Origin of the sequence: Flavobacterium chungangense LMG 26729 (assembly GCF_000735715.2) — a bacterium.
Classification (GTDB): domain Bacteria; phylum Bacteroidota; class Bacteroidia; order Flavobacteriales; family Flavobacteriaceae; genus Flavobacterium; species Flavobacterium chungangense.
Map to the genome: position 1 here is coordinate 346,029 of NZ_JASY01000001.1, position 57,671 is coordinate 403,699.

The 57,671-nt window shown below is 35.4% G+C and carries 34 protein-coding genes (2 of these 34 cut by a window edge); 23 read left to right on the top strand and 11 right to left on the bottom strand.

All coding sequences use genetic code 11. From position 1 onward, the window contains the following. Positions 1-412 carry the 5' portion of an endonuclease III domain-containing protein gene (locus JE46_RS01455; RefSeq protein ID WP_031453476.1) on the bottom strand. The gene continues 239 nt to the left of window position 1, outside the view, so only the first 412 of its 651 coding nucleotides appear in the window; the start codon lies at positions 410-412; its stop codon lies beyond the left edge, outside the window. A 16-nt stretch (positions 413-428) separates the two neighbouring features. After that, complete coding sequence (locus tag JE46_RS01460; protein WP_031453477.1) at positions 429-1,298, bottom strand: alpha/beta fold hydrolase; 870 nt, start codon at positions 1,296-1,298, stop codon at positions 429-431. Positions 1,299-1,430: 132 nt separating this feature from the next. Between JE46_RS01460 and JE46_RS01465 the strand changes: the two genes are divergently transcribed. The 4 genes from JE46_RS01465 to JE46_RS01480 all read left to right on the top strand — a co-directional run bounded on the left by JE46_RS01465 (position 1,431) and on the right by JE46_RS01480 (position 8,797). Then, positions 1,431-2,858 carry a glycogen synthase gene (locus JE46_RS01465; RefSeq protein WP_031453478.1) on the top strand — a complete coding sequence of 476 codons (1,428 nt, stop codon included), beginning with the start codon at positions 1,431-1,433 and terminating at the stop codon, positions 2,856-2,858. Next, the gene (locus JE46_RS01470; RefSeq protein WP_031453479.1) at positions 2,848-4,128 is read left to right on the top strand and encodes a glucose-1-phosphate adenylyltransferase; all 1,281 of its coding nucleotides are present in this window, start codon (positions 2,848-2,850) and stop codon (positions 4,126-4,128) included. Before JE46_RS01465 ends, JE46_RS01470 begins: the two co-directional genes overlap by 11 nt. A 167-nt stretch (positions 4,129-4,295) precedes the next feature. Next, positions 4,296-6,200 carry a 1,4-alpha-glucan branching protein GlgB gene (gene glgB / locus JE46_RS01475; protein WP_031453480.1) on the top strand — a complete coding sequence of 635 codons (1,905 nt, stop codon included), beginning with the start codon at positions 4,296-4,298 and terminating at the stop codon, positions 6,198-6,200. 197 nt (positions 6,201-6,397) lie between these two features. Continuing rightward, the gene (locus JE46_RS01480) at positions 6,398-8,797 is read left to right on the top strand and encodes a glycoside hydrolase family 31 protein (protein ID WP_031453481.1); all 2,400 of its coding nucleotides are present in this window, start codon (positions 6,398-6,400) and stop codon (positions 8,795-8,797) included. Positions 8,798-8,868: 71 nt separating this feature from the next. On the opposite strand, the gene JE46_RS01485 is transcribed toward JE46_RS01480, so the two are convergent. From JE46_RS01485 to JE46_RS01505, 5 genes are all read right to left on the bottom strand, one after another. Continuing rightward, a complete protein-coding gene (locus JE46_RS01485) occupies positions 8,869-9,438 on the bottom strand; it encodes a Crp/Fnr family transcriptional regulator (RefSeq protein ID WP_031453482.1) in 570 nt (189 codons plus the stop codon). Between the two features lie 42 nt (positions 9,439-9,480). Further along, complete coding sequence (locus JE46_RS01490; RefSeq protein WP_031453483.1) at positions 9,481-9,726, bottom strand: DUF2798 domain-containing protein; 246 nt, start codon at positions 9,724-9,726, stop codon at positions 9,481-9,483. Between the two features lie 189 nt (positions 9,727-9,915). After that, positions 9,916-11,700, bottom strand: a complete 1,785-nt coding sequence (locus tag JE46_RS01495; RefSeq protein ID WP_083480828.1) for an alpha/beta hydrolase fold domain-containing protein — start codon at positions 11,698-11,700, stop codon at positions 9,916-9,918. Beyond that, positions 11,700-12,824 carry a glycoside hydrolase family 88/105 protein gene (locus JE46_RS01500; protein ID WP_031453485.1) on the bottom strand — a complete coding sequence of 375 codons (1,125 nt, stop codon included), beginning with the start codon at positions 12,822-12,824 and terminating at the stop codon, positions 11,700-11,702. Before JE46_RS01500 ends, JE46_RS01495 begins: the two co-directional genes overlap by 1 nt. A 19-nt stretch (positions 12,825-12,843) precedes the next feature. Next, the gene (locus JE46_RS01505; protein ID WP_031453486.1) at positions 12,844-15,639 is read right to left on the bottom strand and encodes a glycosyl hydrolase; all 2,796 of its coding nucleotides are present in this window, start codon (positions 15,637-15,639) and stop codon (positions 12,844-12,846) included. Between the two features lie 418 nt (positions 15,640-16,057). Between JE46_RS01505 and JE46_RS01510 the strand changes: the two genes are divergently transcribed. From JE46_RS01510 to JE46_RS01580, 14 genes are all read left to right on the top strand, one after another. Next, a complete protein-coding gene (locus tag JE46_RS01510; protein ID WP_031453487.1) occupies positions 16,058-19,237 on the top strand; it encodes a SusC/RagA family TonB-linked outer membrane protein in 3,180 nt (1,059 codons plus the stop codon). A 1-nt stretch (position 19,238) separates the two neighbouring features. Continuing rightward, on the top strand, positions 19,239-20,783 hold the full coding sequence (locus JE46_RS01515) for a RagB/SusD family nutrient uptake outer membrane protein (protein WP_031453488.1): 1,545 nt from the start codon (positions 19,239-19,241) through the stop codon (positions 20,781-20,783). 482 nt (positions 20,784-21,265) lie between these two features. Next, positions 21,266-24,397, top strand: a complete 3,132-nt coding sequence (locus JE46_RS01520; protein WP_031453489.1) for a SusC/RagA family TonB-linked outer membrane protein — start codon at positions 21,266-21,268, stop codon at positions 24,395-24,397. A gap of 23 nt (positions 24,398-24,420) precedes the next feature. Next, entirely contained in the window at positions 24,421-26,364 is a 1,944-nt protein-coding gene (locus JE46_RS01525; RefSeq protein ID WP_031453490.1) for a RagB/SusD family nutrient uptake outer membrane protein, read from the top strand. Positions 26,365-26,669: 305 nt separating this feature from the next. Next, positions 26,670-28,181 carry a sialate O-acetylesterase gene (locus tag JE46_RS01530; RefSeq protein ID WP_031453491.1) on the top strand — a complete coding sequence of 504 codons (1,512 nt, stop codon included), beginning with the start codon at positions 26,670-26,672 and terminating at the stop codon, positions 28,179-28,181. A gap of 312 nt (positions 28,182-28,493) precedes the next feature. After that, positions 28,494-32,135: a rhamnogalacturonan lyase family protein gene (locus JE46_RS24215; protein ID WP_167343409.1), complete on the top strand. Its 3,642-nt coding sequence runs from the start codon at positions 28,494-28,496 to the stop codon at positions 32,133-32,135. A 138-nt stretch (positions 32,136-32,273) separates the two neighbouring features. After that, entirely contained in the window at positions 32,274-33,293 is a 1,020-nt protein-coding gene (locus tag JE46_RS01545; RefSeq protein WP_031453494.1) for a family 43 glycosylhydrolase, read from the top strand. Between the two features lie 46 nt (positions 33,294-33,339). Further along, positions 33,340-34,410, top strand: a complete 1,071-nt coding sequence (locus JE46_RS01550) for a glycoside hydrolase family protein (protein ID WP_031453495.1) — start codon at positions 33,340-33,342, stop codon at positions 34,408-34,410. A gap of 38 nt (positions 34,411-34,448) precedes the next feature. Continuing rightward, a complete protein-coding gene (rhaM, locus tag JE46_RS01555) occupies positions 34,449-34,763 on the top strand; it encodes an L-rhamnose mutarotase (RefSeq protein ID WP_031453496.1) in 315 nt (104 codons plus the stop codon). 66 nt (positions 34,764-34,829) lie between these two features. After that, the gene (locus JE46_RS01560; protein ID WP_035136395.1) at positions 34,830-35,912 is read left to right on the top strand and encodes a PKD domain-containing protein; all 1,083 of its coding nucleotides are present in this window, start codon (positions 34,830-34,832) and stop codon (positions 35,910-35,912) included. A gap of 22 nt (positions 35,913-35,934) precedes the next feature. After that, a complete protein-coding gene (locus tag JE46_RS01565) occupies positions 35,935-37,218 on the top strand; it encodes a DUF4861 domain-containing protein (protein WP_031453498.1) in 1,284 nt (427 codons plus the stop codon). Between the two features lie 31 nt (positions 37,219-37,249). Continuing rightward, the gene (locus JE46_RS01570; protein ID WP_031453499.1) at positions 37,250-38,602 is read left to right on the top strand and encodes a glycoside hydrolase family 88/105 protein; all 1,353 of its coding nucleotides are present in this window, start codon (positions 37,250-37,252) and stop codon (positions 38,600-38,602) included. Position 38,603: 1 nt separating this feature from the next. Beyond that, positions 38,604-39,938, top strand: a complete 1,335-nt coding sequence (locus JE46_RS01575) for a hypothetical protein (RefSeq protein WP_031453500.1) — start codon at positions 38,604-38,606, stop codon at positions 39,936-39,938. Between the two features lie 24 nt (positions 39,939-39,962). After that, positions 39,963-42,305 carry a glycoside hydrolase family 2 TIM barrel-domain containing protein gene (locus JE46_RS01580; protein ID WP_035136357.1) on the top strand — a complete coding sequence of 781 codons (2,343 nt, stop codon included), beginning with the start codon at positions 39,963-39,965 and terminating at the stop codon, positions 42,303-42,305. Between the two features lie 75 nt (positions 42,306-42,380). On the opposite strand, the gene JE46_RS01585 is transcribed toward JE46_RS01580, so the two are convergent. Further along, positions 42,381-45,281, bottom strand: coding sequence for an exo-beta-1,4-galactosidase (locus JE46_RS01585; RefSeq protein WP_031453502.1), 2,901 nt, complete (start codon positions 45,279-45,281; stop codon positions 42,381-42,383). 156 nt (positions 45,282-45,437) lie between these two features. Between JE46_RS01585 and JE46_RS01590 the strand changes: the two genes are divergently transcribed. The 5 genes from JE46_RS01590 (at position 45,438) to JE46_RS01610 (ending at position 52,532) form a co-directional block, all read left to right on the top strand. Then, positions 45,438-46,871, top strand: a complete 1,434-nt coding sequence (locus JE46_RS01590) for a family 43 glycosylhydrolase (RefSeq protein ID WP_031453503.1) — start codon at positions 45,438-45,440, stop codon at positions 46,869-46,871. Between the two features lie 17 nt (positions 46,872-46,888). Next, positions 46,889-48,217: a rhamnogalacturonidase gene (locus tag JE46_RS01595; RefSeq protein ID WP_031453504.1), complete on the top strand. Its 1,329-nt coding sequence runs from the start codon at positions 46,889-46,891 to the stop codon at positions 48,215-48,217. A gap of 94 nt (positions 48,218-48,311) precedes the next feature. Continuing rightward, positions 48,312-50,759, top strand: coding sequence for a glycosyl hydrolase 115 family protein (locus JE46_RS01600; protein ID WP_035136358.1), 2,448 nt, complete (start codon positions 48,312-48,314; stop codon positions 50,757-50,759). 30 nt (positions 50,760-50,789) lie between these two features. Beyond that, on the top strand, positions 50,790-52,157 hold the full coding sequence (locus JE46_RS01605) for a sulfatase-like hydrolase/transferase (RefSeq protein WP_236010647.1): 1,368 nt from the start codon (positions 50,790-50,792) through the stop codon (positions 52,155-52,157). Between the two features lie 198 nt (positions 52,158-52,355). Further along, a complete protein-coding gene (locus JE46_RS01610) occupies positions 52,356-52,532 on the top strand; it encodes a histone H1 (RefSeq protein WP_031453507.1) in 177 nt (58 codons plus the stop codon). 162 nt (positions 52,533-52,694) lie between these two features. On the opposite strand, the gene JE46_RS01615 is transcribed toward JE46_RS01610, so the two are convergent. The 3 genes from JE46_RS01615 to JE46_RS01625 form a co-directional block, all read right to left on the bottom strand. Continuing rightward, a complete protein-coding gene (locus JE46_RS01615; protein ID WP_031453508.1) occupies positions 52,695-54,200 on the bottom strand; it encodes a rhamnogalacturonan acetylesterase in 1,506 nt (501 codons plus the stop codon). A 107-nt stretch (positions 54,201-54,307) separates the two neighbouring features. Next, positions 54,308-57,163 (bottom strand): glycoside hydrolase family 2 protein, encoded by a 2,856-nt coding sequence (locus JE46_RS01620; protein WP_031453509.1) that lies wholly within the window; start codon positions 57,161-57,163, stop codon positions 54,308-54,310. Positions 57,164-57,185: 22 nt separating this feature from the next. Beyond that, positions 57,186-57,671, bottom strand: the end of a protein-coding gene (locus JE46_RS01625) for a rhamnogalacturonan acetylesterase (protein ID WP_236010713.1). Its footprint extends 858 nt past the window's final position; the window shows 486 of its 1,344 coding nt (coding positions 859-1,344); its start codon lies off the right edge, out of view — the gene reads right to left on this strand; the stop codon is at positions 57,186-57,188.

Sequence of the window (57,671 nt, forward strand, 5' to 3'; positions counted from 1 at the left end):
TGCCTTCTGCAGGCTGATCGGTTTCCCTTAAAATCACATTGGCAGATTTTCTTCCTAAACCTTTCAAAGCGGTAAGTCCATTCATGGTGAGTGGAATACTTTTGTCATCTTTTATGGTTCGGGCAATTTCTAAAAGCCAGTTTGTTTTGGTAGCATGATTACGAACTTTGCTGACGTATGGTGTAAAAGTTTCTGAATCTGCTTTTGATAAACTTTTTAATGTTGGGAATTTAGCAAACAGAGCTGGAGCTATATTATTTATATTCGCATCAGAATCCTGCGCTGATAAAACAACCATTACCAATAACTGATATGTGTTTTCATAATTCAAAGGATGTTTTTTGCCCTTATATTTCTTTAAAATGGGTTTTAAATCTTGTTCCCAATTTCTTTTTTCTCCAAATAAATCCATGTCAATTTCAATTTAATTATTGTTGTTCTCCAATGAATTCTGAAATTTTTTTGATTACATCATGACTTCCTAGAATTTTGCGGTGTCCTAAACCTTCAGTTAAGTATAAACTACCGTTTTTAAGATTATTATGAATGTGAATCCCTGCTTTTACAGGAACTTCCGGATCATTTTTGTCATGAATTACCAAGACTGGAATTTCTATTTCTTTTGCGGCTTTATACGCCGAAAAATCATCCATCTTTACATGGTATCTATTTTCAAAATAATCACGAAGACGAACACTAATTTCGGGTTTTAATTTTAGTTTAGAAATAAAATCATCCAAAATATCCTGTACAATATCACCACTTCCAATGATTACAGCTTTTTTAACTTTTAAACCGTTTTTGAGTGCATTCAAAACCGACATTCCGCCTAATGAATGACCAATAGCAATTTCAAAAGGACCATATTGTTTTTCAATTTCTAAAAGCGATGCTATAAATTCAGACATTATAGTAGTACTGCCTTTTGATTTTCCGTGGGCAGGAGCATCAAAACTCACAATTGAATATCCATTTTCTAATAATGAATCGGCGATTTTGAACAATTGTGTTCCCCTTCCTGACCAACCGTGTACCAGCAATATTTTTTTATTGTTTTTTCCATATTCATAAACTGTGATATCTTTATGTATAGCAGGAATATGAAGTGTGTTTTGGATACTTTCTGAATCCATTTTTAATTCTCTTTTCGGAATTTTATGTTTTATAGGTGTTGTAAAAAGTTTAGCCGCATATATCGTAACGAGTTTATGGGAAATAATCGCACATAATTTGACAGAAACAATAATAAAGAATGGGATTTTTAGAGATTTTGTAGGATTTGGTGTTTTTTTTGGCATAATGATAAATTTTACTCCAAGGCTAAATTTTATTTATTTTTTCCTAAATTTAAAAAACATAAAAGTACCACAAATTATCAGAGTTTTAATATTAATAGACTCTAGTATCAATTTTATAAATAGAAGTCTTACATGAAAATATTTCATATTAGTGCTGAGTGTTATCCAATGGCAAAAGTGGGCGGTTTGGCCGATGTTGTTGGCGCATTACCTAAATACCAAAAAAAAGCGGGTCATGAAGTCAGGGTAGTAGTTCCATGTTATGATACTAAATTTAAAAATGAAAATGTTTTTGAAACGGTATATTCCGGTAATGTTGTATTAGGGAATTTTGATTTTCCATTTAATGTCTTAAAAGAAGCAACAGATAAATTAGGATATGAATTGTATCTGATTGAAATAAAAGAATTATTTGACAGGCCAAATGTTTATGGTTATGAAGATGACATTGAACGTTTTGTATCCTTTCAAATTGCTACTTTAAACTGGATTTTAGAGGAGAATATAATTCCGGATGTCATCAACTGTCATGATCATCATACAGGATTAATTCCGTTTATGCTTCTGTATTGTTATAAATATGAAATTCTAAGTAATGTTAAAACCGTTATTACTATTCATAACGGATTGTATCAGGGATGGTTTAATCATGATAAAATGAATTATATCCCGGAGTTTGATGTACGTCATGCCGGTTTTCTGGAATGGGATAATTGTCTGAATTCGTTGGCAGTAGCGATTAAATGTGCTGGTGCAGTGACTACTGTTTCTCCAAGTTATCTGGATGAAATTAATGTTTCTGCAAACGGACTGGAATCATTATTTAATAAAGTTCGGATCAAATCAAGAGGAATTTTGAACGGAATAGATATCGAAGTATGGAATCCGCTAACTGATAAAATGCTGGAAGAACATTATTCTATTGAAAACTTTGACTTTGGAAAACAAAAGAATAAAGAAAAATTGTGTGAGCGGTTCGAATTAGATTCTTCTAAGCCTTTGTTTAGTTTTATTGGGAGATTGTTTGATGAAAAAGGAGGTGATCTTTTGCCTCAAGCTTCGGCGTTGTCTTTGTCTGAGAATTTCGAAAATTTGAATATCCTGATTTTAGGATCGGGAAATCCTGATATTGAAAGTCAATTAGTTCAGTTAAAAGAAGAATATCAAGGAAATTATAATGTTTTTATTGGTTATAATGAAGAATTAGCGCATTTGATTTATGCAGGTTCAGACTTTATTTTAATGCCTTCAAGAGTCGAGCCTTGCGGGTTAAACCAGATGTATGCTTTGAGATACGGAACCATTCCAATAGTAAGAAGAACTGGTGGTTTGCGGGATACAGTAATTGATTTTGGTGATAATGGAAACGGAATCTGTCATGATCAGGCTTCGGTTGAGGATGTTTGCTATTCGATTAATCGAGCTGTAAAATTATATACTGATAAGAATCATTTCAATCAAATAATAAAAAGAGGGATGGCTACAGATCATTCCTGGGAAAGAGTTTGCCAAGAATATATCGAAATATATAACCAAATAATTGAAAAAAATGAAAGTTAACAAAAAGGGAGTCGTTGCTATTATTTTAGGAGGTGGTCAGGGATCACGTTTATATCCATTAACAGAAACCAGATCGAAACCAGCTGTTCCGATTGGTGGAAAATACAGATTGGTCGATATTCCGATATCCAATTGTATCAATTCCGATATTTTTAAAATATTTGTTTTGACCCAGTTTAACTCGGCTTCATTAAATGCGCATATTAAAAACACTTTCAATTTTAGTATTTTCAGTCAGTCATTTGTTGATATTTTAGCTGCCGAGCAAACTCCTGATAACCCAACCTGGTTTCAGGGTACTGCAGATGCTGTTCGTCAGTGTATGTCACATTTTTTAAAACATGATTTTGAATATGCTTTAATACTTTCCGGAGATCAGTTGTATCAAATGGATTTTAATGAAATGCTGGAAGCTCATATTGCTGCAGATGCTGCGATTTCTATTGCGACGTTGCCAGTAAATGCAAAGGATGCTCCTGAATTTGGAATCCTAAAAACCAATAATGAAAGCTGCATTGAAGCTTTTATCGAAAAACCAAATGCTTCACTTTTGCCAGAATGGGAATCGGAAGTAAGTGAGCAAATGCAGGCTCAGGGAAAAAAATACCTGGCTTCTATGGGAATTTATATTTTTAACCGCCAATTATTGGAAGATTTGATGGCAGATCCTGATACTAAAGATTTTGGTAAAGAAATTATTCCGCAAGCTGTTGGTAAACATAAAATCCTGAGTTATCAGTATGAAGGATATTGGACAGATATTGGAAATATAGAATCCTTTTTCGAAGCAAACATTGGTTTAACTGCAGATATACCAGAATTTAATTTGTTTGATAACGATAACAAGATTTTCACACGCCCAAGATTATTACCGCCATCAAAATTCAGAAATTCAAATATTAATCAATCCCTAATTTCTGAAGGCTGTATCATCAATGCACAGGAAATAAAAAGTTCTGTAATTGGCATACGTTCCAGAATTGGTGACGGAACTATTATTCAGCATTCGTATGTAATGGGTAATGATTTTTATCAGGATCTCGATGAAATGAATCAGGACACTATAAATAATAAGATACATATTGGAATTGGAGAAAATTGCTTTATAAAAAATGTTTTAGTTGATAAAAATGTACGCATCGGAAATAATGTCTATATTAACGGAGGTAAGCATTTAGAAAATTTCACCAATGAATTATACAGTATTAAAGATGGTATTGTTGTCATTAAAAAAGGAGTGGTGCTTCCGGATAATTTCAGGATAGATTAGTTTTTAGTCCTTAGTACCTGGTAATTAGTGATTAGCTAGAGGTAATTAACTAGGAAAAATCATTAAAATAAATGCTATTAATTAAGAACTGTTACTAAGAAACCATTATTACTCATCAATAAACAACAACTAATTACTAAGTACTATTCACTAATTACTAATAATATATGTCCAACGTTATAACGCATTCCCTATTTACCGATTTTGATATCGATTTATTCAAGGCAGGAAAACACTTTAGATTATACGAAAAATTAGGTGCGCACTTAGTTGAAGTCAATGGGGTTAAAGGTGTTTATTTTGCTGTTTGGGCCCCAACAGCACAATCTGTTTCGGTTGTAGGCGACTTTAATTACTGGACTCAGGGTGAGCATTTACTTCAGGTACGTTGGGATTCTTCAGGTATTTGGGAAGGCTTTATTCCTAATTTAGATAAAGGCGCACTTTATAAATACAAGATTCAGTCTAACATTGAGGGAATCGTAACTGAAAAATCAGATCCTTTTTCTTTATACTGCGAAAAACCACCCCATACTGCTTCTGTCGTCTGGGATTTAGATTATAGCTGGAAAGATGAAAACTGGATGCAGTCACGTAAGGAAAAGAATGCTTTAGATAAACCTTATTCGGTTTACGAAGTACATTTGGGCTCCTGGAAACGTGGTAATGATAATAAGTTTTTAACCTATTTGGAATTGGCTGACGATTTGGTTGCTTATGTTAAAGAAACAGGTTTTACACATGTAGAATTTATGCCTGTTATGGAATATCCTTATGATCCATCATGGGGCTATCAGCTTGTAGGATATTTTGCACCAACATCCCGTTTTGGAAAACCACAGGATTTTATGGTACTGGTAGATAAATTACATCAGGCCGGAATTGGGGTAATTTTAGATTGGGTCCCATCCCATTTTCCTGATGATGCACATGGGCTTGGATTTTTTGATGGTTCACATTTGTATGAACATCCGGATCGCAGAAAAGGCTATCATCCCGACTGGAAAAGCCTTGTTTTTAATTATGGACGTAATGAAGTTCGCGCTTTTTTAATCAGTAATGCTGTTTTTTGGCTTCAAAATTATCATGTTGACGGTTTACGTGTTGATGCTGTAGCGTCGATGTTGTATTTGGATTATTCCAGAAACGATGGCGAATGGGAACCTAATATTTATGGAGGAAATGAAAATTTAGAAACTATCAGTTTTCTTAAGGAATTTAATGAAGTAATCTACGCTAATTTTGAAGGTGTTCAGACAATTGCAGAAGAAAGTACTTCTTTTCCAATGGTTTCCAGACCAACATTTACAGGAGGCTTAGGCTTTGGAATGAAGTGGATGATGGGGTGGATGCATGACACTTTAAAGTACTTTCAGAAAGAAACCGTTTACCGAAAATATCATCAGAATGATTTGACTTTTTCAATGACATATGCATTTACCGAAAATTTCATGCTGCCTTTTTCACATGATGAAGTGGTTTATGGGAAACAGTCTATTGTCTATAAAATGCCGGGCGATGAATGGCAGAAATTTGCCAATTTAAGGTTGCTTTACGGTTATATGTTTACCCATCCGGGAACCAAATTATTATTTATGGGTTCTGAATTTGGGCAGACTGCCGAGTGGAATTTTGAAAACAGCCTCGACTGGCATTTGTTGCAGTATGATTATCATTCAGGCATAAAAAAGATTGTGACCGATTTGAATTTATTGTACAAATCACAGCCTGCGTTATATGAAAAACAGTTTAGTGGTGAAGGTTTTGAGTGGATTAATTATTCGGATCATCAAAATGCGGTTATATCGTATATCCGAAAGGGAAATAATCCTAAAGAAAATTTGATTGTTGTTTGCAATCTTACTCAGGTAGTTCGGGAAAATTATAGAATTGGAATTCCTCACAAAGGAAAGCTAAAAGAAATTTTTAATACTGATTCTCCTCTTTACAGCGGAAGTGGAGTAGGTAATCCAGGAACTTTACAGATTGAATCTTCTTCCTATGATGGAAGGGATTTTTCTGTTGAATTAATTTTACCGCCATTAAGTGTTACAGTTTATTCTTTCGTGTAATTGAACAACTTTTTTTAGACTGTTATTTTGTTATTTTTAAAGTTATAAATTACTGAATTGATGTTTTTTTGATATATATTTTATCACTCATTCAGAAAAAACGTTTTCGTTAATAAACCTAATAATCATAGGGGCTTACTTAGTTTTTTTGTATGTTTGGAACGAACATATGTTGGTTTAATTAATTCATTAGCAATATGATTGTAAATACACAGTTAGAGTATAAGGGAGATTTGTATCCGTCAAAAATTGTGTCGTATGAACACGAGGGTGATTCTATTTTTTTTAATACTGATAATAAGGTAATCCTAAAAGTTACTATTTTAAGGGATAGTTTAATCCGTTTTAGATTTACTACGAAAGGCTATTTCAGTAACGATTTTTCGTATGCTATCGATAAAAGCCAGTTGCATGGATATAACTTTCTCGAACTGACAGAAGAAGAAACTTATTTTCAGATTAGAACCAGTAAAGTAAAGTGCAAAATTCAAAAAACAGATCTCCGTTTGTCAATTTATGATTTAAATGACTTTTTAATTCTGGAAGACGAACTTGGTTTTCATTGGGAAGAAAGTTATGAATATGGCGGGAATATTGTAAAAATGAGTAAATCATCAAAAGATGGTGAATGTTTTTACGGTCTTGGTGATAAAGCCACTCAAATGAATTTAAAAGGCAAAAGAGTTGAGAATTTTGCTACCGATCAATACGCTTATCAAAAAGATCAGGAACCCTTGTATAAGGTTGTTCCGTTTTATATTGGCCTGCATAACAAGCAATCCTACGGTATTTTCTTTGATAATACATTCCGAACTTTTTTTGATTTTTGCCAGGAAAGAAGAAACGTTACAAGCTTCTGGGCAGAAGGTGGCGAAATGAATTATTATTTTGTTTATGGCCCACAAATGCAGGATGTAGTGACAACATATACCGACTTAACAGGAAAACCTGAATTACCTCCGCTTTGGGTTTTGGGATACCATCAATGTAAATGGAGTTATTATCCTGAAAGCAAAGTAAAAGAAATCACCTCAAAGTTCAGAGAACTTAAGATTCCATGCGATGCCATTTATCTTGATATTGATTATATGGAAGGTTTTCGATGTTTTACGTGGAATAAAAATTATTTTCCGGATCCAAAGAAAATGGTCACTGAATTAGCCGAAGATGGTTTCAAAACAGTTGTAATCATTGATCCGGGAATCAAAATTGACAAGGATTACTGGGTGTATAAAGAAGGATTAGAGAAAGATTATTTCTGCAAAAGAGCCGATGGACCTTATATGAAAGGAAAAGTGTGGCCGGGGGAATGTAATTTTCCTGATTACACCAATCCTGTGGTTCGCGAATGGTGGGCAGGATTATTTAAAGAATTAATCTCGGATATTGGTGTAAAAGGAGTCTGGAATGATATGAATGAACCTGCAGTTATGGAAGTTCCTAATAAAACTTTTCCTATGGATGTTCGTCATGATTATGATGGAAATCCTTGCAGTCATAGAAAAGCACATAATATTTACGGAACACAAATGGCAAGAGCAACTTACCATGGTGTAAAAAGATTTGCTTATCCAAAACGTCCATTTGTTATTACAAGATCAGCTTATTCAGGTGCTCAGCGTTATACCTCGTCCTGGACTGGTGATAATGTAGCAACATGGGAACATTTATGGATTGCCAATATTCAGGTACAGCGCATGTGTATTTCCGGAATGGGCTTTACAGGTTCTGATATTGGCGGCTTTGCAGAACAGCCAACCGGCGAATTATATGCCCGTTGGATTCAGTTAGGTGTTTTTCATCCTTTCTGTAGAACACATTCTTCCGGTGATCATGGAAATCAGGAACCTTGGGCTTTTGATGAGGAAGTAATTAATATTACACGAAAATTTGTGAGTCTTCGCTATCAGTTATTACCTTATTTATATACGATGTTCTGGCAGTATATCGAAGAAGGGATTCCAATGCTGAAACCTTTGGTATACTACGATCAGGATGATACACAGACACATTATCGCAATGACGAATTTATCTTCGGTAATCACATACTGGTTTGCCCGATTCTGGAGCCTAATGCCATAGGAAGACGTATGTATATTCCAAGAGGCGAGTGGTACAACTATTGGACAAATGAATTTGCAACTGGAGGTCGTGAAGTTTGGGTTGATTCTAAATTTGATGAAATTCCGGTTTTCGTAAAAGCAGGGTCTGTTATTCCAAAATATCCGGTTCAGCAATATGTTGGGGAATTAGAGTTTGATGAACTTGTACTCGATTATTACTTCAAAATGGGAAAGGAAAAATCAGAAGTTTATGAAGATGCACAGGATGGTTATGATTACAAAAAAGGACGTTTTAGCTTTCTGTCTTTTAGAACCGTCGGAAAAGAAAAAGAAGTAATTATCCAGTTGTACAAAGAGGGAAAATATGAAACTCCATACACTAAGTACAAAATCAACTTTATAGGATTACCTTTTAAAGTGACCGAAATTGAAATTGACAATGAAAAGATTGAATTTAACGCAGCCGATTTTGAATCAAACCATTTCTTAATCGTTGAAAAAGAATTCAATGAACTTCATATTATTGGAGAATAATTTATTTGGGTTTTAATAAAAACAGCGAACTTAAATTGTAAGTTCGCTGTTTTTATTTTCAATTTTTCCCGTTATTTTTTCGATTTTAATCTGCTTAAGGTTTCCTGCGAAATATTCAGATATGAGGCAACCACTTTATTAGGAAGTCTTTTTACTATTATAGGTTTTTCTTTTAACAGATTTTCATATCGGGTCATTGCGTCCATAGTGATAAATGACATTAGACGATTCGTATTGGTAACGTATGCAAATTCTAAATAATTCCGGTAGAATTTTTCCCAGACAGGATATTTGTTCAAAAGGCTAAAAAAGTCACTTCGATCAATATAAAGCAAATCCGAATCTTCGAGAGCCTGAACATATTCTACTGCAGCGGTTTGGGTAATAAAAGATACTAATGCGGAAGCAAAATGATTTTCAAAAGCAAGAAAACGGGTAGAATCCTGTCCTTCTTCGTTTATGAAAAAAATACGAATACATCCCTTTTTTACAAAATAAAGTTGTTGACCAAACTCGCCGTGACTTACCAAAAGCTCATTTTTCTTAGCAGAAATTGTCCTGAAAAAAGGCAAGATAGAACCTAAATCCTCATCTGAAATGCTAATTTTATCTCTGATAAACTGAGTCAGCTGTTCATACATACTGTTATTTTTTACAAATTTATAAAGGATAGACCTATAAAATTAAGGCCGGACAGATTGTGTTTTATCTTTATTCGTTGCTTTTTCTGCAAGTTTTCTAGCTTTTGGAATAATTAAAAATGCAGACAGATAAGCAACAGGAAGCATGATACTCCATGCATTTAAAAATTTAAAAAACCAATCTTCTCCAAAACCATAATTGCGGATTAATCCAACAAAGGCCATTATTAATGTCATTGGTAAAACTACAAATAATGTATTGATATACTTAAAGTGTTTTTTATTCATCTTTTTGTTTTTTATGTTCATTGCAAAGATGAAATTTGTGAAGACCTGAAAAATTGATGTAAGTCAATAAATTATACTGATCTCGGATTAATTGGAATTGCTCAAAAAAAAAATAATCTTTTTTCAGGCTTTTGATTGTCTGAAAAAAGATTATTTATAGGTGTCAGAAGTACTTAGTGCTCTGTAAAATTATTCCTTTTTTAATTGATTAATAACTTCTGAGGGAACTTTAATTACCGTTCCGTGGCGTGTCCCCTTAGGAAAACTAACCTCGTCAGAAATATCTTCCCAGCCTTTAGAAGTTTGTTTTACGGCTCCATACTTCTTTTGTGTATATTTATCAAAGTAAACAATCCATTCATTACTTATTTGAATAGCAGTAGGACCTTCAGCCCAATAATTTCCTGTAATTGGGTCACTTGCTTTTGTGTATGGTCCTTCCAGTTTTTTGCTTGTGGCAATTTTTAAATTCTTCTGAACCGGGACTTTTGTTTCGTCTTTTAAATACATCGTAAATCCATCTTCAGTCTTTACAATTGAAGCGTCTATGACATTAAAGCCAGGTTCATAAAGCAATTTTGTTTTAGAAAACTTTTTAAAATCTTTGGTTGTGGTATAATAAATCCTGTGATTGTATCCTTTTTCTTCTTCCGATTTGGTTTCTAAAAACTTTCCGTCGATTGTAGAAGCCCAGTAAATCATATAGGTTTTGGATTTTTCATCATATGTAATTTCCGGAGCCCAGGTATTTCTTGTTTTTTCTTCATGTGCCATAACCGGAATAAATTCCTGTTTTGACCAGTGGATTAAATCTTTTGAACAAGCATAGCCAATACCTTTATCTGTCCAGCTTACTGTCCAGACCATGTGATATAAGCCGTCCCCACCTTTAATTACGCAAGGATCTCTCATAAGTTTGTCTTTTCCAACTTCAGGAGTTAAAAAAGATGTGTCATTTTTTAAAGTATTCCATTTATAACCGTCTTCGCTGTACGACAAATGTAGCCCGTCTTCGCCATTGCCTTTAAAATATGTAAATACATAACCATCAGATTTTAAAGTATAATCGTTAACAGCCAGCCATTTTTTGCAGGTTTCAGGCCAGAAGGTGTTGGTACCTTTTACACCAAGACCAAAACCATGACCTCCGTTTTCGTATAAATGCATTTCTGCCGGAACTTTTTCTTTTTTTAAGGCTAAATAGTAATTAATACTATTTTCTACAGGAACAGCTTTATCATCAGTAGCATGCACTAAAAATGTTTTTGGTGTTGAAGCTTTTATCTGTTTTTCATTCGAATATTTATCAACTATTTCGCCCTGAGCATTTTTGCCTAACAAATTATCTTTTGAACCTAGGTGTGTAATACCTTCCTGCATGGATATTACAGGATAAATCAGAATCGAAAAATTAGGTTTTGCACTTGTTGTGTCACTAGGTGTATAGACTTTATCGTCATAATGAGTCGCTAAAGTTGATGCAAGATGTCCTCCGGCAGAAAATCCCATAAAACCAATTTTGTTAGGATCTAATTTCCATTTTGCAGCATTTCTTCTAACCAGACGGACCGCTTCCTGAGCATCCTGCAAAGGTGCAACAGTTTTGTTTTTCATGATTAAATCGCTCGGCAATCTGTATTTTAAAACAAAAGCATTTATTCCTAAACTGTTAAACCATTCAGCAACTTTATAACCTTCTTTGTCAATGGCCAGCATTCCATAAGCACCTCCGGGACATATTATAACAGAAGTTCCGTTTGATTTTTCCTGATCTGCAAAATAAGCTTTGAGAGTAGGTACTGTAACTTTGCGGACATCCACAGCAATACCATCTTTATTGGTTACTATTTTCTCGATATATTCTTTAGAAATAATTTCATCAGGGACTTTATCCCATAATGGAATTTCCTTTTTTTGAGAAAAAGCAGTAAGGCTTATTCCTAAATAAACAAAAAAGAATAGTGCTTTTTTCATTATTTCATTTTATAAATTTCTGATCCGGCCAATAAAAAACAGCCTAATCCGTAATCTTCAAAATCCGGAATTTTATCATAAGATAAGGGTTGACCATCTTTAGGTTCTTTTCCTGTTGATTGTAAAAAACCTAAAAATCCATTTTCATGTAAGCTTTCTTTGATTATTCCATTCCAGGCTTTTTCAACGACTGGAAGATACGTTTCTTTTTTCAAAATTCCACTGTTTATACCGTATGCCATTCCGTAAACGAATAAAGCGGTTCCTGATGTTTCTTTTTCGCCAAAATTTGTTGGGTCATGTAAACTTACATTCCAGAACCCATCAGGTCTTTGAATAGGTACTAAAGCTGCTGCCATTGCTTTTAAATCTTTTACATACTGATCTCTGTGAGGCGCATTTTGAGGAATTATTGTCAGGACTTTTGCTAATGCACCAATTACCCATCCATTTCCGCGGCTCCAGTAGCAGTCTTCTCCATTTGGTTCTTTGTAAGGAGGATCAAAATCGGCATCACGCCACCATAAACCATCTTTTGGGTTAAAAAGACCGTTATCACCATGTTTATTTCTTGAATACATATACATTTGATACATCTTTTCGAAATAGCGATTGTCTTTTTCTAAAACTCCCAATTTTGCAAAAACCGGCATACCCATCTGAATAGCATCAATCCAAGACCAGTCGTCTAATTGAGGTGTATTTAGCAGCATATTGATATTTGCTTTGGTGTTTTTTAGCTTTTTAGCATCAGGTTCTAAATTATACAAATCAATATAGGTTTGGGCTGCACAATAATTGTCTGCATTTCGGGTTACATTTCCACTATTAAAACCCCATTTGTGAAATTCTGACCAGTCATAAGCGTAGTTGTAATAGGCTTCTTTTGGAAAGATTTCATGCAAAGCCATTAATCCTTCATAATATACTCCACGCGTCCATATATTACTTGGACGTTCTTTATTAGTTATTATTGTTTTACCTGTTTCCGGCCATTTTTGCATGAAATAATCATTAGCTAAAATCATTTGTTTCAGTACCAGTTTTTTATCAAATGGCTGTTGTGCGTTTGTGGTATTCGTATATAAAAAGCATATAGCGAAAACTAAAAGTAACTTTTTCATTTTTTTTATTATTGAGAAATTAATTTTGTTGTTTTAAAGGTGTAATCGTAACAGGACCTAATAATCCGGATGGCATTGGACTCCATTTCGTTGCATCAAATTTTTTATAGTCTTTGTCAACCATATTGATTTCATAGAAAATCTTCCATTCTTCACCTTTTAGTTCTTTATCACGAATTCGGTTTGCAGAAAGGTTTGTTACCTGAATTTTTAAAGTGTTTTTTCCGGGTTTTAATTTTCCAATGTTCAGTTTATAAGGAACCGACCATGCAGTACCAATAAATTGATCATTTAGCCACACTTTTGCACTTTCGCGTACATCACCCAAATTTAGATTCCAGTATTCTGTTTTAGCATTAGGATTGTCAAATTCAAGGGTATATGTTGCCGATCCGGAAAAAGCTTCAGCTTCAGGACCTAATTTTGTCCACGATTTCAGATTTGAAACTGTCGCAGTTGGAGGTAATTTCGGCCCGCCTTTGTCAAAATTGATTTTCCAGTTTCCTTTTAAGGCAATTACATCTGCAGTTGGTTCATAGTAATTCCATTTTTTTTGGGAAGCTGTATTTTCTGTTTTAAGGAAATAAGATTGGCCAGGTTCAATTTTGATTTTAACTAAAGTTGTGTTATCGGATTTTTTTACTACTGCATTACCGAATTCTCTGTTTAAAGGATCGAAAATGATAACTTCTTTATTGCCAATTTGCAATGGAATGAAATCATCAATTGTTTTTGGAGTATGATTTACCAAATAATATATTTTTTCACCATCTAAATCTCTCCTAATAAACTTCAAACCTGTATTGACAAGTGTTTCAGGATATATTTGAGCATTTTTCAACGTTTCAATAATATTTGAAACTGGTTTTACAGCTTCTTTATTTTCGGCTAAAACATCTTGAAGTTTTGCTTCCTGTTTTTTGTAATCATTAAACCCAGGAACAGATTCAGGTAATCCTTCAAAAATAATTTTACCGCCTGCTTTTTGTAATTCAATTAGTTTTAGCAAAGTGGCAAGAGGCATTTTTTTAGATGCAGGAACAATTAACGATTTAAAAGTACCGCCCGAAAGGCTGATTTTTCCATCTGTAACTTTTGCTTCGGCAATGAAATTATCAGAGATGAAATCGACACCATAACCTTTATTCATTAATTCTTTAGTGATATTGTAAAACGGAGTTCCATGTAGCCATTCAGATAAGGAATGTATTTTATATTCTACAAATAAACTTCCTTTTTTATACTTGTCCCAATTGTCAAAAATAGGCCAGTAAAGCAATATTTCATTATCAGCTTTTCCTTGCTGCAGCATTGACTGGCAGTTTGATATGTACGAGAAAAGGGCAGGAGCATCTTCCCAAATGCTGTTGGTTGCATTAAAATTTACAGAAGCATAAAATTTCCATCCTGGCCAGACCGCTCTGTCCGGTGAATAAGTGGATCCATGAAGAAAAATATGATTGACACCATTTAGCATTAAATCTTCTGCTTCTGGTTTGCATTGAGACAAAGCCGTTTTAAAATGTTCTCTTAGCCATGTAAACGTTTCTGATGAAACCAGGTTTTTTCCTGAAATATGTGCTGCTGATGATGAGAATTTAAGCATTACAGGATCAGCATCGCCTTCTCGAATATCTTCTTTATCCCTTCTAAAACCCGGAATATCAAAAGGCATAGAACCAAAAGTTTCACATTCAGGGATGTCAGCAGAGGCGTATAAATCAATTAGATTTCCAGGTGACCCATGTGCCTGAAGTTTAGTTTTGAAGTTTTTTGAATGTGCCCATTGCGTCCACGGCTTATCAAATTTATTCAATAATAAGTCGGATATGGTTTGTCTGTAATCACTTCTTATTCGGTTAGAAATTTCCTCATCTTTTTCATTCAGTAACACTGATAATTGCTTTTTAAGGTCGTAACCTCTTCGATTTTGGAATTCCTCGAAAAAGTTTGGAGTAAAGTCGGTTCCGTATACTTCATAGCTATCATTAAAAATAGCCCTGATTTTTCCTTCACGTCCTTTTAAAGCCTTGTTGAATGGAACTACATACGCATTCAACGCTTCTTCTGAATAATGATCTAAAGTATATCCATTTCCTCCCGGAGCTGCTCTTTTTACCTTTTGTCCGGTCTTACCGCTAAAAACAGCATAAATGGTATAATCTGTTTTTTTTGCTTTCCATTTTAGTTTATTTGGTTCTAATGTGTTGCCTAAGCTTACAGAAGATCCTTCGATACCTTTATCATTTAGTTTTGAATTTTTATTTTTTAATTGATCGGTTAGATTTACATAACTTCCATCACTGCCGTAGGCTAAAACATATAACAGTTCTGCGGGAGTCTTTTCCTTAGTGTCTTCCAGTTTTATAGAACGATCTATTGTTTCATTCTCTTTTAGCTGATATTTTTCTACAATCAATTTAGTGGCTGCATGTGGAAGGGTAACATGAGCGCCTCCGTAAGGCCATCCGGTACCTAAAACCATATCAACCTGCATTTTCAGACTGTCTGCTACATGAATAGTATAATCCAGCATTTCCATCCATTTTGGAGATAAATAATCAATAAAATTATTTTCCTCACCTCTTACACCATATATAGGAGTAATTTCTACACCGCCAATTCCGGCTTTATAAAAATCAACGAGACTCTTTTTTAAGTTAGGCTTATCAACGGCGCTTCCCATCCACCACCAACGAGCCCAGGGCTGATTTATATTACTGGAGTTTGGCCATATAGACTTGTCTTGTGAATAAGTATGGAAGCTAATGAATATCGTAAAAAATAAAAAAAGTTGTGTTTTGATAAGTTTCATTATTAGGGTTGTATTCAATTGTTGATAGTTATTTATTTAAAGCTGGCAATGAAAGTAAAAAAATCATGAAAAGTAAATGTATATGTGATTTGCGAAATTCCTATCCTGTTCCATCCTGTTGTTTATTATTGATAATAAATTAGTAAATAAGAGATAAACTATGTTTTTCTTGATTTGATATGTTTTTGTGTAAAAAAGTATGAATATTTAAAAAATAATTTAGTTAAATTTTAGATTTTTTATTACAAAATAGCTGCTGTGTTTGGTCTTGCTAATCAGTAAGTTGTCCTTTTCTTGTTAATTAAAAATTAAAGATAAAGTATAATATACTGAATTCTAACAGGATACTACAGGATGCTGTGGGTGTCCCTTCTAAATAAATTTGAATAAACTAATTATTAACGAAATTTAACTTTTTATGAAAAACAAAATTAATCATCTGTTGATTGTGACCATGTTTGCATTATTGCATGCATCTGGTTATTCGCAGAGCAAAGAGGTTACGGGGGCAGTTACTGATCCGGCCAAACTCTCTATACCGGGAGTGAACGTATTAGTAAAAGGGACGAATAGAGGAACGAGTACAGATTTTGATGGAAGATATAAAATAGCAGTCTCTCCGGGAGAAACTTTAGTCTTTTCTTTTGTGGGATTTGTTTCGAAAGAATTAAAAGTGGGTACTTCCAATAATTATGATATTTCTTTAGATAATGAAAGTTCTAACTTAAATGAAGTTGTAGTAATTGGTTATGGTACACAAAAGAAAAAATTAACTTCGGGTGCTATATCAGGAATAAAAACAGAAAATTTTACAGATAGACCTATTTCAAGAGTTGATCAGGGGATGATTGGTCAGATTGCAGGGGTTCGTGTAAAACAAACTACGGGTTTACCTGGACAGCCTTTTAGTATTGAAATTCGTGGAGCTGGATCTATCACTGCAGGAAACGAACCTTTGTATGTAGTAGATGGTTTTCCAATTTCTACTGAAGGAACAAATGTTAATGGAGGTTTTTCTAATGGGAGTCCTTTAGATAATATGAATCCAAATGATATTGCTTCTATTGAGGTTTTGAAAGATGCTGCGGCATCCTCTATTTATGGTTCAAGGGCAGCTAATGGTGTCGTTTTGATTACTACCAAAAAAGGAAAAAAAGGAAAAGCAAAATTCACTTTTAATACCTATGGTGGTATAAATAAAGAAGCTAACAGAGTTGATATGTTATCTGCTGAAGGCTGGATTAAGAGAGCTAAAACAATGATTGATACCCAATGGGTAGGTTCTGGTATTGCGGGAGCTTCAGCTAGTCAGACCAATGCAGAGCGAATCGCTGCTTACAATTCTGTAAATCCAACAGCTCCTCTTAATACAACTAATAATAGATATTATACTTATTTGTATGATGAGAGATGGGATATGCCGGGACATCCTGGATTAGATTATATAGACTGGCAGGATAAAGTCTTCCGTACAGGTGAATTTAGTAATTACCAGTTTTCTGCTTCTGGAGCAACTGATGTAGTTAATTATTATGTATCGGCTAATTACCAAAAAAACACTGGATATATCGTAGGTACAGATTATACTTTATTTTCTGCAAGAGCAAATATTGATGTTAAGTTATCAGACAGTTTTAAAATAGGAATTAATTTAGCTCCTTCTTATTCTGAAAAAAATGATCCTGGAGTTGAAGGAAAAGATAATACATTATTTAAAGCTCTTACGGCTACTCCTGTTTTTGAAAGTGCAGTTAATGCAGCTGGTGAAAAATATACAACCAGATATGCATGGGGGAGCAGTACTACTAACATGTTAAATGCTTTAGCTAAAAAGGGTAAAAACTCGATGTACAGAAATATAGTTTCTACATATGCCGACTATAAATTTGCAAATGCCTTTACATTAAAAAGTACAATTAATTTTGATAATTCAGATAACGTATTCGAAAGTTACACACCGAATGATGTTCAGGCGAGTATAAGGGGAGCATATAATACCTATAGAAGATTAAATATTGTAAATGAGAATACTTTAAATTATAATAAATCTGTTGGAAATCATAGTTTTAATGTTCTTTTAGGGGAGTCCTTCAGTTCTTATAAAATTACCAGATCAAGTCTTGCTTCAGGTGGTCTTTATAGTAGTTCAACAATTGAAACACTTCCAACAGGGTCATTGGGCTCTACCAATGCAGAAAAAAATACTTTACTGTCTTATTTCAGTAGATTTCAATATGATTATAAAGAAAAATATATGCTTTCTGCCAGTGTTAGAAGCGATGGTTCTTCTAAGTTTGGAAGTGACAAAAGATGGGGGACGTTTTATTCTTTATCATTGGGATGGAGGGTTAAACAGGAATCATTTTTGCAAAATGTGGACTGGCTGACTGAATTAAAATTAAGAGCAAGTACAGGAACTAATGGTAGTAACAATATAGGTAGCTATTCTTCATTCTCAACATTAGGGCAATTTAATTATTCTGTGGGAGGAGCTGTTGGAATTGGGCAAGGTGTAAATTCTATAGGAAACCCTTCTTTGCACTGGGAGGAATCTAAAAGTGTCGATTTTGGATTGGATTTATCAATTCTAAAAAACAGAATTTCTGCAACATTTGATGTTTACAGAAAAACAAATAGTGATTTATTACTAAGACTTCCGGTTCCTGCGGCATCAGGATTTACAAGTTATCTTACTAATGTGGGAGCAGTACAAAATCAAGGTTGGGAGTTTGAATTAAATACAGTAAACTTTAAGACGGATAATTTTGAGTGGAGAACATCGGCCAATATAAGTCATAACGAAAATAAAGTGATCGCATTGGGTCCGGATCAGACTAAAATTGAAATTAGTAATTCTTTTGACGGAGGAACTCCTTTTATTAAATTAGAAGTTGGTAAACCAATGTATACTATTTTTGGTTTGCAGCAAAATGGTGTCATAACTCAGGCAGATCTTGATGCAGCAGCAGCTGAAACGGCAGCTGATCCTTCTATTCCTCTTCCTACTACTATAGGTGGTAATAAATGGGTTTTAGGTGATCCAAGGTATATAGATCAAAATGGGGATAAAAAAATCAACTCAGAAGATCGTGTTGATTTAGGAAATCCAACTCCAAAATACACTTGGGGGGTAACAAATAGTTTTAAATATAAGGATTTAGATTTGAGCGTATTGGTGCAAGGACAAAATGGAGGTACAGTTTATGGATTAACGGGAAGAGCAATTGATCGTACCGGAATGGGATCTGTTGAAAATGCATTAAATGTAGATCCGGCAGTGAGAGGAAATTGGAAAACTTCTTTCGGATATCAGGCAAATTCTGACTGGCTGTATAAGTCAGATTATGTTAGTATCAGAAGTATTTCTATTGGATATAATTTAAGAGAAGCTGTTAAAAATATAAAAAGAATTGATAATATGAGGCTTTATGTGACTGGTGAAAACTGGTTCTACTGGAACAAATACAAAGTAGGATTTAATCCTGAAGCTGTAAATACATCTGGAAGTTCAAATAATGATTTTGCTGTTCCTGTAGATTATGGAGGGGCACCTTTAGCAAAATCAATCGTTTTAGGTCTTAACATTAATTTTAATTAAAATGAAAAAATATATTTGTTTATTAGCAGCTAATTTACTTTTGTTAGGAACAGTTTCCTGTACGGAAGAACTTACGCAAGTTCCTTTATCACAGGGGACAGAGGAGAATTTTTATGCTACGCCTGGGGATTTCATTCAGGCAAGAAATGCAGTTTATTCGGTTGCATTTCATGGAACAGGTACTTATGGTTATGCAAATAGAGTATTGAATTTGAGTGAAACTAGGTCAGATAATTTGCTGGCATTGACGACGGCTTCAAGAGATTGGGAAGGAATTAATAGTTTTTACACTTCAATCAGTTCTAATGCCTATGTAAAAGAAGCATATGTAAGTAATTACAATGCAATTTACAAAGCAAACCAATTATTAGAAAAAATTACCGAAAAAGGAGATGCAATTTTCACAAACCCTGCAGATAAAGCCTCAATGGCTGCTGAAGCACGTTTTTTAAGAGCATTTTGTTATTTTGATTTAATCAGATGGTTTGGAAGAGTTCCGTTAATCGATAGAACGATGACAGCTCAGGAAGCTTCTAAAATTGGAAGAACCCCGGTTGTGGATATTTACAATTTGATTATTTCAGATTTACAATTAGCAATTCCGGATCTTACGGCTTCAACTACTGATGCTGCCTATGTTGGTCGTGTTACTAAATATGGTGCAAAAGCATTATTAGGTTTAGTATATATGACTCGTTCTAGTCCAAATTACGGTATCGATGGAGCTATGCTTGGTCTAAATGAATGGGATAAGGCATATCAACAACTAAATGATATTAAAACGAGTGGTTCGTTTGTGTTTGGTACAGATTATGCAGCTATATTTAAAACTGAAGGAACTGCTAATAAAGAAAATGTATTGACTATTTCATATACACAAAGTTTAGCAAGTTCTATAGGAGGAAATTTCATGGTTGAAGTTGGTTATGAGCCTTATTTTGCTTCAGTAGGAATTGGGACAGCGCAAGGTTCTCTGGAAGGCAGGCCAATTTCAACAGGGTTCTTAAATATGTTTGCTGCAAACGACAATAGAAAAACTGTTGGTATTGCCACAAGTTACACTGTTACTTCTGGAACTTATAAAGGAAGCTATACATTTCCTGTATACAAAAAATATATTGATCCCGCTAGATACGGAACAGGCGGACGTGAAGACTGGGGTGTAGATTTTATGGTAATTCGTTATACAGATGTATTGATGCTGATGGCCGAATGTACACTTCATGGAGGAGGTGGAACTCAGGCTGATGTTGATGCAATTGTAAATCAGGTGAGAACAAGAGCAGGTGTACCAGCTAATGCATTAAATATTACTTTGGATCAATTATTTGATGAAAGACGAAAAGAGTTCTTTTCTGAAGGTACAAGATGGTTTGATTTAATTAGGTCAGGTAATGCATTAACTATCATGAATGCTTGGAAAACAGCCGAAGATACGGGTAATAAAATCAGAACAATTGATAAGAATGGATTGTTATATCCAATACCATTATCTGAAATGTTAGCGGTTCCAGGATTGTATGATCAAAACCCTGGCTACGATTAATAAAAATAAATTTGCCCCAATTTTTTAGTTTATTTTGAAGAAGACCGCCTCGCTTTGAGGTGGTTTTTTTTGTTTTTATTTGTAAGATATATGAAAAATAGTCTAAATTCATTGTGTTATCGATTACATTTTTCATGATAATTTTTTTGCTTTTTGCAATTTATACAAGGAATACTGTAATAAGCATGTATGTTTATGAGTGTTTTTGTTTTAATTTCATATAATATTAACGTATTTTTTTTAGTATCAAAAAAAATAATACATTTGTGTAATCGATTGCATAATTGCATCTTTTTTCTTAGTAATTTTATTTAATAATTTATTTATGATTAATAATTATTTGTAGGAATACTGTTTGTGTTCATTCTGAGGAATATAAAATCACCATAAAAATAAATTGTAATAAACATGGATAAGACTAAAAATTGCAATGATGTAAAAAGATAAATAACTAACTAGATAATTAACCAAAATTGACTTTTATGAAAAACAAATTTAGCCTTCTGTTGGCTATAGTGGTATTTACATTGCTACATGTAACCGTCTATGCACAGAATACAACGGTAAAAGGTGTTATTAAAGATGCTTCCGGACTTCCGGTACCGGGTGTTAATGTACTTATTAAGGGAACTCAAAAAGGAACGAGTTCTGATTTGGATGGTAGCTATACAATTAATGTTTCTTCAGGGACAACTCTTGTTTTTAGCTTTATAGGTTTTAAGACAGAAGAGAAAATTATTACTCAAACCGGAGTATATAATATTGTACTGAAGGAATTAGATAATTCCCTTGAGGAGGTGGTTGTTGTTGGGTATGGTGTAAAGAAGAAAAAAGATCTTACAGGATCAATTGTGAGTGTAGGCGCTGAAGAAATTGCTTCAAGACCAGTTGTAAATGCAGTTCAGGCTATGCAGGGTAAAGCAGCAGGGGTAGATGTTGCTTCGAATGAACGCCCGGGAACAGTTGGCGCCATCACTATTCGTGGTGCCCGTTCTATTTCGGCTTCCAATGCACCACTTTATGTGGTAGATGGTATTCCTTTAAATACTAGACTTGTTACCGATTCGAATGGTAAAATTAGTGTTGATGCAAATTCTGGAGGTATAGACTTTTTAAATCCAACTGATATTGAAACAATCGATGTGCTTAAAGATGCTTCTGCAACTGCTATTTATGGTTCTCGTGGAGCGAATGGTGTCATAATTATTACCACAAAAAAAGGTAAAAACGGACGATTTACCTTAAATTATGATACTTCGATTATGACTGAAACTATACATGAAAATGCTCCTATGATGTCTGCAGGAGAATATATCGAATTTCGACGTTGGGGAAGATATTACTCTAACCCATCTGCTTTTCCAAAAGGTGATGATCCTTCTATTGATAATGATAAATTAATATTTCTGGCTTCTGCAGATCCATCAGCTTGGGCAAATATTGCAAAAGGATGGAGCAAAGATAGTGCAGGTGATGACGTATGGGATGGTTCAAAGGTAGCCACAACTGATTGGACAAAATTTGTAACCCGTACCGGAATTACACAGCAGCACACTTTAAGTGTTAGTGGAGGTACCGAAAAGATGAAAGCGTATGGTTCTTTTGGATACTTAGACAATACAGGTACTTTATTTGGGCAAAGTTATGTACGTTATAGCGGTACCGCCAATGTTGATATTACACCTACAAAATGGTTCTCAATGGGAGTAAGTCTTAATACTAGTTATGGTAAAAATGAATATGGGCAATCAAACACAGGAAGAACTGCTGTTACAAGTTCTACCGGAATATATGCAACTGCACGTACAAATCTTCCATATGCAGTTCCATATGACAGTAATGGAAACAGAATTGATAACCCGGGAGGAGATTCTACTATCAGAACTCCTGTCGATGAGTATAAATTATCTCAGGATCAGCGTATAACAATGCGTGCTTTTGGTAGTTTATATGCACAGTTTGATTTGGGAGGTATTTCTTCAAAGCTTGATGGTTTTAAATACCGTATTAATTTTGGTCCTGATATTACTTCTTATCGTAATGGTGTGTTTTTAGATGGTAAATCGGCCATTCGTTCAGGAACAAGTTTTGCCTCTCTGGCTAATGAACAGACAGTTTCATATACGCTTGATAACTTGATTTTTTACAATAAAAATGTAGGTAACCATAGTTTCGGAGCAACATTATTGATGAGCCAGACAGAATATCATAATGAAAATAGTTCTATGTCCGCTAATGATATTAAAAATCCAAAAAACAAATGGAATGCACTTACTCCTGCTAATGTGACATTGGCAGGTTATTCTTCAGGGCTAACAGAAACAGGAATATTATCTTATATGGGGAGAGCAAACTATAGTTATGCAGATAAATATTTATTTACAGCTTCCGGACGTTTTGACGGAGCTTCACAATTAGCAACAGAAAAAAGATGGGCATTTTTCCCAAGTGCTTCTGCTGCTTGGATCTTGAGTAAAGAAAAATTTCTTCAGGATGTATCATGGATTGATCAGCTCAAAATGAGAGTAGGATATGGAGTTACTGGTAATGCTGCTGTTCCTGCTTATGCAACTCAGCCTCCATTAACAGGTATTGTTTATCCAACAGGATCAGGTGTAGTAGATAATACATCTTTAGGAAATTTAGATTTGGGGTGGGAACAAACTACGCAATTTAATTATGGTATTGATTTCTCTATGTTTCACAGTAGAATATCAGGTGCTTTAGAATATTATACAAGTAAAACCAATGATTTATTATTAAAAAGAAGTGTTCCTACTACTATTGGGGTAATAGATACGTATCAAAATGTGGGAGAAACAGAAGGTCAGGGTGTTGAGCTTACTTTGAATACAGTTAATGTGACTGCAAAAGATTTTGAGTGGTCAACCAGTTTTAGTGCTTCATATCAACAAAATAAAATAGTGTCGCTTCAAAATGGAAAATTCGACGATATTAATAACAATTTATTTATCGGTGAGTCTCAAAATGTTATTTATGGTTTTGAATCAAACGGTATATGGAAACCAGAGGATGCAGCAGAAATGGCAAAATTTAATGCTGCTGCAGGGTCTACTGTATTTTCATTCGGTAATGCCAGACCTGTAGATCAAAATGGGGATTATAAAATTGATGCCAATAATGACCGTGTCATTATAGGTTCTAAAGATCCAAAATATATTGTAGGGATGACTAATACTTTTGCCTATAAAAATTTAGAATTTTCATTTTTTGTATATGGACGAATGGGGTATTTATATGATACTGGAGGAGAAAATGAAGGTGCAAAAGGTAGTCAGAGACAAATCAATTATTACACTGATAATAACACTAATGCTGAATATCAAAAACCAATTTATTCAGCAGGAACCGGAGATTCTTACTATCCAATTTTAGGGTATCGTAATGGGTCATTCCTGAAAATAAGAAATATTTCCTTAGGGTATAATTTTGATAAAGATCTAGTACAAAAACTGGGACTTTCTAAATTGAGAATGTATTGCCAGGCAAGTAATCCGGGTATGATTTTTTCTAAAGTTAAATGGACAGATTTGGATACTCAGACAACAGCCTCAAACAGAGGTATAACTTTAGGACTAAATGTTCAATTCTAAAATTAAATTTTAATAAAAATATTATGAAAAATTATAAAAAACGATATATCAACTTGATGCTTGTTGCTGCTTTAGCATTAGGAACTTCATGCAATAAAGATTTTTTAGACGAAGAGTTGACTACGGCTTACAGTAAAGATTATTATAAAACCGAAGCAGGAATTCAGGCATTGGCTATTGGTACCACTTATCAGGTATTAGCTGCTGAATTTCAAAGGGAAGTTCCTCTTACATCTACCGAGTCAGGTACTGATGAGTTTCATGCTGGAGGTGACCCCTCAAACTGGACCTGGAATTCCTATGCTTCAGGATTTAATGCGTTTGTGACCGTATCAAATGCAAATACAGTTGCAGCAAATACGAATTGGGATAATTTATATATTGGAATCGGAAATGCAAACCAATTAATTGAATCAGCTACAAATATCGTTTCAACCAACGACGCAATTAAAAAAACAGCATTGGGTGAAGGATACTTTTTAAGAGCTTTCAATTATTTAAAACTGGTTAGTCAATATGGTGGTGTTCCTTTAAAATTAAAGACTAGTTCTACAGTTGAATTAGAATTTACAAGAGCAACTCCACAACAGGTTCTGGAACAGGTAATTGCTGATTTTAAACAAGCATATGATTTACTGGGCAATGCAGGTGCACCGGCTAAAATTACTAAAGATGCTGCGGCTCATTATTTAGCAAAATCCTATTTAGTTCGTGCCAGTGAAATTAATGACGAGTGGAATTCTACTACAAAAACAGCAGATTTACAACAAGTAGTTACTTTATCTGATGAAGTGATTTCTCACCATCCTTTAGCTTCAAATTTTGATAATTTATGGAATTATACTGCGGCAGATGGAGCAAATGAAAAATTGGGAGAATTAATTTTATCAGCACAATTTAATGCCAGTGCATTAACTACAGGAGGTAATCAGCAACATTTGTATTTTCTTTCTACTTATGATCAGTTGCCTCAAATGAAACGTAATCTTGCAGGAGGAAGGCCATTCAGCCGTTTGGCACCAACTTATTTTGTTTATGATGTGTTTGATCATGTGAATGATTCCCGTTTTTGGAAAAGTTTTCAGACCAAAAGTATTGTCAATAATAAATCAGGAAGTTATTATGTTAATGGTGATTTAGGCATTATGTATGTAGTTAACAGTTCTACAGATACTCGTTTTGCTAAAACTAAAAATACTGACGCTATCATTTATTCAAAAACAGGAAAAACTATTCCAAGTGTTTATGTAGCTTATGCAGCAGATCATGTTGGTTTAATGGCCGATGTAAGATTTCCATCCTTAAGTAAATATATGGATGGAAACAGAATTGATTTAAGTAATATTAAAGGTTCCCGCGATATCACCTTAGCGCGTTCTGCAGATACTTATTTAATGGCTGCTGAAGCAAAAATACGTTTAGCGAAATTGGGATCAGCAACATTTGCCGATGCATTACCTTATATCAATACAGTACGTAGCCGTGCTGCTTATAAATCAGGAGAAAACCGTGCTGCTTATGTAGATGGATCTGCTGCATATACAACGACAGGTCAGGCTGGCATTCCAATTTCATACATTCCTGAAAACTCATATTATGAATCTAATAATATTGCAGTTTCTACAGCCTCTACAAGTCTAACAATTTTAAGTATCAGTGCTTTGCCTGCAGAAGATATGGCTGTAATTACAAAACTGGGATATTCAAGTGATTATGATAGAATGCTATGTTTAGTTTTGAATGAACGAACAAGAGAACTCTGTGGAGAGTTTCATCGTTGGCAGGATTTAAGCAGAACTAAAACTTTAGTTGCAAGAGCAAAAGCTTATAACATAGAAGCGGCTCCAAATATTCAGGATTATCATAATCTACGCCCTATTCCTCAAACATTTCTTGATGGTGTATATGCAAATGGAAGACCGCTAACAGCGGCAGAAAAAGATGCAATGCAGAATCCTGGGTATTAGTACCTCTGTTTATAATTTTTATTTTTCTAAACCGTCTCAATTTTCGAGACGGTTTTTTTATTCCTTAAGCAGGTTACAACAGGATTGTTTTTAGTAATTTGATGAATAAATTTGAATATTATATTTTCAAAATAGTTTATAGTTTAAATTGTAATAAATAAAAATTAAGTGGTTTTAATTTTATAGGGCAGTAACGTAGTTATTGCCTTTTTTTGTTTAATCTGCAAGTTAAAACAGGGAAGCACAGGATAGCTATATTATTTAAGTCATTTATTTTTAAGTGCTAAATATTAAATTTTCATTCTATGACTTGTATAAAAAAACTGTCATTGTTTTTAATCTTTTTAAGTGCTTCATTTTCTATAAAAGCTCAGGTTAAACTGCCAGCTTTGGTTAGCGATAATATGGTTTTGCAGCAAAATACAAAAGTTAATTTATGGGGATGGGCATCTCCAAACGAAAAAATAAACATTCAGTTAGGATGGCAAAATTCATCAATCGAAGTTGTTGCTAACTCAACAGGAGACTGGAAAGTAGGCGTAAATACTCCACAAGGAAGCGAAAAAGCATATTCAATAACGATTAACGCTACTAATAAAATTGTACTCAATAATATTCTTATCGGAGAAGTATGGATTTGTTCCGGTCAGTCGAATATGTATTTTCCTGTCGGAAAGGAAGAAGGTACATGGAAAACCGGGGTTAAAAATTATGAAGAAGAAATTGTAAATGCCAATTTTTCAAATATCAGATTGTTTACAGTTGTAACGAATGCTTCTCCAAAACCGCTTGACGATGTTACCGGAAGATGGGCTGCATGTTCGCCTGAAACAATAAAAACGTTTTCGGCAGTAGCTTATTTTTACGGAAGAGATTTATATCAGAAATTAAATGTTCCAATTGGTTTAATTTCCACTTCATGGGGTGGGACAAAAGCCGAGGCCTGGACTTCTCAAAATGTTCTGGAAGAAAATCCGGATTTTTTAACCATTTTAGAAGAAGATGCTAAAAACGAAAAAACATATCAGGAGAAGCTGGAAAGCTATTATCTAAATTTAAAAAATGAAAGATTGGCTAATAACAACGCTTTAAAAACAGAACTTAAAAAGCCTAAAAAAGAAGCCAATAAAACTTCGTATGTACTTTATAATGCAATGCTGCATCCTTTGATTAATTACACTATGAAAGGCGTAATCTGGTATCAGGGAGAAAGTAATTCCGGTAAAGCACAATTATATCAAACCTTATTTCCGGCTATGGTAAAAAATTGGCGTGATGACTGGAAACAAGGTGATTTCCCTTTTTATTATGTACAAATTACACCTCACAAAGGGCAGACACCAGAAATCAGGGAAGCCCAATTATTATCACTAAAAACAATACCAAATACTGGAATGGCTGTTACAACAGATGTAGGGGACACAAACAACATCCATCCAATTAACAAACAAACCGTTGGTCACAGGCTGGCATTAATAGCTTTGGCAAAAACATATAAAGAAGATAAATTGGTATATTCAGGACCTATATATAATCATATGAAAATCAAAAAAGACAAAATTCAGTTATTTTTTGATTATGCTGATTCAGGTTTCAAAAAAACAAATGAAAATTTAAAAGAATTTGAAATTGCAGGAGATGATAAAACCTATTATCCGGCTGTTGCTAAAATTGATGGAAAGACAATTGTCGTTTCTTCTGATAAGGTAAAAAATCCAAAATCAGTCCGTTTTGCATGGAAAGCTGTGCCGGAGCCTAATTTATTTAATACTGAAAATTTACCGGCATCTCCTTTTCGCACTGACCTGAATAATTAAAATTCGAGGTCATATTATATTTGAAATCATTTGATTCCCGGTTTATCTCTAGTTGAGAATAAACCGGGAATTTATTTTTATAAAAACTGTTTCAATTGGTAATAAATTAAGAATTAAATAAGTGATAATTTGTTTTTATAACAAAATAAATGCTTAAAATTTATTTAATTGATTTTCAGTTAATTAATTCTTTTTTATTGGAGTTGATAAGGCGTAAAAATCTAATTTACAGAAAATTAGCAGGTTACAGCAGGATGGTGTTAAAGAATTATCCAGATAATTTTAGTAGTACTAACCTTTTAACCACCAATTATGAAAAAACAAATACTTTTTGAATCTGCTCGGATTCATGTTCGGAATAATTTTTACAAAATTATTCTTTTTACAATTTTTAATCTTTTAATAACTCAAAATTCTTTTTCTCAAAATTGGAATATTTTAGGCAACGAATCTCAGGTATCCGCTGTTGCCTCAAGCTATACTTCTATTGCTGTTTTAAATGATGTTCCTTATGTAGTCCTTAGAGAAGGAACCGGACCTGTAGTTAAAGTAAAAAAAAGAAATACTGCAACAGGAAACTGGGAGCAAGTGGGGAATGATATTGGAGGAAATCTCAATTTTTCCAGAATTATACTGGACAAAACAAACCGATTTTTCGTGACTTATGTTGATGCAGCGAATGGAAATAAATTAGCTGTAAAAATATATAATGATGCAACTGATTCCTGGGAACCATTGAATAATTTGGAGAACAATCTTTACGTTTCAACTGGTTCGGTTACCAATTCTGTTTCACAGTATGGCTCAACACCGAGATGTTCACTCGCTTTCGATTCTGATAACAATCCTTATATTGCTTTTGGAGAAGGCGCTTCTTTAACTCCAACGGTTAAAAAATTTGATGGCACTTCATGGGTTACTGTAGGTACAATTCCGTTGAACACTACAACAAATGCTGCGCAGATAGCCGTCGGAGTTAGCCTTGTAATAGATGAAGCAGATGTACCCTGGCTTGTATTTTGTAGTTTGACAACAGCTACAACTTCCACAGGGACTATGGCTTTTTATAAATTCAGTGGAGGAACATGGAATTATATTACTCCAACAGTTACTGCCAGTATCAGACATACCAGTATGGCAATTAATTCAGCTGGTAATCCGGTTATTGCTTATTTTAATACAGCAGATTCAAATAGGGCAACAGCTATTGAGTACAATAAAACTACCGCAGCATGGAGTTCTGCAACAAGAATAGCTTCGAGAGATTCACCAAGTTTAAGTTTAATTAAGGATATTTCAGGTAATCTTTACTGTTCTTTTATAGACAATGTAAGCAGTACGCCTACATATTCTGCACGTGTATTCAAACAAGCCGCTGGTGCAACAGCATGGACAGAAATGAAAGATCCAACAGTAACAAGAGGAATTGATGAACCGGTTGGAAATTTGACTATTGCTACGGGAAGTTTATATCCTTTTGTAGTTTATACCAAAACAAATTCCAGCAGTATTACAACACCTATTGTAAGGAATTATGCTCCGGCACCTCCGCCGGCAGTTTTGACTACAATTGCAGTAGCCAATATCACGACCACATCAGCAGAATCTGGAGGTGATATTACTTCTGATGGCGGAACAACTATTACAGAAAGAGGAATCGTTTACAGTACAAGCAGCAATCCAACTGTAGCAAATACCAAAATTGCAGCCGGTACAGCGGGAACAGGCAGTTTTTCAGTAAACATTTCAGGTCTTACTCCGGCAACGCTTTATTATGTTAGAGCGTATGCTATTAATGGTGGAGGAACAAGCACTACTTATGGCGAAAATATCAGATTGAACACACTGGCATTGCCTGATGCGGTTGTAAATACACCTAAACAGGTAGAATTTTTAAATAGAGGAGTTGTTGCTTTACGTAAATCTGTCAGTGAGGTTTTCATTAGCTGGAGATTGTTAGGAAATGACCCCTCAGGTATTGCTTTTAATGTTTACCGTGATAACGTAAAAATCAATGCAGCTCCTATCACAGCTTCAACAAATTATATTGATAACATTTCTACTAATGGTAGTTATACGATAAAACCAATTGTCAACGGTACGGAAGGAAGTGCATCGGCTCTTGTTTCGGTATGGGGAAATAACCAGTTGTTGATTCCATTGCAAATTCCGCCGGGAGGTACAATTCCGGATGGAACAGCATATACCTATACTGCAAATGATGCAAGCGTTGGTGATGTTGATGGAGACGGTGAATATGAAATTTTCTTAAAATGGGATCCTACATTATTGAATCATAACGGAGGAGGTTTTTCGGGAGAACAAATTTTCGATTGTTATAAAATGAACGGTACTTTGCTTTGGCGTATCAATTTAGGTAAAAACGTAAATGCAGGTCCGCACTTCAATCAATTTATGGTGTATGATTTTGATGGAGACGGAAAAGCTGAAATAATTTTAAAAACGGCTGACGGTACAATTGATGGTGCAGGAGTAGTGATTGGTAATTCTACCGTAGATCATCGAAATTCAGGAGGATGGGTACAGGCTGGTCCTGAATTCCTGACTGTTTTCAATGGTCTGACAGGAGCTGCCATGTCAACAGTTGCTTATCAGCCGGCAAGGGCAAATACAGCAGATTGGGGAGATACGTACGGAAATCGTCAGGATCGTTTTGTTTCTGCTGTGGCGTATTTAGATGGTGCCCGCCCGAGTTTGATTATCGGTCGTGGATATTATGATAAATTAATGCGTGCTGCTTATGACTGGCGCGATGGACAATTGACGCTTCGTTGGATTTTTGACAGTAAAGACGCAAGTGATCCTGCCAATAATGCATTTTCAAGTCAGGGAAATCATCAGATGACTATTGGTGACGTGGATGGTGACGGAAAAGATGAAATCATCAACGGTTCCAGTGCTATTAATGATGATGGAAAACGTCTTTGGACTTACGGTCAGGGTCATGGAGATGCGCTTCACATGTCGGATATGGATCCCGATCGACCAGGTCAGGAAATCTGGCAATGCCTGGAATCAGAAGGCCAATATAGTCCTTATGGAATAAGGCTTAATGATGCTAAAACCGGTAAAATGATTTTTGGAGCGATAACTACAGGAGACGTTGGCCGTGCTTTGGCAGCAGATATTGACCCAAACCACAGAGGTTATGAAATGTGGAGTTCTTCGGGTAATTTATATAATGTTCAGGATGGACAAATTGGAACCAGCAAACCAACCAACGGAAGCCAGGCTGTAAATGGTGCTGTATGGTGGGATGGTGATTTAGGACGTGAATTACTCGACGGTACCATCATGGACAAATGGAACCCGGCAACACAATCGCTAAACCGCTTGTTTACCATTTATCAGGCGGCTCCGGTTTCTTCAAATAATGATTCTAAAAAGAATCCGGCTCTTACCGGTGATATTTTAGGCGACTGGAGAGAGGAAATTATTCTTCGTCGAACAGATAATACTGCTTTGATTCTTTTTACAACTAATATTACTACAGATTATCGAATTCCTACTTTGATGCACGATCCTCAATACCGTACAGCAATTGCATGGCAAAACTCGGCTTACAATCAGCCTCCTCATCCTAGTTTCTTCTTAGGGTATGATATGGCACCGGTTCCTGCATCGAATATTGTTATAAAAGATATTTCTAATTTAGGGGTTAAAAAATCAAAAGCTTCAACAGCAGAAGTTTTGGTTTATCCAAATCCTTCTTCTGGACAATTTAATGTTCGATTTAATGGTTTTAAATCTTCTAAAGCTACGGTTGTAATTTCTAATATCACGGGACAGATTGTATTAAAAAAAGAAATAGAACTTACAGGTAATGATCAAAATGTTGCCATTAGTATTCCGAATCAAAATCAGGGTGTATATCTTCTAAAAGTAATTAGCGATGAAGACACTAAAACACTTAAAATTATAATTGAGAAGTAATATCGTAATGATCTCTTAAAAAGAAGATTTACAAAAACTGTAAATCTTCTTTTTTTATGATTTAAACTTAACAGTATAGCACAGGATAGTATTCGGCGAATAAGTAAATATATTTGAAGATACCCTTATTTTCTTTTCATGAAATTTAACCTCATCAAGTTCACAAAAATAAACCTCTTGTTACTTCTGTTTTGTCTTCCGGTTTTGGGCCAGAACGTATCACAAAAAGGGAATGATGAAATAGCAGATAAACCATTATATCGCGACCCCATTTTTGACGGGGCAGCAGATCCTACTATAATCTGGAGCAGTAAAGATAAAAAATGGTTGATGTTTTATACCAATCGAAGAGCAAACATTGGTGGAAATGGGGTAAGCTGGGTACATGGAACTCCCATTGGCATTGCCGAATCAGAAGATGGAGCACATTGGAAATATAAAACCAATTGCAATATTGGTTATTCGATTAAAGATGTTACGTATTGGGCTCCGGAAGTTATTAAACATAAAAACAAATACCACATGTACTTAACAATTGTTCCGGGTATTTTTGAAGATTGGAAACATCCGCGATATATCGTGCATTTGACCAGTAAAAATTTAATCGACTGGAAATTTGAATCTCAATTAAAACTGGCTTCAGAACGTTGTATTGATGCTTCTGTTTTTCAATTGCCTGATGGAAACTGGCGTATGTACTACAATAATGAAAATGACGGAAAATCAATTTATTATGCAGATAGTAAAGATTTATACCATTGGACAGACAGCGGAAAAAAAGTCGTAAAAGACAGGGGAGAAGGCCCGAAAATTTTTAGCTGGAAAGGGAAAAACTGGATGATTACAGATCCGTGGAAAGGTTTGGCTGTTTTCTCTTCGGATGATTTTATAAACTGGAAAAGACAGGAGAACAACATTCTTCAAATTCCGGGAATGGGGGAAGATGACAAAGTAATCGGAGGACATGCAGACGTAATTGTAAATGATGATAAGGCTTATGTTTTCTATTTTACACATCCTGGAAGGACTCCTGAAAATAAAGGAATCGATAATTTTGAAACCAGAAGAAGTTCCATACAGGTAGCTGAATTAGAATATAATAATGGAGAGATAGTCTGCGATAGGGATAAGCGGGTTCATATTAATCTAAAACATTAATTGATTATTTTCAAAATGCTTAAAATTTGATTTTTATCTAAAAAAAATGAATAGAAGAAAATTCATAATTGGGAATTCGCTTGCTCTTATAGGGCTATGTCTTCCTTTCTCACTAAGAAGCAATAGCTTTAAAAGTGATCCAAAAATTTCCGATTTTGAAAAAAAACTGAAACCGGTTGGACGTGCCCTTGAATTTGAAGATTATTATGTATGGTGCAATAGTCCAATTGAAGGGCCTGATGGTAAAATTCATGTTTTTTTTTCGCGTTGGAAAAAATCTAAATCAATGAGCGGCTGGATTAACGGCTCTGAAATTGCTCATGCCACAGCAGATTCTCCAGAAGGTCCTTACACGTATGTAAGTACTGTATTGCCTCTCCGTGGTGAAGGCTTTTGGGATGCAACCACCTGTCATAATCCAAGCATTCATTTTGTGGATGGAAAATATGCGCTTTTTTTCATGGGAAATTATAATGGCAAAATGAATACCAAGCGCATTGGATTAGCCACTTCAGATTCTCTTTACGGACCATGGAAAAGACCGGATGAACCTTTGTTGCTTCCCGGAGATGAAGGATCCTGGGATGATCTTTTGACTACAAATCCGTCTTTTTTAAAACATCCAAACGGGGAATACTGGCTGTATTATAAATCATTGGATACAGAAAATTATGTGCATCCAAAATTTCCAGTTAAAGGAAACAGAAAATATGGTTTGGCAGTTGCTAAATCTCTTTATGGACCTTATAAAAAATATAAAGGAAATCCTGTTGTTGATTTCTCTAAATTAGGAGATAACAAACAATGCGAGGATGCTTTTGTCTGGTATGAAGATAAAAAGTTCAAAATGCTGGCAAGGGATCTAGGCGTTTTTGGACAGGACAACGGATTGTATATGGATTCAGATGACGGAATTCACTGGTCTGACCCTTCAATATCCTATCAACCGCTGAATAAATACATAAATCAGCCGGAAGCGCCAAAACATCTTAATCGGTATGGGCGTTCAGAACGCCCTCAGTTATTATTTCAAAACGGAAAAGCGACTTATTTGTTTACTGCTTCACAAGGCGGAAAATTTAAAACTGCTTCCTCGTTTATTTTTAAAATAATGTAAATATCTTTATAAAAAATACTCTTAAAAAATAAAAACTTATGGTAAGAAATGCTTTTAAAATGAAATTAAAACCTGGCTTTGAAGCGGAGTATAAAAAGAGACATGACGAGATCTGGCCTGAATTAGCAAGCCTCCTTTCAGAAACCGGTATACAGGATTACAGTATTTTTCTGGATGAAGAAACATTGATACTTTTTGCCGTTCAAAAAATAAGTGATGATTTTGATTTTGATTTGCTGCCAAACCATCCGATTGTAAAAAAATGGTGGGCTTATATGGGCGATATTATGGAAACTAATCCTGACAATTCTCCTGTTGCTATTGGCCTGAAGGAAGTTTTTCATTTAGATTAATTATTTTTGTGATTCCCTATATTTTCAATATTGCAATAAGGGTTGAAAAATTTTAAAAATAAACTTATGAGACTTCATATAAAAAAAACATTGTTTTGGGCAATACTGTTTTCCACATTATTTCAATGCTGGTCACAGGACACCAGAACTTTTAAAGTTTTTCAGTTTCCGGCGAATAAAATTCCAACCATTGATGGAAAAGCTGACGACTGGAAAATGGTTCCGGAAAGTTATATTGTTGGAATGGATCATTTATGGGAAGACAGCGGAAAGCACTCAAAAGCAAATCCAAAAAACTTAGACGTAAGCGTAAAGGTGGCCTGGGTGAAAGGTCTGAATCGGCTGTATTTTTTATATGAAGCTTATGATGATTATTGGGATTTTTCTTTACCGGGTCTGCATAACGATACTTTTGAAGTTATTGTAGATGCCGATCAATCAGGCGGGCCATTTATAGACAGGTTTCATCCCAATCCGGCGTTGACAAATACAATGGATGCTTATTTTTCTTATCACGGGGTTCATGCTCAGAATTATCATATTTTCACACCAGCAGAAGGGAAGGATTGGACACTGGTTTGGGGCAGTCAGCCCTGGATTAAGGAACTTCCGTATGCCAATGCTGCTTCTAATTATAATTTTAAAGCAGGAGAATCAGGAAAACTGACATTGGAATTCTGGATTACTCCTTTTGACTATGCAGGAAATGATCCTTCCAGAGCTGTAGAATCTATTTTGGAAGAAAACAAAAACATCGGGCTTTGCTGGGCGATTATTGATTATGATGATGTCAATAAGGAAGCAAACAATGGCTTTTGGAATCTTTCTAAAGAGCATAAAATGTACGGAAATGCTTCTTACAGCCTGCCTTTTAAATTGATGCCTTTAGAAGAAAAATTCAAAAAAAAAATCAGTGCAAAATGGACTTTTAATGTAATTGATAAAAATAAGAGAACGGTTGCTTTTGTCGATCAGTCTGAAGGTGAAATTGAGTCGTACAAATGGGATTTCGGTGATGGGAATACTTCATCAGAAAAAAATCCAATTCATGAATATAAAGAGGCCGGAAAATATATCGTAGTTTTAGATATTTCAGGTTCAAAAGGAAAATCAAGATTATCAAAAATCTGGGATGTTGCCGTAAAATAAGTAGTAAAATAAAACCACAATAATGAAAACTAAACTCTGTCTTTCAATCGCTTTATCGACTATGATTTTTATAAGTTGTAAAGCTCAAAAATCACAATCGGCTAAAATTGTTTTAACCAATAATTCGGATTTAGAATTGCCTCAAAAAGCCATTTCAATAAAAAGAAATACTCTCAATACAAAAGGTATCGAAAAATCTTTTCCAATAGTTTTGCAAAATTCAGATACGATTCCGGCACAGCTAAATGATCTGGATGGTGACGGAAAATGGGATGAATTATTCTTTGTGGCTGATTTTTCTGCTAAAGAAAAGAAAACAGTTGAACTTAAATGGTCAAATGCTGATCCTAAGTTTACAGTAAAAACCAGTGCACGTTTCGGAAAAAGAGAAGCAGAAAATTTACCTGTACAGCCTGCAACTGAAGAAGTTTTGTTAGCGAATCAGGTTTACAAGAAACTTGGGTTTCAAAAATACCAAACTGATGGCCCAACCTGGGAAAATGATAAAGTAGGTTTCAGACATTATCTGGACGGAAGAAATTGTAAAGATGTTTTTGGTAAAAGAATTCCCGGTATCACACCTGAAAATGTAGGTATCAGCAGCAAAGGCGCCGTAGAAGACAATTATCATCAGATGCACGAATGGGGAAGGGATATTTTTCCTGTGGGAACTTCTGCCGGATTAGGCGGATATGGCTTAATCGTTGGAGATAAAATCAACAGACTCGGAATTCTGATTAATGATACGATCAATAATGTTGAAAAAACGACTTTTAAAATTGTAAGTGAAGGCCCGGTAAATTCGGTTTTAAGTTATAAATATCAAAACTGGCAGGCTTCAGGAAACAAATATCAGGTACAGGAAACGGCTTCAATCTGGCCTGGAATGTACGGATATAAAAATACAGTTTCCTTAAATGGACTGAAAGGTAATGAAACATTGGTTATTGCGTTTTCAAATATCAATAATCAAAATCCGTTGCAGGTAATTGATGCCGGAGATTATGTTTGTTTTATCCTTCATGATAAATTAACCTATGAACGTCAATGGATTTTGGGAACTGCTGTAATTATTCCAAAAGATGCTTACAAAGGCTATATCGAAGCTCCAAAAACAGGTAAACTGACCAATTCCTATTTGATAAAAGTAAGTACAAAAAATAATCAGCCGCTTAGTTATTATCCTGTTGCAGGCTGGGAACTAAGTGCTGATCCAAACTTCAAAGATGCTGCTTATTTCAGTAATTATGTAACGGCTCTTGCTAAACAGCTTTCGGCTAAAATAAAGATTGAAGTAAGCAAATAATAAAATTTCACTAACTAAAAAATATCTAACCATGAACTATAAATCAACCAAAATTATCGCCTTATTTGTTTTGGGTGTCAGCAATTTTGCAAACGCCCAAACCAATGATGCCACAACACCTTTGCATCTAATGCAGCCTGATTATCCAACACCGTATGTTATTCCGCAAAAAGAAAGTATAAAAGCAGTATTGGATAGAGTCTATAATTTTTTAGATAAAAATTCGGCTTCAAAAATTATAAATGCAGCAACAAAGGCTGAAATTACCGACTATAAAAAAAACAAAGAAGATGTTATTTTCGAACCGGGAGCTTTTAGATTAACGAGTTACGAATGGGGCGTTACCTATGCCGGAATGTTGTTAGCATCTAAAGCTACAGGACAAAAATACTTTGCCGATTATTCGAATAAAAGAATACAATTAATCGCTGATGTTGCAGAAAATATTCAGGAAAAAAATATCAAGGATAAAGACATGCTCAAAACGCTTCATCCCGAAGCTTTGGATTTTGCAGGAGCGCTTTGTGCTGCTTTTATTAAGGCAAAAAAAGAAGGTTTAAAAGCCAATATTGATCCTTTGGTAAACAATTACATTCACTTTATTAGCAAAGAACAATTCAGATTAAAAGACGGAACTTTGGCCCGAAACAGACCACAGGATAACACGCTGTGGCTGGATGATATGTTTATGAGCGTACCGGCTTTAGCACAAATGGGGGCTTACACAGGTGACACAAAATATTTTGATGATGCTGTAAAACAAGTGAATCAGTTTTCTAAAAGAATGTTCAACGAGCAAAAAGGAATCTACATGCACGGATGGGTTGAGTCGATGGAAGTGCATCCGCAGTTTCATTGGGCAAGAGCTAATGGTTGGGCGATAATGACAATGGTTGAATTACTGGAAGTTTTACCTAAAAATCATCCCGGATATCCACAGGTTTTGGCACAATTACAAAAGCACATTGCCGGTTTGGTGCAATATCAGCACGGAACAGGTTTTTGGCATCAGTTATTAGATAAAAATGATTCCTATCTGGAAACTTCTGCGACAGCTATTTACACGTATTCTATTGCCCGAGCAATTAATCGTGGATATGTAGATAAAATGACGTATGGTCCTGCAGTTTTATTGGGTTGGAATGCAGTTGCTTCAAAAGTAAATGAAAAAGGTCAGGTAGAAGGAACCTGCGTAGGAACAGGGATGGGCTTTGATCCTGCGTTTTATTACTACCGTCCGATAAACGTTTTTGCCGCTCATGGTTATGGCCCTGTTTTATTGGCTGGAGCCGAAGTAATTTTGTTATTAAAAGACAATCAGTTTCAGATAAATGACAGTGCAATACAATTAAAAGTTGAAGGTAAAAACAATTTACACAAATAAGATGAAGAGCCATTTAAGTGTCATTTTTTTATTGGCAACTATGACTTCTTTCAGTCAGATTGGTACCCGTTTTCCATCAGAAAAAAAGATAATAAAAGATCCGGTCACAGGTCAGGAATTGATTTTTTTGACAACCAAACAGACAGGAGATTCTAAAACCTATCCAACGCATCCGCAATGGACATCAGATGGAGAATGGCTGATTTTCAGAACCAAAAGAGCCAATGGAGAAGCAGTAGCTGTCAACGAAAAATCAGGCATAATGGTTCAGGTTACCGAAGGAGGGTATACCGGAACTTTATGCATGGCTCAAAAAAGCATGAAACTGTTTTTTATGCGAAAAGGAGAAGGAGATAAAATGCAGATTGTAGAGGTAAATCTGGAAGCTGTTTTTAAAGACAGTCAGGCAGGAAAAATGAAATCGGTTTCAGCTTACGAACACGTTCGCGGTGTGACAACTCCTGAAATGGGTGCTTCAGGCGATATGGCTTTAGATGCAGATGAAGAAAGGGTTTATTTTAGAATCGGAAAAGAAGAAGCGGCGAGACACTTAGATCCGAATGTAAAAATAGAGAAAAGTATCGGTCCGAGGAATATGGGAGCAGGTCCGGGCGGAATCGGAAGCCTGAATTTAAAAACAGGTGAATTTAAACATGTCGTTTCAGTACCATTTCAGGTTGGACATATTCAGTCGAACATATGGAATCCTGGAGAATTGGTTTTTTGCTGGGAAACAGGAGGGAAGTCACCTCAAAGAACGTGGACCGTTATGGCAGATGGAACGGGTTTAAGACCTTTGTATCCCGAATCTGATTTTGAATGGGTAACGCACGAGGCAGTGATTTCTAAAGATGAAGTAGCAATAGCCATCATGGGACATCGAAAAATAGATATTCAGAAAGAAACTCCTGTAGAAATTGCTGAAAATGGCGAAATCAGAAATCCGGTTAATCCCGGACAGGAAAGTAATTGGGGAAATACCGGAACCCGTGAAAAACCTACTGGCTTAGGAATTGTAAATCTTAGAACCAGAGAAATGATTATTGCCGGACAAACCAAAAACGGCAGCGGATTGTGGCATGTACATGGTTCTGCAGACGGACGATGGGCGGTAGGGGATGATTTTTCGAGAAGTTTGTATTTAATAGACAGAAACACAAACGAAATGATGATGCTTACTACGGGACATAAACAAACTGCAGCCGATCACATTCATCCAACATTTAACAGAGACGGAACCAAAATCCAAATTCAGTCAGCGATGCTTTCTGAAGACAATCGTACGATGAATATTTGTATTGTCAATGTGCCGAAAGAATGGCTGAAACGAAAATAATAATCTGATTTTAAAAATAAAAAAATGAAATATTTTAAAAGAATAAAGATTAAACAGTTATCATTTGCTTTACTGTTTTTAGTTTTAGTAACAAGTGGTTTTTCGCAGGCACGTAAAGTTATTAATTTTGATAAGGACTGGCAGTTCACAAAAGGCGAAGTAGCTAATGCAGAAAATCCGTCATTTGATGATACAAAATGGAGAACTCTTAATGTGCCTCATGACTGGAGTATTGAAGGACCTTATGACAAAACAAATCCAACGGCTCGTGGTGGAGGTTATTTACCAGCCGGAATTGGATGGTACCGCAAAACATTCAAAATCGATAAAGAAGATGTCAAAAAACTAATCACTATCGAATTTGATGGTGTAATGGCCAACAGCGATGTCTGGATAAACGGCCAACATTTAGGAAAACGACCTTATGGATATATCAGTTTTGCGTATGATTTGACTCCTTATCTAAATTTTGACAAACCGAATGTCATTGCAGTAAGAGCTGATAATACAATTCAGCCGGCTTCCCGTTATTATACCGGTGCGGGTATTTATCGCCATGTTCGTTTGGTTTCGGTTAATGCGACGCATTTGAAACATTGGGGAACCTTTATTACTACCCCAATCGCTACAGCTTCTAAAGGTGTTGTGAATTTAAAGGTGGAAATTGACAACAAAGCAGCTGCAGGTGATTACAAATTGCAAATCGAAATTGCCGATGCTACTGGAAAAGTGGTTAAAACAGCTGAAAGCGTAAAGAATATTGCAGCTAATGGTACAGTTTTATTTTCGCATGATATTGAAATCTCAAATCCAAAATTATGGAATTTGGAGACGCCTAATTTATACACGGCAACCACCAGATTATATTCGGGAAAAACACTTATCGACAATCAAACCATTCCATTTGGAATTAAAAAATCAGAATTCATTGCCGAATCCGGTTTTTGGTTAAACGGTAAAAATTTGAAGCTAAAAGGCGTTTGTCTGCATCATGATGGAGGTGCAGTGGGAGCAGCAGTTCCTTTAGGGGTATGGAAAGAACGTTTTAAGAAATTAAAAGAAGTAGGTGTTAATGCCATTCGCACTTCGCATAATCCTGTCGCTCCGGAATTTCTTGATTTGTGTGACCAAATGGGATTTTTGGTTATGGATGAAACTTTTGATACCTGGACGGCTGCGAAGCACAATGGAGAAAAAGGATACAATTTGTATTTTAAAGAATGGTGGGAGCAAGATACAAGAGATCTTATTTTGAGAGACAGAAACCATCCGTCAATTGTAATTTATAGTATAGGAAATGAAATTCATGACGATTTAAGTTATCCTGAAGGTTACAAAAAATATAAAATGCAGGAAGATGTGGTAAAAAAATATGATGATACCAGACCTGTAACAATGGCACTTTTCAGACCTGCAAATTCAAAAGTATACCTAAGTGGTTTTGCCGAGCAGATGGATGTTGTAGGACAGAATTACCGTGAAAATGAATTAATAGCTGCTCACGAAGCACATCCAACCTGGAAAGTCTTGGGAACTGAAAATACACACGTTTTGGTTCAATGGCTGGCTTTACGCGACAAACCGTATATGGCAGGCCAGTTTTTATGGACAGGTTATGATTATCTTGGAGAAGCAGATTGGCCGGAAACCACAAACAATCAGGGTTTATTTGACAGAGCCGGAAACTGGAAACAGCAATCCCTGCAAAGAGACAGCTGGTGGTCAGAAGAACCAGTGGTTCATATCATGAGAAAATCTGAAAACGCCGGAGAAGGAAAATGGGTTGCCGACTGGACGCCGAATGATTTTGATACCTACGATAATGCGAAAGTTCTGGTATACAGTAATTGTGAGGAAGTAGAGCTTTTTCTTAACGATAAATCATTAGGATCTGTAAAAAAGCCTGCAGATGATTCACCAAGAGAATGGAATGTCACTTTTGAAGAAGGAACAATAAAAGCTATTGGAAAGGATAAAGGCAAAGTAGTAGCTGAAGAATCCTTTACATCTGCCGGAAAACCATCAAAAATTATTCTTACCAAAAGTAATCCAACACTTGTCAACAATTGGGATGATGTATCTTTTATCACAGCGACAATTGTTGATGATAAAGGCATTCGATGTGCAAATGCAGATAACCTAATTAAATTTACAGTTACAGATTCAGGTAAAATTATTGGAGTTGACAATGGTAATATCATTAGTCATGAATCTTATCAGATTCCTGAAAGAAGTGCTTATAACGGAAAAGCAATTGTAATCATTAAAGCCACTAAAAATAGTGGGAAAATCGAAATAAAAGCTTCAGCAGAAGGTCTGGAAGCAGCAGCAATCAGCATTGATATTGTTCCGGAAAAAGGAAAGTAATATTGGTGAAAGTAGTAATTACAAAAAATCCCCGAAGACTCTTTTCGGGGATTTTTTGTGATTTTTTATATTAAACTATTTGATTTTATTCTGATTAGAATTAGGTTTCAATTCATCCGGACTGTCTTTGGTAAACGTTTTAAATTGTTCTTTTGAAGGGCTTACGAAAATATCGATTAAGACATCAAAGCTCAAATCCTCTTTTGGATTAAAAGTATCAGAATTCATGTATTGCTGCAAGGAAATGAACAATTGCTTTGCAGCAGGTTTATTTTCTAAATCCGGACCTAAATCGGCGCTGCTCACGATAATTTTTCCTTTACCGACTTTAGCTTCTATTATTAATGCCAGTCTGCGGTTCATAAACCAGGTATCGATAGGCTGAACCAAAGGACGGAAATTTGCCGGAAAATCTTCAAGATTCATCACCTGTGAGCGATTTTGAATTTCCCACCATTGCAAATCACTATGAAAACTGGTTGGGAAATTAGCAAAAGCAGGGCTTTTATCCTGAATAAGCATTCCCGTGACGTGTGGAGGGCGCATTTTGAACCACGAAGTATTCCAGAAAACCGGAAGAAAATGCATTTCTACTTCTTTCCCTTTTACAACCTTTCCTGATGCATTCAAAAAGACTTTTCCACCCTTCTGCAAAACGGCTTTGGCTTTGTCATCCAGAACAGTTGTGTAATATACAGAGGAAGTAATTTCCGGATTTTTCTCAGGATAAACCCAAAAATCCCAATCGTTTACAAAAGACGTATTATTGGCTTTTACTTCAAGATTTAGTTTGGATGCTTCTTTGATTTCTGCTAATGGAAAAGTCAGATTTCCAACTAAAATACCGTTTCCATTTTCATAAGTTTTAGGGTCAAAATTTCCTTCAGAAAGAGCAATTCCTTTTTCATTTTTGATAGTCCAGCTAATTACCGCATTTTGTAAAGGACTTTTTCCTGAGTGAAAAAGCGCTATTTCAGCCTTAAAGATTTCGGTGTTGGTATAAACAAATTTTGGAACTTTCAGCAACGGAACCGTTTCGTTACAAAATCGTTTATATTCCTGAGAAGTTACATATCCTTTTTCCTGAAAAAAAGCATCCAAAACACCTACTAAAGCGGTTCCCTGACCAGGAAAATCCTGCAACCCTAACGCTTGGAATCCTGCATATCCGGGAGTTCTCAGCATTTTTTCAATCTCATTTTTATAACATAACACCTGCAGTTTTCCGGAGGCATTCAAAAAGTCTTTTGCCTGATCTGCCATGTTGTGATCGGCAAGATCCTGACGGAACATTTCGAAATTTTTAGCCCTGTAAACCCCTTTGTATTTAGATATTTCTTCAAAATTCGGAAAAACACAATACTGACCGATTTCATGCGCAACAAATGGCACTTTAAAAGGAGCAATTCCGGCACTGAAATCTGTTTCTGTTTCGGGCAATTTATTCCAGTTCAAACCTCGTACACCACCACGGGACTGGTATTCTGCATTTGGAACCACAGGCCAGCTTCCGCCAACAGACATTCCGGTATAAACCCTTCTACTGTCTTTGGCTTTCCAAAAATCCACAAATTTGTTGAGATACTCTACCTGCTTTCCTGCAGGCTCATTGCCTGCAGATAACATTGTAAACGAAGCATAATTGCCATAATCTTTTGCCATTCGTATAGTTTCGTCATACAAGAATTGGTCAATCGGCTGCCCTAATCCTATTTTTGGACCGTGATTGGGCCAGCTTGGGCCTTCCGGCTGTAAATAGATTCCGGCCTTGTCTGCCGCAATAAAGGCTGCTTCGGGAGGGCACCAGGAATGAAAACGCACATGATTTAAACCATAGGATTTGATAGTCTTAAAAATTTTGTCCCATGCTTCTACAGTAGTCGCAGGATAACCTGTTAATGGAAATTCGCAATTATGCACCGTTCCCCGGAGGAATACCGGAACATCATTAATCAAAAACTGATTATCCTTAATTTTAAATTCACGCATCCCAAACTGAATCTTTTTCTCAGATTGTATTCCTTTAGCATTAAGTTTTACGGACAGATGATACAAAGCCGGATCAAATTCGTCCCAGGTCAGCATTCCTTTTCCAAACGGAAGTTCTATTTCAATAATTTTGCTGTCAGCGCCAGAAATAGCCACCTGATTGGTAATTTCTTTGGTCTGGTCTGATTTTGGGCTGTTGAAACTTTTTGCAGACAAGGACAACTTTCCATTAAATTCATTTGCTGTGCTATTATTTAAAATGATTTTTACACGTGCTTTTCTGTTTTTTATATCCGGATAAATTTGAACATCATCAATATAAACAGGTGAAAATGATTCTAAAGCTATTTTACCAATGATACCATTCCAGTTTCCCTGTGTGTGATCCGTAACGCTATGGGAATCGGGCCCCACATTTATTTTAGTGATCCGGTTATCAATCCGAATAGATATGCGCTGTTTTCCCGGTAAAAGAAATGCGCTTAAATCGTAAATATGTGGAGCTACTAAGGAGTTTTGCAAACCCACTTCTTTGTCGTTTATCCAGACTCTGGTTTCTATATGAGCTCTTTCTAAATGAAGCAAAATTCGTCTGCCTTTCCAGTTTGCAGGAACATTAACTTCTTTCTGGTACCAGGCAGTGCCAACATAATGTTTTGCAGGTGTAAGCCAAAACGGAATATGTATATTTCCGGGCTGGCGGTATTTCTCCAATCGCGGAATAAAATAGAAAGAACTGTCATAGATCGAACCTGTCCATTTTGTTTTTAGTGTGATGTCATCTCCTTTCAGAAATTCAGCCATTGAGCCAGGAAGTTTTATAACATCTGCGAGATTTTTGTTATACCATTTCTGAGTTATTCCTTCATCGTTCCGGTCAATTTCAAAATACCAGTTGCCTTTGAGATTAATTTCATCATTTTTAAAACTGCTTAAAGTAAATAAAATGGTCAGTAACAGACAGATGTAGCCGTATTTCTTTGTCATGATCTTAGTTTAGTATAAAGTAAAAATAACCGGTCAGGCAAGAATTGTCATCCTGTAGCATCCTGTCTTTTATTTAACAGTTATAACCGATAGTACAGGATACAAAAAAAATAATAATAGAATAAATTTGATTAATTAAGAATTGGAATCGTAAAAATGAGCAGAAATAATTATTTTATTTTTAAATATTTAAGAAAAGTTACATGGTGTATTATGCTTATGATGTGCGTTTCTGCTTCGTATGGACAACAGTCAGGAAAAATGGATGCGATTTATTCCGGAACTCCCTGGTTTGACCAAAACGGGAATGTTGTTAGTGCTCATGGTGCCAATATTATTAAAGAGAAAGATACTTTTTATTTATTTGGTGAAGCTCATACAGACACCAGTAATGCATTTGCAGGTTTTAACTGTTACTCATCAAAAGATTTGTATAACTGGAAATTTGAAAGCATTGCACTTCCGCTGCAAAAATCGGGTAAACTGGGTCCTAATCGTGTTGGTGAAAGACCAAAAATAATGAAGTGCATTAAAACAGGTGAATTTGTTATGTTCATGCATGCAGATACTTTAACGTACAAAGATCAGTTTGTTGGTTATGCCGTTTCAAAAAACATTAAAGGTCCGTATCAGTTTAAAGGTCCGCTTTTGTATCAGGGCAAACCGATAAAAAAATGGGATATGGGAACTTTTCAGGATACTGATGGTTCCGGTTATATTTTGGTTCACGGAGGAGAAATTTACAAACTGAGCGATGATTTTAACTCGGTTACGGAGAAAGTAAACGAAAATATTACATCAGGATTTGAATCTCCGACAATGCTTAAAAAAGAAGGTCTATATTATTTTATAGGATCACATTTAACAAGCTGGGAGAAGAACGATAACTATTATTACACTTCAAATTCACTGAAAGGTCCCTGGCAATCTCAGGGTTTAATCGCTCCGGAAGGAACACTGACGTGGAATTCACAATCGACTTTTGTATTACCAATTCAGGGCACAAAAGGCACAACGTATATGTTTATGGGTGACAGATGGTCTTTTCCTAAACAGGCTTCTTCAGCAACGTATGTCTGGCAGCCGCTTGTAATTTCGGGAACATCACTTTCGATTCCTGATTATCAGGATGCCTGGCAACTATATACTGTAACCGGAATTTCATCTGTTGCAGACAGTAATGACGAAATCATTAAAAATACTGATACACAAATCCAATATAAAGGCAATTGGAAAGAAACAACATCTGAAAGCAGATCTGAGGAAAAAGATGCTTCGTTTACAGTTAGTTTTACCGGTGAGCAAATTGCATTGTATAGTTTAGTTGGTTCTGAAAACGGGTATGCTAAAGTTGTTTTAACCGATAAAAAAGGCAAGGTAATTGTGTCAGCCCTCGTTGACATGTATAGCAAATTTTCAATCGAAACACAAGTTTTCAGGTCTCCGTTGCTTAAAAAAGGCAATTATCATTTAACCGTTTCTGTTACAGGGGAAAGGCCAAACTGGTCAGATAAAAGAAAATCAAATTACGGAAGCACAGGATATTATATTTCTATCAGTCAAATTAAAATAAAACCTCATAAAATTTAAAAACCAAAAAAGATACAATGAAAAGATTATTGACACTTGCAATCTGCATTTTTGGAATTTTCCAGTCTGCATTTTCTCAAAATTATAAAAACGATACATTTCCTGATGGAAGCGCCATTACACCATGGTTTAAGGATTACACTAAACTTCAATTGAAAGATTTAGGAAAACAATACACCATTACAGATTTTGGAGTTACTAAAGACAGTACCAAAATCCAGACCGTTGCGATTCAAAAGGTAATTGATAAAGCAGCCAAAAGCGGAGGAGGGGTAATTGTGATTCCAAAAGGGGTTTTCCTGAGCGGTGCTTTGTTCTTTAAACCTAAAACAAGTTTATATGTTACTGAAGGAGGAACTTTAAAGGGTTCTGATGATATTGCCAATTACCCAATTATGGCCTCCAGAATGGAAGGTCAGAACCTGGATTATTTTCCGGCTTTGGTCAACGCGTATGGTGTGGATAATTTTTCGATTTCAGGAAAAGGAACCATCAACGGAAATGGTTATAAATATTATGAAGCTTTCTGGGCTAGACGTAAAATCAATCCAAAATGTACCAATTTAGAGGTTTCAAGACCAAGACTGGTTTTTGTATGGAATTCCAATAATGTGCAATTTCAGGATGTTAAACTGATCAATTCAGGTTTCTGGACGAATCACTTTTATAAATGTAATAATGTAAAACTATTAGATTTATACATCTTCTCTCCGCATTTAGAAGTTAAAGCTCCAAGTACGGATGCAATCGATGTTGATATCTGTACGAATGTGTTAGTGAAAGGATGTTATTTGTCTGTAAATGATGATGCAATTGCATTAAAAGGCGGTAAAGGTCCTTATGCAGATCAGGATAAAAATAATGGACCAAATGCTAATATCATCATCGAAGATTGTCGATTTGGTTTCTGTCATTCGGCGTTAACAAACGGAAGCGAATCTATTCACAACAGAAATGTGATTATGCGTAATTGCCAAATCGATGGTGCCACGAGAATGCTTTGGTTAAAAATGAGACCGGATACACCTCAAAGATACGAGTACATTAGAGTAGAAGACATTAAAGGACAGGCGAAAAATTGCCTTGTTGTATTGGCATGGAAACAATTTTTTGATTTAAAAGGCCGTCCTGATGTTCCGTTATCTTATGGCGATCATGTGACTTTAAAAAATATCGAAATGAAATCGGATACGTTTTTTAATGTAGAAAAAGACCCGAATGTTCGTTTATCTAATTTTACTTTCGAAAACCTGAATATTGAAGCAACTAAAACAGCTGTTGATAAAAGTATTGTAGACGGAATTACCTTAAAAAATGTGCTTTTAAACAAGCAGTTGGTGGAGTAATTTTTTCTAATAATCTAAAGATACAGAAGTTCAAAGTTGTAACATAATCAGTTGTAAACTTTGAACTTTTGTTTTTAGATAAACAAACTTAAATATGAACAAAAATATACTTGCAAGGTTGCTGTTGTTGCTTATTTTTTTGAGTAACAACATTTACAGTCAGGATAAAAACGCAGTTAATTTTTCAATTGCAGATTCCAATCAGTTAACTACAATTTATATCGATAAAAATACAGACGAATTAGTTATTTGGGCTGTAAACGAATTGGCTGATGATGTAAAAGAGATAACCGGAAAAAGACCCGAAATTGTTCCAACACAAACTATTTCGAAAAAAGGAATTTATATTGGACAGGCTTCATCAGATCTTTTTAAATCAAAATCAAAAGATTTGTCTGGTCAGTGGGAGAAATTTTCCATTAAAAAAGAGAAGGAAAATCTTGTGGTAGTTGGAAGCGATATAAGAGGAACAGTTTATGCCATTTTCGAAATTACAGAGCGTCTGGGAATTTCTCCATGGAAATGGTGGGCAGATGTTCATCCGATAAAAAAAGAAAAACTAACATTGCTTCTTCCGCAAAGAGGCATCATTTCATCACCATCGGTACAATACAGAGGAATCTTTTTAAATGATGAAGACTGGGGATTAGAGCCCTGGGCAGAAAAAACATTCGAACCGGAAGTTGGAAACATCGGACCCAAAACTTACGAAAAGATATTTAAGTTATTACTGCGTTTAAAAGCCAACACCATCTGGCCGGCTATGCATCCTTCTACAAAAGGTTTTTTTACCCTTCCGGGGAATAAGGAAATAGCCCAAAAATACCATATGGTTATTGGTTCTTCACACGCTGAACCAATGCTTCGGAATAATGTTGACGAATGGAAACCTAAAATTCATGGAGATTATAATTATTTTACCAATAAATCCAACGTTGACAAATATTGGCAGGATCGTTTAGATGAATTAAAATCGGCTCAGAACGAAACCATTATGACCTTAGGGATGCGTGGTGTTCATGACAGCAAAATGGAAGGAGCGAAAGATTTAAAAGAATCCATCGATATGGTGGAAAAAATCATTTTGAATCAGCGTGAGATGCTTTCAAATACTTTTAAAAAACCGTTAAAAGACATTCCTCAGGCTTTTGTACCGTACAAAGAAGTGTTGGAATTATACGATAACGGACTTAAAGTTCCCGATGATATAACTTTGGTCTGGCCAGATGATAATTACGGGTATATTCGTCGTCTCAGTAATGAAGAAGAGCAAAAAAGGGCAGGAGGAAGCGGTGTTTATTATCACATCAGTTATTGGGGAAGACCTCACGATTATCTTTGGCTCAGTACAACGCAACCGGGTTTGATTTGGTATGAAATGACCAAAGCGTATGAAAATGGAGCTAAAAAAATGTGGATCGTAAATGTTGGAGATATAAAACCTGCCGAATATGATACAGAACTTTTTCTGGATTTGGCATGGGATATTAACAGCATAAAATCGGATGGAATCAATCAGTACCTGAAACACTGGATTACCAGGGAGTTTTCTCCTCAAATTGCAAACGATTTAAGTGCTGTATTTGCAGAACATTACCGATTGGCATTTCTCAGAAAACCGGAATATATGGGCTGGAGCCAGACTGAACCAACTACGCAAATAAAGCTTTCTGATTTTACGGAAGAAGAATGCCATGAAAGAATAAAAGCCTACGACAATTTGATCGACGAGGTAGAGATGTGGTACACTGCTGTTGCTGTAGATAGCGGTCCAGCGGTTCCCGATGAAAGAGAAGATGCTTATTTTCAATTGGTAATTTATCCAATTGAAGCGGCGGCCAATATGAACCATAAATTTTTATACTGGAATCTGGCTTGCAGGGCATCAGATGAAAATGAGAAAAAAAAATACGAAACACTATCTAATGAATCATACAACAAAATAAAAGAACTGACTGATTTTTATAATGAGAAACTGAGCAGTGGCAAATGGAATCACATGATGTCGATGCGCCCGAGAAATCTGCCGGTTTTCGATTCTATTAAAAAAGCCGAATTTTCAAAAGAAGCATCAGTTAAAGAAACTTCAAAAACGATAAAATTCATAAGTGCAAATCAGTTTATTTCTAAAAAAGAATCTAAAGAATACCAATGGAAAACCATTAACGGTTTAGGGTATAGTAATAATGCTATTACTTTATTTCCGTTAAAACAAAAGTATTTTAAAACTGAAAAACCGTCAGTTTCTTATGATTTTGAAATTGAAAATGTGGGTAATTATGAAATAGAAATTCACTTGTTGCCTACGCATGCCAATAACTTTGATCATCAAATCGAAGTGCAGATTGATGGAAATAAAACGCAGTCCTTTTCGATCAATACAAAAGACAGAGATAAAACCTGGAAAGAAAATGTATTGCGCAATAGTGCCATTGTAAAACTGCCTGTTTCAAATGCAAATAAAGGAAAACATACGATTGCAATTAACGTGAATCAAACAGGAATTGTATTGGATTATATCACAGTAAATACTAAAATCTAAGATGAATCAAATTTTAAAATGATAAAAAATATGAATACAAAAAATCAATTGTTAGTACTGTTATCGTTTTGTTTTTCAATTTCATATAGTCAGGAAAATCAAATGAGTTCATCAGAAAAACCCAATATCATTTTGATAATAGCTGATGATGCCGGATGGAATGATGTGGGGTACCACGGTTCGGTAATCAAAACGCCAAATATTGATTTTTTAGATAAAAACGGGGTAGAACTGGACCGGTTTTATGTTAATCCAACCTGTTCTCCATCGAGGGCAAGTTTGTTTACAGGACGACCTGCCAGTCGTATGGGGATTGTAGCGCCAATTAGTGATAAAAGTCAGTTTAAGCTTCCGGATTCTATTCCGACATTGCCAAAATTATTGCACAAAAACAATTATCAAACCGCACTTATTGGCAAATGGCATCTGGGTTTGCAGCCAGGCAGCGGACCAAAAGCATACGGATTTGATTATTCATATGGTTTCCTGCACGGACAATTAGATCAGTACACTCATTTGTATAAAAATGGCGATAAAAGCTGGTATCGAAATGGTGAATTTATTGAAGAGGAAGGGCATGTTACAGACTTGCTTACCAATGAAGCTGTCAAATGGATTTCGGAAATAAGAGATCCAAAGAAAAGCTTCTTTTTGGAAGTAGCTTATAGTGCACCGCATTTTCCTTTACAGGAAGAACAGAAATGGAAAGATCCTTATATGAATTCCATAAAAGATAGTTCGCGCAGGGATTATGCGGCGGCTATGAGTCACCTCGACAATAGTGTTGGAATATTGCTTGAGAAGTTAAAACAGCAAAAACTGGATAAAAATACGCTGGTTATTTTTATGAGCGATAACGGTGCTATGCAGGATTGGGACTCTAAAAACGAATATAATGGAATTCATCCATCAAATACTGTTCTTGGAGATAATACGCCGCTCAGGGACTGGAAAACATCAAATTATGAAGGGGCAATACGAGTTCCCTGTATATTTTACTGGAAAGATCATTTGAAGAAATATAAGAATGAAAATTATATTTCGGTAATAGATTTATTGCCTGGTATTTTGTCTTTGGCAGGAGATAACGATCTGCCAAAAAGTATAGAAGGTAAAAATGTCTGGCCATCCATTTCAGAAAATAAAGCAATCTCCGATCAGGAAATTTATGTCAGAGGCCATTTGCAGGAATCTTTAATCAGAAAGCCATGGAAAATAATCAGGACCAGACATGCCAATACTCCTGCAGATTTAGAACTTTATAATATTGAAAAAGATCCTGGGGAAAAGAAAAATTTGATACTGGAAGAGAAATCTGTAGCCGAAAAAATGGAGATTGCTCTGGAAAATCAATTTAAAAAAGATGCTAAAAAGGTGAATTATGATAAAATTAAGTAGGTTTTGCCGGTTCTACTTGAAATATTATTTAGAAATATAAAGTTTTCGTCTTTTGTAATTATCTGGTTTTTAGGAGTGAAAAGCATAAAAAAAAGAATAGTAACTCAATCTCAAAAAACTGTGATAATTTTAACACTAAACTTACGTTATCTATAGAGCAAACTTTTATTTTTGCCACTTAATTTAACATATATAAGCATGAAAGATCTATTAGTAAAAATCAACGCTGAATTAGAAGTATTCAAAACAGAATCTGAATCATTATCTGAAAAAGGTGTTAAAGCAGCAGGAGCAAGAGCACGTAAATCATCTTTAGAGATTGAAAAACTTTTAAAAGAGTTCAGAAAAGTTTCTATCGAAGAATCAAAAAAATAATATTCTACTGAAAGAAAGAAACCTCGTCAACAGACGAGGTTTTTTTATGTATTAAAAGTGAAAAGTGAAAAACTGCAAATTCCACCTTCACGTAATTTACTTAAATTTTATCAAAAATTTCACATCTACATTTTACATCTAACATTTCACATACCATATAACTTACTTTGGAATTTCAATATACTCCCTCAATGCGCAGTCTTTTATTTTTTTAAGGTTTTCTGCAACTGTAAGCGCATTAAAAGCAGCACCTTCAGCTCCTGTGTGTGTATGATCTTTCGGGAAAAACGATTTTACTTTTTCTTTGCCTAAAGCTTCGTATTTTTGGGCTACGATTTCATTGAGGTCGATATAAAACGCTTTTTCTCTTTCGGCAGCTATTTTCGACCAGTTTCCATATGTATCGGTTCTGCGTTCTACTTTATCATTCGGCCATTCGTTTCTTGGCGTCTGGCTTAAAACAATCGGAACAGCGCCTTTTTCTTTGGCTTCTCTGATGAATTTCTGCATGTACCAGCCAAAAGTATGTACGGTTTCGGTTAAACTGTCACGAACAACTTGTTGCGTTTCGTCACCGTTTCCTTTTAGGGAACCCCTGAATTTTTCTTTATCAACCGCTCCGGGATCATTATGCCCAAACTGAATCATCACAAAATCACCTGGTTTCAATTGATTCTTAACTTCATCCCACAAACCTTCTTTGGTATAAGTACGTGTACTTCTTCCTCCACGGGCTTTATTGATTACTTCAATTCTGGTAGTATCGCAATATTTTGGAAATGTAACTCCCCATCCTACAGCATTGGGATTATCGCCATTGTTTGCCATAGTAGAATCACCAATTAAAAACACTCTTTTCTTAGCCGGAAGTACAATTTTAGGATTTTTTAAAATGTAATTTTTTAAAGAGTTTTTACTTGATTTTAGTTCATTGATAATTAATGAAGCTGCCAACACAGCACCTTTTGCAGATGGATGTGTATGATCTTTTTTGTAGAAATAAGTTCCGGTTACTTTTGCTTCACCCAGCTTTTCCATTTCAAGCGCCATTTTATCGTTCAGTTCGATAAAAGTGACTTTTTCTTTTTCAGCAATTTGTTTTGCCCATAATCCATAAGATTTATTGTTACGTGGAACTTTTCCCTCTTTCCAATCATTTCTTGGAATTGGCGAACAAATAATCGGAATAGCGCCTTTTGATTTGGCTTCCTGAACTACTTTCTGAATGTACCAGCCGTAAGTGTGCACCGTTTCATGCTTTTTGGTCAGCATGTTGTCGATTTCCTGTGTTTCGTTTCCGATCCCTTTAATTGTTCCTCTGGCACGAAGCGTGTCATTTAATGGACCATCATCGTTATGTCCAAACTGAATCAGGACATAATCGCCTTTTGTTAGTTTGTTCAGAACCGCTGTCCACAAACCTTTATCCTGAAAAGTCCTGCTACTGGTACCTCCTAAAGCATGATTTTCGATTTTAACTTTCGTAGTATCCAAAAACTGTCCAATATAATCTCCCCAGCCCCAAAGTCCGCCGGATCCATCACCGCGTCCATTTTTTACGGTTGAGTCTCCCACGGTGTAAACAGTGGGTTTATTGTTTTGTTTTGGCGTAAAATTGAAAAATAATACTGTCAGACATAAGACAGAAAGTATTTTAATTGATTTCATCTTTTTTTGTTGTTAGTTGATGGTTGATGGTTGACAGTTTATAGTTTTGACTTTAATTTTTTACTTTTAAAACCAACAAAAATCAACTGTCAACCAACAACCAAATATTAATTTCTAAAATCAAACCATAAATTCATTTTGATTCCGTCATCACCACTTTTAATTCTGATATTGGTCGCCTGACTTTCTGGTCCCTGATGTTCCAAAGGTTTGAAATCTCTCATAGCCGGAATTTCATACATAAATGAAATATCCCCTTCAGGAAATGTTGGTTGAGGATAACTTCCTGCGAAACCATTTTTAGGCAAATCAGGTGTAAATAATCTCAAAAATAAATTATCAGATTCGCTGAAAACTTTAAACGATGATGGTCCCGCCTTTAAATTTGCTCCTAATAAGTTCGCGTGATATCCTTTGAATTCAGGATAGATCAGATTCTCAAAACTTTCTCCGGTTATGGTAGTGTTATAATCTTTCTCCCAGATACCGAAAGTAGTTCCTTTTAATCTGTTTTTCCATACATGGTAAGGACCTTTTCCAAACCATTTGATACCGGTTACTCCTTTTTCGGGAAAACTAAAAGTAATTCCCCATGAGTTTATTTTATCTTCAAAAGCAGCGCCATCAAAGCCTCCATTATTTTCTGAATTTTTCAACGCAATCAATTCCATTTTAAATCTTCCGTCCGGTTCCATAATCCATTTTATAGACGATATTCCTCCTACATACGAAACCATACAGATAGCTTTATCACCTTCCTGTGAAACCTGAATGTCTTTTAATTTAGCTTTCATCCCAATCGGTCGGGGGCCGTTTGTTAACGGAATAGTGGATGTAACGTTTTTAACAGAAGAAATTTCTCCTGTCAAAGCATCAAGAGTTACCGTTACATCGTTTCCTTTTAGAGAAATTTCATTACCATTTTTTGTTACTGAAGCTTTTGCTTTTGTATTTTGAATTGCTAAGAATTTTTTCGCATAATATTTTGCTTTATGGATAGGCCATGTCCAGGTATAGATTTCTTTATTGAACTGATCGTAGGCGGAGATTGATAAAATGTCCCCTTCAGCAAAATTATTAGGAACAGCGAATTGAATTTTACGTGTTTCACCCGGATCTATACTTGGAATCTCAATTTTACCGGAGCTGATTGCTACCGAAGTTCCATTCGTGTACAAAACATCATGATCAGATTTTAGTACTTTAAATTCCATTTTGCAGGAATTCAGATTACTAAAAAGATAATCATTGGTAATCAAAAATGATCCGTCAAAAGCAGGAGTGACTTGTTTCGGCTGAAACTGAATCGGTGCCCAGACTTCTTTTACGGTATAATAACTGCCTTCTTTTTCACGGTGTGGTCCTAAAATTCCATCGGCTGCCAATGAACCTTTTGAGTCAAATTTGGTATCGCCTTTCCAGTCTGAACGAAATACGGCTTCGTCCAGCATAGCCCACATAAATCCTCCTGCAAAAAGTGGACTTTGTTTGTAACGTGTCCAGAAATCTTCCAAAGCGGCTCCGTGTCCGTTGTCGTAGGTTCCGTGCATGAATTCGGTTGGGAAAAATACATTTTCTCCATTGTTAAAACGATGCATTCCCGTTAAATAAGTTGGATAATGATGCGTGTCCCAGCCATTAAAATCAGCCCAAGGGTGAATGACGATTCTTTTTTGCGGGTCATTATCTTCAAAAACTTTATCAACGTTGTAATTCCAGCCACCTTCGTTACCATTATCCCAGATAATTACAGAGGGGTGATTCACATCGCGAACGACCATTTCGGTTACTAATTTAGTTCCGGTTTCGGTATCATAAGAGTTTTGCCAGCCAGCTAATTCATTCAGGACAAAAAGGCCTAATGAATCACAAACTTCCAGAAAATGTTCATCTGGTGGATAGTGCCCGCGCACAGCATTCATGTTCATGTCTTTTAATAATTTCACATCCAAATCACTGATTCTCTTGCTGGTGCTTCTTCCACCTTCAGGCCAGAACGAATGGCGGTTGATACCTTTCATCACGATTTTGGTACCATTGACATAAATTCCGTCTTGTTTTTTGAATTCTAAAGTTCTGAAACCAATTCGTTTGTCATATTTATGAACGATGTTTCCGTTTTGTTTTAAAACCAGTTCCAGATCATATAAATTAGGACTTTCCGGATTCCATGGTTTGATGTTTTTCCATTGAGCAGCGATTGATGCCGCAGTACTTTTTGCTTTTACAGGAAAAGTAAATGTTTGAAGATTTTCACCGTTTAAAGTTTTAAGTGTAGCTTCTAAAATGGTGTTTTTAGAAATGTTTTTAAGATTTAAATCTACTGTAATCGAACCATCCATTTTTGGATTTACAGCAATATGTTCAATATGGGTTTTAGGAGAAACCTCCAGCCAAACCGGACGATAAATTCCTCCAAAAAGCCACCAGTCTGCTCTTCTTTCGGCTGCATTTACCGATTTATTGGCAGAATGTTTCCAGACATGAACTTCTAAAGTGTTTTTAGAACCGAATTTCAATAAAGATGAAATATCATATTTAAATTCATAAAAACCACCCTGATGGATTGCTCCGGCCAATTTTCCGTTGATCTTTACTTCTGTATCGGTCATGGCTCCTCCAAAAGCAATGAGAACCTCTTTATCTTTATAATCGGCAGGGACATCAAATTCAAATTTATACAAGCCTTCTTCCTTGCTTGGTTCTTGTTGGTTCAGTTCTTTATACCATCTTCCATACGTATATTCGCCAAAACCTTCTAATTCCCATTGAGAAGGAACATTTATCTTAGACCAGGTTTTGCTGTTGTTGCCTCCGGTACAATAAAAATCCCATTGTACAGGATGTTCAAAATCTTTTCCGGAAAGATAAACTTTATCCGTTTGCTGTGCTGCGCTGTTTTGATAAGAAAATAAAGCTAAGGCAGCAATTGTAAGGTTTTGGATTGTGTTTTTTAGTAACATAAATAGGTGTTTCTATAGTGGTTTAGTTTCCATCTGGTTTAGTAATTTCAAATCGGTCACTCAAAGGAAGTGTCCAGTTCGAAATATAATTTGGTTTTTTGGGATTGTAATTTTGAACTTCTTTTCGGATTTGCTTTTTTAACGGAATATCGAGTTCGCGAATTCCTTTAAGTACACATAGCGCAATTTCGTTTGCTCCAAAACTATTAAAATGAGTGTTGTCTTCCAAAACTTTTACCTGTCCAGGAAAAGTATTCGCAGGATATTGCACAAAAGCCTTTCTTGACGGTTCATCGCCCCAGGTTTCGTATAATTCGGTTGTTATTTTGGTAATATCGATAAGTGCTGCATTGTTTTTTTCTGCAACAATTCGCATGGCGGCAGGAAAATCACCATGTGTTTCTTTTAAAGTTCCGTTTTCATTAAAAGCACGGCGTTGCGTAGGCGTCACCAAAACCGGAATTGCTCCTTTATCTCTGGCAGACTGGACAAATTCGGCTAAAAGAGT

What these genes read in the sequence shown, in the direction of transcription:
- JE46_RS01565 (WP_031453498.1), top strand. Translation starts at nt 35,935, where the DNA reads ATGAAAACTAAACTCTGTCTTTCAATCGCTTTATCGACTATGATTTTT.
- JE46_RS01520 (WP_031453489.1), top strand. Translation starts at nt 21,266, where the DNA reads ATGAAAAACAAATTTAGCCTTCTGTTGGCTATAGTGGTATTTACATTG.
- rhaM (WP_031453496.1), top strand. Translation starts at nt 34,449, where the DNA reads ATGGTAAGAAATGCTTTTAAAATGAAATTAAAACCTGGCTTTGAAGCG.
- JE46_RS01600 (WP_035136358.1), top strand. Translation starts at nt 48,312, where the DNA reads ATGAACAAAAATATACTTGCAAGGTTGCTGTTGTTGCTTATTTTTTTG.
- JE46_RS01505 (WP_031453486.1), bottom strand. Translation starts at nt 15,639, where the DNA reads ATGAAACTTATCAAAACACAACTTTTTTTATTTTTTACGATATTCATT.
- JE46_RS01620 (WP_031453509.1), bottom strand. Translation starts at nt 57,163, where the DNA reads ATGTTACTAAAAAACACAATCCAAAACCTTACAATTGCTGCCTTAGCT.
- JE46_RS01615 (WP_031453508.1), bottom strand. Translation starts at nt 54,200, where the DNA reads ATGAAATCAATTAAAATACTTTCTGTCTTATGTCTGACAGTATTATTT.
- JE46_RS01525 (WP_031453490.1), top strand. Translation starts at nt 24,421, where the DNA reads ATGAAAAATTATAAAAAACGATATATCAACTTGATGCTTGTTGCTGCT.
- JE46_RS01560 (WP_035136395.1), top strand. Translation starts at nt 34,830, where the DNA reads ATGAGACTTCATATAAAAAAAACATTGTTTTGGGCAATACTGTTTTCC.
- JE46_RS01460 (WP_031453477.1), bottom strand. Translation starts at nt 1,298, where the DNA reads ATGCCAAAAAAAACACCAAATCCTACAAAATCTCTAAAAATCCCATTC.
- JE46_RS01550 (WP_031453495.1), top strand. Translation starts at nt 33,340, where the DNA reads ATGAATAGAAGAAAATTCATAATTGGGAATTCGCTTGCTCTTATAGGG.
- JE46_RS01595 (WP_031453504.1), top strand. Translation starts at nt 46,889, where the DNA reads ATGAAAAGATTATTGACACTTGCAATCTGCATTTTTGGAATTTTCCAG.
- JE46_RS01510 (WP_031453487.1), top strand. Translation starts at nt 16,058, where the DNA reads ATGAAAAACAAAATTAATCATCTGTTGATTGTGACCATGTTTGCATTA.
- JE46_RS01605 (WP_236010647.1), top strand. Translation starts at nt 50,790, where the DNA reads ATGAATACAAAAAATCAATTGTTAGTACTGTTATCGTTTTGTTTTTCA.
- JE46_RS01585 (WP_031453502.1), bottom strand. Translation starts at nt 45,281, where the DNA reads ATGACAAAGAAATACGGCTACATCTGTCTGTTACTGACCATTTTATTT.
- JE46_RS01480 (WP_031453481.1), top strand. Translation starts at nt 6,398, where the DNA reads ATGATTGTAAATACACAGTTAGAGTATAAGGGAGATTTGTATCCGTCA.
- JE46_RS01490 (WP_031453483.1), bottom strand. Translation starts at nt 9,726, where the DNA reads ATGAATAAAAAACACTTTAAGTATATCAATACATTATTTGTAGTTTTA.
- JE46_RS01545 (WP_031453494.1), top strand. Translation starts at nt 32,274, where the DNA reads ATGAAATTTAACCTCATCAAGTTCACAAAAATAAACCTCTTGTTACTT.
- JE46_RS01590 (WP_031453503.1), top strand. Translation starts at nt 45,438, where the DNA reads ATGAGCAGAAATAATTATTTTATTTTTAAATATTTAAGAAAAGTTACA.
- JE46_RS01515 (WP_031453488.1), top strand. Translation starts at nt 19,239, where the DNA reads ATGAAAAAATATATTTGTTTATTAGCAGCTAATTTACTTTTGTTAGGA.
- glgB (WP_031453480.1), top strand. Translation starts at nt 4,296, where the DNA reads ATGTCCAACGTTATAACGCATTCCCTATTTACCGATTTTGATATCGAT.
- JE46_RS01500 (WP_031453485.1), bottom strand. Translation starts at nt 12,824, where the DNA reads ATGAAAAAGTTACTTTTAGTTTTCGCTATATGCTTTTTATATACGAAT.
- JE46_RS01580 (WP_035136357.1), top strand. Translation starts at nt 39,963, where the DNA reads ATGAAATATTTTAAAAGAATAAAGATTAAACAGTTATCATTTGCTTTA.
- JE46_RS01530 (WP_031453491.1), top strand. Translation starts at nt 26,670, where the DNA reads ATGACTTGTATAAAAAAACTGTCATTGTTTTTAATCTTTTTAAGTGCT.
- JE46_RS01610 (WP_031453507.1), top strand. Translation starts at nt 52,356, where the DNA reads ATGAAAGATCTATTAGTAAAAATCAACGCTGAATTAGAAGTATTCAAA.
- JE46_RS01470 (WP_031453479.1), top strand. Translation starts at nt 2,848, where the DNA reads ATGAAAGTTAACAAAAAGGGAGTCGTTGCTATTATTTTAGGAGGTGGT.
- JE46_RS01575 (WP_031453500.1), top strand. Translation starts at nt 38,604, where the DNA reads ATGAAGAGCCATTTAAGTGTCATTTTTTTATTGGCAACTATGACTTCT.
- JE46_RS01495 (WP_083480828.1), bottom strand. Translation starts at nt 11,700, where the DNA reads ATGAAAAAAGCACTATTCTTTTTTGTTTATTTAGGAATAAGCCTTACT.
- JE46_RS01485 (WP_031453482.1), bottom strand. Translation starts at nt 9,438, where the DNA reads ATGTATGAACAGCTGACTCAGTTTATCAGAGATAAAATTAGCATTTCA.
- JE46_RS01465 (WP_031453478.1), top strand. Translation starts at nt 1,431, where the DNA reads ATGAAAATATTTCATATTAGTGCTGAGTGTTATCCAATGGCAAAAGTG.
- JE46_RS24215 (WP_167343409.1), top strand. Translation starts at nt 28,494, where the DNA reads ATGAAAAAACAAATACTTTTTGAATCTGCTCGGATTCATGTTCGGAAT.
- JE46_RS01570 (WP_031453499.1), top strand. Translation starts at nt 37,250, where the DNA reads ATGAACTATAAATCAACCAAAATTATCGCCTTATTTGTTTTGGGTGTC.